Here is a 57671-nt window from a genome sequence, read left to right on the forward strand (position 1 = left end):
CCGAACCTTCTGCGATCAACGATTGTGGCGAATAGAGCGGATAGACCGAGAATTCGAGCCAACCGCGATCAACGCCGAGGTTCTTTTCCAGCAGGGCATTATAGGCGTGGTGGCCGGGATAGCCTTCATGGCAACCCAGATCGACAGCGCGGTTCAGCCGGATCGGCAGATCGGTGTTGATCTCGATCTTGGAGCGGTAATTGCCTTGGTAGTAATTGTACCCGCTCCACGGCTTTTCGGTCACAAATGCCAGGGTGAAGCTCTCGTTGTCCGGCATTTCGATGTGTTCGAATGTGCGGCGCTTGCACTCTGCAATGGCAGCATCCATCACGGGCTGCAGCTTGTCGGTCGGAATGTTGAACCGGGAGTAGAAGTTGTCGAGCCGCTGCCACAAGGGCCCCTCTCCCGGAACCAGCTGATCGACTTCGGCCAGGACCGGGTCAAGCGTGGCCAGGTCGATCAGCTCGACGTCTACACCAAATAACCCCTTGGCCTCTTCGACGAAAGAAAGCGTCTCGCCCCGCAACATCCGGAGCCGGGTCCGCGCCGCCGTCAGTTGAGCCACCATGAAGCGCGCGCGGCGCTCCTCCATGCTGTCGCCTTTTACACCGTCATCAGCAAATTCGCTTGCCCGTGCTTTCAATGCCGCGACCCGCGCCTCCAGCAGCGGCAAGGACTGTCCTTCGGCCTCGGCTTTGGCTTGCTCGGCAATGGGATCAGGACCAAAATAGGCATCGATGTAGCCGGGCTCCTTCTCGCCAATGGTCATCTGCAACAGCAGATATTCCTGCGCGATCCGGTCCATACTGTCGGGCATACGTTCCGGCGTGGTAGAGCAACCAGCGAGCAGCGAAGCAAAAAGGACGGGGGCAATTCTTTTCACGTTTGATCAATCCTTATTGCCAAAGAGCCACGCAAAAACCCGCTTCCAAAAGCGCGCTTCGGCCAGCAGTGCTTTTGCCAGCAGGGGCGGCATGCCCTGTTCAATCAGCCGTTCTTCTTCCGGATTGGCCCCATAGGCATAGCGCGTAATTGCGATGAGTGCGGCAAGCTCGATCGCAACTAGCACTGGCAAAGCAACCCACCGCAACCAACTCAGCAGCGGCAGGACTTCTCCGGTCGCAGGCGGATTCAGATATGCCGCAAACGAAAGCCCCGCGCCGGCAAGTGCCAAAGCCCGCAAGGCAGCAGCCTTCGAAGAGACCTTTCCACGCAGAAACAACCAGTACAACGCCGGCAAGAACACCCCGAAATCGAACAGATAGACCCGCTCCGTCAGGACCGGATTGGCAAGCGTTTGCGACGAAAGGGAGACCTGCCAGGCCGCCAAGAGTGCAAACGGCAGAAGAAGATAGAACCAGTTTTGCTTCACTCTCGCCATTAGTCGCATACCCCTAGAGCAGTCCCGCATGGTCGAGCGCAGCATCCACCGCCTTGCGTGCATGCTCGCTACACGCTGTCAGCGGCAGGCGGACTTCATCGGTGAAACCTTCCATCACCCGGCTCAGCGCGTATTTCACCGGCGCGGGGCTACTGTCTTCGAACATGGCATAATGGAGCGGATAGAGACGGTCGTTGAGCTTGCGCGCCTCGACCAGATCATTGTCGGCGCAAGCCTGCTGGAATTGGGCGCACAATGCCGGCGCGACATTGGCCGTGACAGAAATGCAGCCCTTCCCGCCGGCAGCATTGAAGGGCAAAGCCAGCTCGTCATTGCCGGAGAGTTGGCAGAAATCGCGCCCGATACCCATACGGTGGTCGGCAACGCGCGACAGGTCTTCGCTCGCATCCTTGATGGCGACGATCTTGTCGGGATACTTGTTGGCCAACTCGACCGTCGTTTCCGGCTCGAGATCGGTCACGGTCCGGCTCGGCACATTGTAGAGCACAATGGGCAGCTCGCTGTTCTCCGCCAAATAGCTGAAATGTGCGATCAGACCGGGCTGGCGCGGCTTGTTATAGTAGGGGGCTACGCACAGGCCCGCAGCCGCCCCTGCCTTCTTCGAAAACTGCATATGGAGCAGCGCGTTCATCGTATCGTTGCTGCCGCACCCGGCAATTATAGGCACCCGGCCAGCGGCCTGTTCGATGCAGATTTCGATCACCCGGTGATGCTCTGCATTGGAGAGTGTCGAAGCTTCGCCGGTGGTGCCACACGGCACCAGCGCCTTCGACCCGCCTTCGATTTGCCAGTCGACCAGACGCCGAAAAGCAGCCTCGTCAAACGTACCGTCGCGAAAAGGAGTCACCAGAGCGGGAATTGAGCCCGAAAACATTGAAAGCGGTCCTTCCTGATCCAATAGGGATAGGGTATCAGCGCAAGAAATTGCGACTGGGGGATTTCATTCAGTGCCTGATAAGGAGACATTGGCCAGGATGTCCAGCATGAGTAAGCTTCCGTTCCTCGCTGTGGCGCTTGTGGCCACCACCTCTCTCAACCCGCCGGTCTTCGCACAGGATGCTGCCAGCTGGGATCGTGCGCGATCAGACCTGGTCGCGCGCCAGCCCAGCCAGATGGCCCAGGTCGTCGATCGGTGGCAGTATTTGATCGGTCAGGACAATCTGTCGTTCGATCAATATGCGGGCTTTGTCCTTGCCTATCCCGATTTCCCGCAAGTCAGCCGGTTGCGCACCCGTGCGGAAAACGCGCTCGACGATGAAGCGATCGGTTCGGAACGGCTGGTGGCGTTTTTTGACCAGTTCCCGCCACTGACCAATCCGGCGCAGGCCCGCTATGCCCTCGCCCTCGCCAGCGTAAACCGGGGCGATGCTTTCGACGCGGCGCGCAAGGCTTGGCGCGGCGGCACGATGAGCGGACCGGCAGAAGCCTATCTGGTCGGCCTGTTCGGGTCACGCTTCACGCAAGACGATCACGACGCGCGCATGGACGCGCTCTTGTGGCAGCGCGATGGCGAAGGTGCTGTGCGCCAGATCAACAATGTGTCCCCGTCCAAGCGTGACCTGTTTATGGCACGGCTCGCGATCGTTCAGGGCGGCACGCCGTCGAGCGCCGGCCTTTCCACACCCGGCGATGCGCGCAGCGATCCGGGCTATGTCTATAATCTGACGCGATATTATCGCACCACCCGTCAATTGCCGCAGGCGATCAACCTGCTGGCCAATCGACCGCAATTCACAAGCCTGCCGCATGATGCCGAAGATCTGGTTGGCGAGATGCTGCGCGTGGCGCGTGGCGCAGGTTCCTCCCCGGCAGCGCAAATCGCCAGCAAGGTCGATGATCTGTTTCCGACCGGCTTCGATGTCAGCACCGGGGCCTATCGCCTGCGCGACGACTATACCTCGCTGATGTGGTTGGGCGGGACGAAAGCGCTCTGGAACCTTGGTGACGGTGGCACAGCCGCGCCGCTGTTTTATCGCTACGGCGCAGCGGCGCGTACTCCGCAAACTCGATCCAAGGGGTTCTATTGGGCCGGACTGGCCGCGCAGCGCGCAGGCATGTCGAGCGAAGCGCAGCGTTATTACGAAATGGCTGCAAGCTATCCTGACCGGTTTTACGGTCAACTCGCATTGGGCAAGCTGGGCCGCAACGTGCCGCAATTAGGCAACCAGGCCGTGCCCGAGCCCAGTTTTGAACAGCGTGCCGCGTTTAACCAGTCGTCCCTCGTCCGCGCGACAAGGGAGGTCGCTCGCGGAGCGCCATGGCGCACCGGAATCCAGTTCTACCGTGAACTGGCCCAGAGTGCCGATACCCCGGAAGAGCACATTTTGCGCGCCGACCTCGCCCGCGAAATCGGGCGGCGCGATCTGGCCGTCAACGTAGCAGAGGCTGCGGGGGCCGACGGGCACAGCCAGTTTGTGGCGCAAGGCTTCCCGACGCTCCAGACGCCTCCGGGCACCTATTGGACGATGGTCCACGCGATCAGCCGGCAGGAAAGCCAGTTTGCACAAAATGCGATCAGCCATGCCGGTGCGCGCGGCCTGATGCAGCTGATGCCGGGCACAGCGCGCGAACAGGCGGGCAAGTTGGGCATGCAATATATGCGGGCCAACCTGATCGACAGCCCGAGTTACAACATCCGCCTCGGCAACGCCTATTTCGAACGCATGCTGAGCTATTATGGCGGCGCCTACCCGCTCGCCATCGCGGCCTATAATGCAGGGCCGGGCAATGTGAACAAGTGGCTGCGACGCAATGGCGATCCGCGCACGGGCGCAATCGACTATGTGACCTGGATCGAGAAGATTCCAATTTTCGAGACCAAGAACTACGTCCAGCGCGTGGTCGAAAATGCAGCCGTTTACGAGCAGCTCTATCCGCAGAACGCCCGCAATGGCCGCCCACGCATGGCCGGGGATTTCCTGCGCTAGACCCGCTTGCCGTGAACGCGCCATCCTATCCCATATCGCCTGCCGGCTATGCCGCGCTGAAGGCGCGCTATGACCATCTGTTGGGCACAGAACGCCCGGAGATTGTCGAAATCGTGAGCTGGGCCGCCGGCAATGGGGACCGGAGCGAGAACGGCGATTATCTCTACGGGCGCAAGCGCATGCGCGAGATTGATCGTGAACTGGCGTTCCTGGCCCGCCGTTTGAAAAACTCGCGCGTGATCGATCCTGCCGAGCAGCCGGACACCAGCAAGGCTTTCTTCGGCGCTACAGTGACGTTGGCGGACGAGAACGATGCGCGGAAAACCGTCACCCTGGTCGGCGACGACGAACAGGATGCCAGTGCCGGGCGGATCGGATGGTCGAGCCCGATGGCCCGCGCCCTGAAAGGGGCATCGGTTGGCGACTTGCGCATTGTCCACTTGCCATCAGGGCCGAAAGAATGGGAAGTCATGGCGATTGATTATGCGTAGCGTCACCGCCCTTCTCGCCTTGCTGGTTCTCGTCGCAGGCCCGGTCTCCGCCAAAGACGCATTGGGCGTATTTTCCGACTGGGGCGCTTTCCGCGATCCGCAGGCCCCGCGCTGCTATGCCATCGCCAAGCCCGCCAGCAGCCGGCAGCAGCGCGATTATGATCCCTACGCCACTGTCGGCACATGGCCTTCGCGTAATGTGCGGGGACAGGTCCATTTCCGCGTGTCACGCAATCTGTCGCCCGAACGATCAATAACCTTGATCATCAATGATCGCCGGTTCGAACTGACCGGCGGGGGCGGCGATGCTTGGGCCAGGGACAAGGCCATGGATGCCGCAATCGTCGCCGCCATGCGCGCCGGCAGCCAGATGGTCGTCAGCGCTACAGACAGTCGCGGCAGGCGCTTTTCCAATACGTATGATCTGTCCGGGGCGGCCACCGCGATGGATGCCGCGACTGTGGGCTGCGCCAACCGCTAGCAATCGGGCGCGCCCTGCCCTATATGCGCGGCTCCCATGGCAGATACCGCACTCATGAGCATCCCGGGACAGGTTGATCCCGTGCCCGCCCCGCGTGACATCACGCCGCGCGCCGATGGCCGTACCGATTTGATGGGTCTGCCAAAGGCGCGCATTCGCGAGCTGTTCCTGCAGGCCGGACTGGACGAGAAACAGGCCAAACTGCGCAGCAAGCAGGTCTATCATTGGCTCTATCATCGCGGCGTCACCGATTTTACCGCGATGACCGATATCGGCAAGACCATGCGCCCCTGGCTGGACGAACGCTTTGTCGTGGGCCGCCCCAATGTGGTCGAGGCCCAGCACAGCACCGACGGCACCCGCAAATGGCTGCTGCAAACTGATGACGGCCATGATTTCGAAATGGTCTTCATTCCCGATGCCGACCGGGGCACCTTGTGTGTCTCCAGTCAGGTCGGCTGCACGCTCAACTGCACGTTTTGCCACACCGGCACGATGAAGCTGGTGCGCAATTTGACGCCGGGCGAGATTGTCGGCCAGGTCATGCTGGCGCGCGATGCACTGGGCGAGTGGCCCAAGGGCAAGATGGATTTCGGCGACGAAGCGGATGAAAGCGAATATCGCGCTGATGGCCGCCTGCTAACCAACATCGTGATGATGGGCATGGGCGAGCCGCTCTATAATTTCGACAATGTCCGCGATGCGCTCAAGCTGGTGATGGATGGCGAAGGCCTCGGCCTGTCCCGACGCCGGATTACGCTTTCGACCAGCGGCGTTGTTCCCGCGATTGCAAAATGCGGCGATGAAATTGGCGTCAATCTGGCCGTCTCACTCCATGCCGTGACCAAGGACATTCGCGACGAGATTGTCCCCCTCAACCGCAAATACGGGATCGAGGAATTGCTGGAGGCTTGCGCGGCTTACCCCAAGGCCTCCAACGCGCGGCGCATTACGTTTGAGTATGTGATGCTGAAAGACAAGAACGACAGCGACGAAGATGCGCATGAGCTTGTCCGCCTGCTCAAGCATTACGACTTGCCGGCCAAGGTCAATTTGATCCCGTTCAATCCTTGGCCCGGCTCCGTCTATGAGTGTTCCACGCCGGAACGGATCAAGAGCTTCTCCAACATCGTGTTCGAAGCCGGGATCAGCGCGCCAGTCCGCACCCCGCGCGGACGCGATATCGATGCTGCCTGTGGCCAGTTGAAGACCGCTGCGGAGAAGAAAAGCCGCGCGCAGAGGGATCGGGAAGCGGCAGCAGAAGCTGCAGGCTAGTCAGCCGGTCCGATCACATCCGAGACCGCGTCCCGTGTGTCGGTCACGACAACTATCGTCCCGATCACGCCAAATGCCAGGACGCCGCCCAGGATGTAGAGCCCGGCATTGCCACCGCCGCCTTTCTCGTCATCTTCGTCTGCGCCCAGTCTCGGCCCGAAGGTGGTCATGGGCTGGCCATTCAGCATCATCGTCGGACGCTGTTCGAGTGTGAAAGACAATGCTGTCCGGCGAAGGACCGCCCGATCTGCCAGATTGCGGTCGAAAGTTAGCGAGGATGCAAATTGATCCCCGCCGATACGGGCTGATTCCATGGCGAAGTCCAGCCGTGGCTTGGATTCTCTCGCAGAGCGTGGGCCGCCCAAGGGAATAGTCAGGGATGCCATCCCGCGCATTTCGGATTGGCCCGCATTCTCGACCTCACGCAGGCTCTGCGCCGACACGGGCGCACTGACCAGGGCCAGCGCTGCCCCGCAAGCCATCAGGCCTGCACTGAAATGTTTCTCCATCACCCCATTCCCTTTCGCGTGCAGAATTTCGCGCACCAGTGGCACTAATCCCAGAAAGATGGCAGAAAAACGGCTGGGACATCAACTGGATGTGGAGGAGCCCCGAATGTCAGCCGATCCGGCAACGATTGCTTTTTATGAGAAGCAGGCCCCTCACTACACAATGAGTTTCGGTCAGGCACCGCACCGCCATCTCGATGCATTTCTCGATCGGCTGCAGCCAGGAGCCCGCATTCTGGAATTGGGCTGCGGGGGCGGACAGGATTCCGCCCGCATTATCGAACGCGGGTTTGATCTTGATGCGACTGACGGCGTGGAGGCTATGGCGCGCAAGGCCAATGAACGCTTCAATGTTGGTGCGCGGGTCATGCAATTCCAGGACCTGTCTGCTGTGGCAGTATACGATGCCGTCTGGGCCCATGCCTGCTTGCTCCATGCCGCGCGGGCGGACCTGCCAGGCATCCTGGCAGCCATTCACAGGTCGTTGAGGCCAGGTGGTTGGCACTTTGCCAACTACAAGCTGGGCGACGGCGAAGGCCGGGATCTGTTGGGCCGTCTGCACAATTTCCCCGATGAGTCATGGATTACCCGGGCCTACGAAACGGCGGGTTTCACGATTACCGCGCAGGAGGTCTATCCGGGCAAGGCTGCAGATGGCACACAGCGAGACTGGATCGCGCTGACTTGTCAAAGGGATGCCTTATGAAACCTGTTGTCGATGCAATCTGCGTCGGGACCGCGAAGCCATTCCGCGACGGGGAGCAAAGTGCCTTCGCCAAGGAACCGGTTGCGGGGCCGGTTGCTATCGGTGCCGAGGGTCTCGTCGGCGATACGCAGGCAGACCGCAAACATCATGGTGGACCGCATATGGCTGTGCATCTCTACCCGCGTGCGCATCACGTATATTGGGAGCACGAACTGGGCGGCCACGATGTTCTTGCCTTGCCGGGCGCGTTCGGAACCAATCTGTCGGTCGACGGGATTTGCGAGCGGGATGTCTACCTTGGCGACCGTTTCCAACTGGGTGAAGCCGTGCTGGAAATCAGCCAACCCCGTTTGCCCTGCTGGAAGATAGAGCATCGCTTCGATCGCAAAGGCATGGTCGCAAAGATCATCGCAACCGGGCGATCGGGTTGGTACTTCCGGGTTATCCAGCAGGGCGTTGCGGAGTCTGGCCAGCGGCTTGAACGGGTCGAGACGGGCCGCACGCCATGGACAATCGAGCAGGTCTTCCTATCCATCGTCAATCCGAAGAGCGGAGCCAGCAAGGACGATTTGTTAGCGATGGCCGATTGCGATCTCTTGTCCCCTAGCTGGCGTGATGGCGCGGCGAAAAAGGCTTCCGCGCTCTAGCGTGACCAGATTCGAGAGCTTTCCTACGCAACGCTTCTATGCTCCACTCGCGGGCATGTCCCTCGTCCGATTAAAATACGCAGTCCCGCCGTCTGAAACAGGCCGCAACGGGTTGTCAGGAATTCTCGCCAGGACTGTGTTCCATGTGTTCCATCGCGTAGGATTCCGGAGGGTCCCTGATGCCTAAACCAGCCGTTCTCGTCACCGGTGGATCCAAGCGGATCGGCGCGGCTATCTCGCACCGTTTCGCGGTGGCCGGCTGGCATGTCGTCATCCATTATCACTCAAATGTCGATGATGCGCAGGTTCTCGCCGACACCCTGCCCTCCGCCGAAATCATCGCTTGCGATCTGCGCGACGCAGATGCTGCTGCGGCTATGATCACGCAGTTGGCAAACCGGCTGCCCGATTGGCGCGTGCTGGTGAACAATGCATCTGTCTTCGCCTATGACGATGTAACCGGGATCGATGCGCCAACGTATAGTGCAGCAATGCAAGTCAACGCGCACTCCCCTGCCCTGATGGCCCAGACCTACTTCCAGACTGCCCGGTCGGACGCCGGGCGACGCGTGATCCAGATCACCGATATGAAGCTGGCCAATACCAATCCGGATTTCTTCAGCTACACGATGAGCAAACATGCCGTGAACGGCGCGATCGGGATGATGGCCAAAGCTACGCCCGATCCGCGCGACCGCATCTATGGCGTCGCCCCCGGTGCGATCCTGGCCAGCCATGACCAGACCGAAGGCGAAACCGACATATCCCACAAATTGAACCTGTTGCAGCGGAAGACCGGGGCTGATGAAATAGCCGATGCAGCCCTGTTTCTGGCCGATGGAGCACTGGCAAGCGGCGAAACCTTGTACATCGATAGCGGGCAGCATTTGCTAAACCAGCCACGCGATGTCATCTATTTGGCCAGAGAGGGGTCTCGCCAATGAAAAAACACGTTCTTTCGACCCGGTTGTGGCACTGGATCAACCTGATCAGTATCGTAATACTGTTCATGTCGGGCCTCAATATTTCCAATGCCCATCGCCGCTTGTATTGGGGCGACTGGGGCTTTGCCCCCGAACATGCATGGCTGGAGGTTCCCCGCTTTCCCGGCTGGATGACGATCCCAGATTTCTACAGCCTGGCGCAGGCGCGTGACTGGCACATACTGATGGCGTGGCCATTTGCTGTAGCCTTGCTGTTCATGTGGATCGCGATGATCGTCAATGGCCATTTCAAACGCGATCTGACCACCACCCGCACCGAATGGAAGCCCGCAGCCATCTGGGATGACATCAAGCAGCATGCGAAGTTCAATTTCGATCATGGGGAAGGGAAATACAACTTCCTGCAAAAGTTCAGCTACGGAATGGTCCTGGGCGTTTTCCTGCCGATGATGGTGTTTACCGGAATGGCGATCAGCCCGGGCATGGAACCGGTCTGGGGCTGGTTTTCCGACCTCGTCGGCGGACGCCAGAGCGCACGCAGCCTGCACTTCATCTTCGCCTGGCTCGTCTTCGGCTTTTTCGTCGTCCACCTGCTGCTGGTGATCGTGCACAAACCGTTCCAGCAATTGCGAGACATGATAACCGGAGGCAAGGCATGAGCACGTCAGATCAACGTTGGGCCATGAAACGTCGCGGCGTACTGGCCGGTATGACGGCGTTCCTCGCGGCCGGGTGCCAGAAAGTCTCCGAAAGCACGACAGGGCGCTCTTTGCTCGATGCAGCGCAGGGGTGGCATCAGGGCGCCAACCGGTTGCTGGGCGGACGGACCGGCATGGCCAAGGAGTATGACCGGTCCGAACGGTCACCGTTCTTCCGTGGCAACGGTTCGGTCAATCCGCAAAACGGCGACTACCAGGAACAGGTCGCGGCCAGTTTCGCCAACTGGCGGCTGGAAGTGGGCGGCCTGGTCAACAATCCCATGTCGCTTTCGCTCGAGAACATTCGCGCCTTGCCCCAGCGCACCCAGATTACGCGACATGATTGCGTCGAGGGTTGGAGCGCAATCGGCGAATGGACCGGGCCGCAGCTTTCCACTCTGCTCGAGGCTGCCGGCGTGCAGGACAATGCGCGCTATATCGTGTTCCGCTGTGCCGATAACCTCAACGGCCAGGACTATTACGAGAGTGTCGATATGATCGACGCCTATCACCCGCAAACTATCGTGGCGCATCTCCTCAATGGAGAGCCGCTACCCGTGCGCAACGGAGCGCCGCTGCGAATGCGGATCGAGAAGCAGTTAGGTTACAAGCATCCTAAGTACCTGACAGGGATCGAAGCCGTCGCCAGCCTGGACGATATCGGCGATGGCAAAGGCGGTTATTGGGAAGATCGCGCCGGTTACCAATGGTACGCAGGCATTTAGTCTTCAGGATAAATCCGCTGCATGGCGTCCCAATCGGCCGCAACCATTTGCTCGAGCACGTCCATATCAACATCCGCCAGCTTGTTGATATAAAGGCAGCTCTTGCCGGTCTTGTACTTGCCCAGCTTCGCCAGCAATTCGTCGCGACGCTTGCCCGCAATATCATCGCAGTATCCGCCCATCAGATAAAGCGAGTGCTTGGCCTTCCTCGGGCTGAAGCCCGCCCGCATCCAGTGCACATCGCGTCCACTGGCATACGTCGTGCGATAAGAGCCGTAGCCGATGATGGTCGGGCCCCACATCTTCGGCGCCTCGCCCGTAACGCGGCGGAACAAAGCATCGATAGCTTCCGCATCCTGACGTTTAGCTTCGGGTTCGACCGCAGCGATAAACGCAGCCGGATCGACATCGGTGATCTGTGTTTTTGCCTCTGCCATGCCTGCCATCCTATCGCCATCTTGGCACGGCACCAAGCCCCGCCTGTAACCCGTAGTTTGCCCCTGACGGAGAGTGATGCATGAGCAAGACCCTTCTTGATCGATTCCTTACCGCCGGCGTCAAACAGGGTCGGCTGCGTGTGACCTTCGCTGATGGAACCACTTCGGAATATGGCGCGCCCGCTGCCAGCTACCCCTCTGTCGCGATCCGGTTAACCGACCGCAAAGTGCCACGCGACATAATTTTCGACCCCCGTATCGGCGCGGCCGAAGCTTTCATGGATGGCCGCCTGGTGCTGGAAGAAGGCGAGATCATGGATCTGGTTGAGCTGTTGCGGGCCAACAATCCATGGGACAAGGGCGGCAATTTCGGGCGCCCGAGCAAGCTCAAACGGTTGAAGAACTCGGCTGCTTTCGCACTGGAGCAGGTTAACAATCGCGTCGGCTCCAAATCCAACGTCGCGCATCACTACGACATCGGTAATGACCTGTATGAGCTGATGCTCGATGCCGAGCATATGCAGTATAGCTGCGCCTATTGGCCCTCACCCGACATTACGTTGGGAGAGGCACAGCGAGCCAAACTGGCGCATATCGCTGCCAAACTGGCTTTGGAGCCCGGCAATACCGTTCTCGATATCGGATGCGGCTGGGGCGGGATGGCGATCTTCCTGGCGCAGCATTTCGATGTGAGAGTAACCGGGATCACTCTTTCGGAGGAGCAACTCGCCCTTGCCCGCCAGCGGGTCGAGGCAGCAAGTGTGGCTGACAAGGTCAGCATAGAGTTGATCGACTATCGCGATTTCGCCGCCAATGGCACGCAGTTTGACCGGATTGTCTCCGTCGGCATGTTCGAACATGTCGGCCGCCCTCAATTCGAAACCTTTTTCGAAGCTTGCGCCAAGATCCTGAGGGATGACGGCGTGATGCTTCTCCATACGATCGGCCGCATGGGTATGCCCGGCACGACCGATGCGTTCACTCGAAAGTACATATTCCCCGGCGGCTATATCCCTGCCCTTAGCGAAACAGTCGCCGCCAGCGAGAAGGTCCGCCTCATCGCCAGCGATGTCGAGACCCTGCGCCTCCATTATGCCTACACGCTGCGCGAATGGTATCGCCGCTGCATGGAGCACAAGGATGCCATCGTTGCCATGTATGATGAGAAATTCTTCCGCATGTGGACCTTTTACCTCTCCGGAGCGACCGCAGCATTCGAACATGGCGGTATGTGCAACTACCAGATCCAGTTTGTGCGCCAGCGACGCAGCTTGCAGATAACAAGAGATTACATGCGCGAAGGCGAGCTTGGCCTGAGCGCAAGCTAACTCCGCTTGCCGCCTTTCGCAGGGCCTGATACCCGCGCCGCGACTTTGCGGAGTGCTGTGAGAATGCCTGACCTGAAACGTGTTGTGCTCGCCTATAGCGGTGGCCTTGATACCTCTGTGATTGCCAAATGGCTGGAAACAGAGCGCGGGCTGGAGGTCGTTACCTTCACAGCCGATCTCGGCCAGGGCGAAGAACTGGAGCCGGCGCGCAAGAAGGCGCAGGCGATGGGCATTCCTGACAAGCACATCTTCATCGAAGACCTGCGCGAAGAATTTGTGCGCGACTATGTGTTCCCGATGATGCGCGCCAATGCGCGGTATGAGGGCGACTATCTGCTCGGCACCAGTATAGCACGGCCATTGATCTCCAAACGCCTTGTTGAGATTGCCCATGAAACCGGCGCCGATGCGATAGCCCATGGCGCAACTGGCAAGGGCAATGACCAGGTCCGGTTTGAGCTCAGCGCCTATGCACTTGATCCCGACATCACAGTCATCGCTCCTTGGCGCGAATGGGATCTCACCAGCCGTACTTCGCTGATAGCATGGGCAGAGAAGCACCAGATCGCGGTGCCCAAGGACAAGCGTGGCGAAAGCCCGTTTTCGACCGATGCAAACCTGCTGCACACATCCTCCGAAGGCAAAGTGCTGGAGGATCCGTGGGAGGAGACACCGGATTATGTCTATTCGCGCACGGTGAATCCAGAAGATGCACCCGACAAACCCGAATACATCACGATCGAATTCAAGCACGGTGACGGCGTGGCGCTCAACGGCGAAGCAATGAGCCCGGCGACATTGCTCGCCGCACTCAACGAATTGGGTCGCAAACATGGTGTCGGTCGTCTGGACCTGGTCGAGAACCGCTTTGTCGGCATGAAGAGCCGCGGCATGTACGAGACGCCCGGTGGTGAAATCTATGCGCGTGCGCATCGCGGCATCGAGCAGATCACGCTCGACCGGGGTGCTGCCCATCTCAAAGATGAACTGATGCCGCGCTATGCCGAGATCATCTACAACGGTTTTTGGTTCAGCCCCGAACGAGAGATGCTGCAGGCCGCGATCGACTTGAGCCAGGAAAAGGTGAATGGCACCGTGCGGCTCAAGCTCTATAAAGGTAATGCAGCTGTAGTCGGTCGGAAATCACCGGACTCATTGTACTCAGAAGCCCACGTGACGTTTGAGGATGATGCCGGCGCCTATAATCAAAGTGATGCCGAAGGCTTCATCCGACTCAACGCGCTGCGATTGAAGTTGCTTGGTAAGCGCGATCGCTAGATCGGCCGCAGCCAGAACGCGTCTTTGTTCTCATAATCGCAGTGGAATCGATGAAGCGTTGAGTTATTCACCGCTGTCCACAGCCAAGAATTGAAAAAGTGGAAAAGTCGCTCTTTTCGCGCTTGCCAGAAGCCGATTCGCGGCGCAGATTGATCTTATCGAAACGATGAGAAAGACTCGAGATTGAAGGTCTAACGGCCCGAATATTAAGGGAAATTCAATTTGCTTCGATGTGGAAGCGACTGTCCACGCGACCTAAGAGAGTTGATTGAGGAAGGCCTCGGCTGGATTCAAAAAAAGCTCGTTGACGAGGACGCGATGTGTAGCTGCCACGATCGGAAAGTCCGGTTGGAAAGGACGGGAAAAGGAGGCTTCGGCCAAATGGAACCGGATTGGAAAACCATCAAGGGCGGAACGATCATCGGTAATGCCGATGGAATCAGGATTTGGTGAAAGCAGGCTTCGGCTTGCGGAAGCAAAGTCCTCCAACGGAACAGCCGGATGCCGGTGCGAGCGCCGGTGGAAGAACGCGGGCCTTAGGGCACGCGGAAATCGCCGGAGGCCAAGCGCTACCGGAACGAAAGCATCGCAAGATGCTGGAGGAAAGGAAGACCACGCGCTGGTAAGAGTGGGGTCGGCAGAAATGCCGGCCCCATTTGCTTTGGGTCAGTCAAATACGAAATCCACTCGTGAGACCTATCGCAAGATGAGCGCACAAGCGAGGAAGACTGGCGAACTCGGTTGACTTCGACTCATCGCCAAAATCGCTCGACTCAAGGCAGGATGTGTCCGGAACGCGCCGAATTCTCATTAAGAACCTCCAATTCTTCAGCCTCAATGTGTATTTGCCGCCTCCATGGAAGGCACGATCCACCACCGCGTCTGGCGCGCAATCTCGGCGACCGCCTTTGCTGCGGCGCTTGCACTTCCCGCGCAGGCTTCAACTCCTGCTATGACAGCGGAAGGCATTTCCGAAGCTGAATTCGAATCGAGCTTTGAACGTTTTGATGCTCTTCCTGCGATTCCGGAGCCTTCGGGCAACGTGGTTGATCTGGACAGTTTCGAACCCCCGATCGAAGTTGAGAAAGAATCGGTTGCAGACATATCTGGGCGATCTCTCGGGTTCGGCGTAGCGTCCTATTATGGTCGACGCTTCCATGGCCGGCGGACGGCAAATGGCGAACGGTTCGACATGAATGCGCTAACCGCCGCCCATAAGACCCTACCTTTCGGCTCACGCGTCCGGGTAACTAATCCCAGGAACGGGAAGTCAGTGGTTGTGCGCATCAACGATCGCGGCCCCTTCATCCGTGGCCGCACCATCGATCTTTCTCGCAATGCCGCACAAAAGCTCGGCATTATCCAGCGCGGGCACGGCCGGGTGGAGCTCGAACTCCTCAAATAGAGTTCATTCGCCCGAGTGCCTTTGAGGCGCTTTACAGCTTCAACTCACTTACATCGCGAAAGCTACCGATCGTTCCGCGCACGAAGGTGTTGAATGCGATCGAGTGCCTGTTCTGCTGGCTGCTATTCGCCTCCACATAGTGCTGGAGGCTCGAGCTGAAGAGAACCAGATCCCCCTTTTTCGGCACCACTGCATTGCGCGGAGCATTGTATATGTTCTGTTTGCGACCATCGATCCCCAGTTCGATCTGGCGATAGGTGTTGTGCCTTTCGAAGATCATGTTGCCGGGCGGGTCGGGCATGTCGGTGTAATAGAGTGATCCCGAGACCATAGAGTTCGAATGCGTGTGCCCGTGCATGCCGACGCCGGGCGGATTCATCAGCGCCCAGCTCTGCGTCACTTCCAGCCGGTGCTGCACACCCATTACTTCGCTGGCATACGTGTCGAGCGCTTCCTGCACTGCCTTGGCGACGCTCTTCATCTCGGGCCGATTGAACAGATAGAGCTCGTCCGAGATCTGGTTCACCTGGTTGGTGTTCATCTTCAGCGCCTTGATGAATGCCTCCTGCTTCGTAGAGATCGCATCGGCGATATTGGTGATGAAATACGGCTCGGCGAAGAGCGGTTTTACGTCGAAAGCACGCGCAGCAGTCCTAGTGGCCATCGCGGTGGAATCCCCCATTCCATGTCTACCCGCGCAGACCCTAGACGCGGCCCATACCGACTCGCAAGGGGCGCTTCAGTATTCACCCCGCAACACAAGCCCTGATCGCCCAACGACTCAAGGGGATCGACGGACGACAGGCCCCGCAACGCGCACAACGCGCACAAACGCAGCCCCTCGCCCTTCGAACCCGTTCTCAATCCTCCAGCTGGCCGCGGATCGCGCCGCCGGGGAACTCGGCCGTGTGCAGATTGACATAGTACTGGCCCGGCTTGTTCCCGATCGAGCGCGCCAGCGATCCCTCCACCGTATCGCATTTGGGCGTGTTGTCCGGCGTCAGCTCCAGCGTCATCACCGGCGGCCCGTTTTCGCCCGCATCGCCCTTGTGAATATGCGCCACGGTCATCTCCACATCGCCGGCGGTGAAGGTGTAGCAGACTTCGCCTGTCTTCGGATCGATCTCGGCATTGAAGTCGGCAAAGCCTTCCTCCGCCCCGCCGCCGACCACGGCTTCCCCGTCCAGCGCGGTGAAGACGTAGAGCTTTTCGGGCGGCGGGATCACTTGCGCCGAAAGGGTGAGTATGGGCGCAGCGCCCAGCATCAGTGTCGCTGCGACAGGCGCAAACGTGAAACGAGAAGTCCCCATCATGTCAGATACCTCCGCGCTGCCGCCGGAGCCCCGTGGGACGGCCCCACGTCCGGGACGGCGGGATAGCGCACAGCAGAGTATAGGCGCATTCGGCGCACCGGGGAAGAGTCATTGCAGCCGCGCGTCCAGCTCCTCCTCGCTGGTCACCAGCCACCATTCGTCCAGCCCCGCCTCGAAGGCTTCGAGCTGCAGATCCTCCACCGCCCAACCGGCCTCCCCCTCGACAAGCTCGGTCGGCAACTGGGCCCCGCGCGGGCGGGCGGCCTCCATGCGTGCGAGGCGGTTTTCCAGCCACATCGGGTCGTCCGGCCCTGGCGGCGTGCCATCCTCGTCGCGACAGGCGCCATCATGCCCGTCGCCACTCTCCGCGCCACCCTCTTCGGCCCCTTCTGCGCCACATGGCCCGTTCTCCGCACACGTCTCGCAATCCGGCCCCTCGTCCGCCTCCAGCGCCTCCCCGCAAACCCTACAGGATGGAACACATGGAACACTGTCCTGGCGTTCTTCCTCCGGAGCCTCCTGCGCCCCAGCCTGCAGCACGATGGCGTCCAGCTCACGCCCCTCGCGCAGGGCATCAATCCGGTCATCGAGCACCGCGACAGTGCCGGAGAGGTCCGCCCGCTCCGCCAGCCGGTCAAGCCGCCCGAGATGCGCCAGCAACAGCCGCGTGTCATAGCGCCGCCGCCGCGCGACCTCCTCGCCATGATAATAGACCGCCTCCTCCACCCCGTTGACCGCACGATCACCCAACACCCCCTCCACATGCACCCGCGCCGCCAGCAGCGCCGCATCCCACATCTGCGCAAAGGCAGCAGAGCGCCGCCGCGCGCGGTATGCGGTCTGCGCAGAGATCGTGGCCGCCCTGCACGCCACCCGCACATTGCCGAACTGCGCAAGGGATTCGAGAAACACGGCCTTGCGGTTGGGCGTCAGGATGGTGAAGCGTTCGCCCGTGGCGAATTGCGACTGCGGAACAAGCTCGGTCACAAGGCACCTCCTGCGCTGGCTGGCGCAAGCTCGGTCGGCGACCAGCCGACCGCAAGCGCGGAGTCGGAGCCGAAGGCGGAGACGTGCACAGCACAGCTGCAAGGCCGCCCGAGCTTAGGCGAGGTAGCCGAAGCGAAGCTGAACCGCCGTAGGCGGGACAACGTACACGGACGTGCACCGCCCGGCGTTTGAGGGGCTAAACAAACAAACATGACAGTTCACCTGTGGGGTTGAGGGTCAGGGAACCGGGTTAGGTATACAAATCGAGGGGTGTAGGACAGATTGCTGCACTTATCCGTTAAACAAAACCAACTGGGCGTCCGAAAGGGCCTTCTTTAGAACTCGCGTTTCGCCCTTCTGCGATCGGGGAAATCGATCGAACTCCGAAGCTTTCTCCTTCGCTAGACCCAAAAGTTTGGTCAGCCTCTCACGTATATCTGGTGTAACATTGTCTATATGCACTTCTAGGAAGCCCTCGATCAGGGGCATGCTGCGCATCGCATACACCACGTCATATCCTCGGTCATCGAGCAGACCGTAAAGATCTTGCAGCGCGTCACGAACCTCGCCTTCTGAATAATAGTCCCTATTGCGAGCATTCTTCATAAGAAACAATCTCGCTCTTTGATCGATTATCTGAAATGGCGAATAATCTGCACCGCGCGCCTTAGCCTTCGAGAGCGCCGTCTTTATATACCTTTCCGCACCCTCCAAATCATCAATCTCCATCCTCGACATAGCGTATTGGAGCCAAAACTGCGGATTATTACGGATTCTTGGCGCATTTGAAAGTTTTCGATAAACTTGGCCAATAAGAATAGCAGAAGCTTCAGTATTACCAAACAGACGACGAAGAAAACGAAACTTCATGAGTTCCTTCAAGTTTTCCTCGAAGTCCCAGCCCGACCGGTAATCATTAGCGCTATCTGCCGTGCGCAAAACGATTTCTGAATAACACTTCACTAACAGATCACGATCTTCCTCAACAAATTTTCTAGTGAGAATGAAATCTGCCAGCTGTGCTGACGTGAACAAGTTCCAATCACGGCCGCGTCGGAAAAGAAAAGAGATGTCACTACTAGTGACAGTACTCCTGAGTTTCTCTTCATCAATATCGAGCCAGCTAACGATCGAAGTCCATGTCACATGCTTTTGACAAAGAGAGGAAATCAGCAGGCCAGCGAATGGTTCTCGAAGGTCATCATTTGTACGAAGGAAGAATTCGACAATCCTATCAATCGTTTCAGCAATCTTCGACTCTTCAAAAAGAGCTAAGACAATAGAACGAACCTCAGCCGAACACTCCTCTCGTAAGAACTCGATCCGGCTTTGCTCAGTTGCGCCCGCCTTGGACTCCCAATAGCCCCAGCGCTCAAGTAAACGGTCAAAATCAGCAATCTCATCGTTATCGAGCACATTCAAGTCAATGGTTCTATATGCTCCACCTAGCTTCGATGCGATTTCTTCGAATCTGAAATCTTGGTCGCCCCGGGTTGTAGCAATCAACAAAGCTTGACCATGCAAGCGTTGGCCCGCAAATGCTGCAACGGTGCGATATCGAAGAACATCGTCGATTAAAAAAGCAACCGGCTGCCCTGTGGCAAGCACACGCTCGATCTCCTCATTGATCTCTGGCAGCCGCGTATCAATCCAGAATACTCGATAACCCCGCTGTAGAAGAGCTACCGAAGCTTGATACAAAAAAGCGCTTTTGCCGTTGCCAAAGTCCGACGAGACAATGAACCGTCCCACCGACGCATCCAAAAGTGTTTTTACATGAGAACGCTCAATACAGTATGGCTCAGACTCAATTACTTTCTGGCGTAGGAAGTTCGCAGGCTCAACTTCGCCCCTCAGAATTAGCGTCAAGAAGTCTTCGGCCTCGTTAACATCAGCCGCGTCGACTAACTTTTGCTCGCGCAAAAACTGCAGGTCGGTTTCACCGGGCTCGATCGAGCAAGCTCGCAGCTTCTCAACGAACCCGTCACTACCAACAGACAAAACATGCCCAAACTTTCTCAGCCGCGATTTTGTGAAATCAGAATCGTTGGGACCTGTGATGATTACGGTCTTATCACGAACCTCTCCGCCAGATTTCAAGAATCCAGACGCGATCTGCAGATCCCTAAGGGAGTATCCGACCAAGACAATGGCACGAGCGCACGCAATTTCGTTAAATAACTTTGCGTATAGGTCTCGGTTCGACTTCTCTAGTTTGAGATAATTTGTTTCGGACAGGACCATGGAGGGATCGATATCCGCCTCACGAAGATCTAACGCACGTCCGTGTAGGTAGTAGATCGGCGTAAGACTGGCCGAAATCGAACGACTTTCGCTTGCAGGGGTAACTGGCACACGAGCGGAAACCCTAACTTGTTCAATGATATCATCGAAATTGGTCGTAAAAATCGAACGCCAATTTCGCTCAACGAGCCACCGTTGATCTTCCGTCGGAATAGTCGATGTCAGCCTTTGTATCAGATAGCTATTGATTTTCTGCTTACCGCCATCAACTTCATTCGCGAACTCAGCAACTTCAGAGAGTGATGGCTCCTCTTCTTTTGGGACGCCCAACAATTCCTTAAGCTCGCTCGTAAGTTCATCTGTCGATGGGACTGTCTTCTCGCTACCTGCGATAGGAGTTCCACGCGAGAAACCCGCACCTGCAAAAAGTACAGCTGCTCCCGCACTTAGTGCGTGACTTACTTGCTCAATAACCTCTTGATCGGACCGCATGACCGAAGACTAGCCTCGGCAATCGACCTGTCAATACATGGTCGGTGCGAGGGACAACAGCGTGAGGGACAGTGCTTGCCCTGCAGCCTACTCCGCCGCCTCCGCCTGCCGCTCCAGCATCGGCTTGAGATACTGCCCGGTGTAGCTGCCCTCCACCGCCGCGACCTCCTCCGGCGTCCCCTGCGCAACAACCTCCCCGCCCCGCACACCGCCATCCGGGCCGAGGTCCAGCACGTGGTCCGCTGTTTTGATCACATCCAGATTGTGCTCGATCACCACGACCGAATTGCCCTGGTCCACCAGCCGGTGCAGCACTTCGAGCAGTTTGCGCACGTCTTCGAAATGCAGGCCGGTGGTCGGTTCGTCGAGGATATAGAGCGTCTGCCCGGTGCTGCGCTTGCTCAGCTCCTTGGCGAGTTTCACGCGCTGCGCCTCGCCGCCTGACAGGGTGGTCGCCTGCTGGCCGACCTTGACGTAGCCCAGCCCGACTTCGTTGAGCATATGCATCTTGTCGCGGATCGGGGGCACGGCCTTGAAGAACTCCTCCGCATCTTCGATCGTCATATCCAGCACATCGGCGATGGAGTGGCCTTTGAACTTCACCTCCAGCGTTTCACGGTTGTAGCGTTTGCCGCCGCATTCCTCGCAGGTGACATAGACATCGGGCAGGAAGTGCATTTCGATCTTGATCAGCCCGTCGCCGGTGCATTTCTCGCAGCGGCCGCCCTTCACGTTGAAGCTGAAGCGGCCCGGCTTGTACCCGCGCGCGCCGCTTTCGGGCAGGCCGGCGAACCAGTCGCGGATATTGGTGAAGGCGCCGGTATATGTCGCGGGGTTGGAGCGCGGGGTGCGGCCGATGGGCGACTGGTCGATCTCGATCACCTTGTCGCAATATTCGAGGCCGGTGACCTTCTCATGCGCGCCCGCGATCACCCGGGCGCCGTTCAATGTGCGCGCGGCGGAGGCGTAGAGCGTGTCGATCGTGAAGCTGGACTTGCCGCTGCCCGATACGCCGGTGACGCAGGTAAAGGTGCCGAGCGGAATGCCGGCAGTGACGTCTTTCAGATTGTTGGCCTGTGCGCCGTGGACGGTGAGCTGGTGGCCGTTGCCTGTGCGGCGTTCCCTGGGGATGGCGATCTCGCGGCGGCCGGTGAGGTAGTCTGCGGTGAGTGACTTCTTCGATTTGAGCACCTGCTTGAGCGTGCCCTGCGCCACCACTTCGCCCCCGCGCACACCGGCGCCTGGGCCGAGATCAACCACATGATCGGCCTGGCGGATCGCATCCTCGTCATGCTCCACCACGATCACCGTATTGCCGAGATCGCGGAGGCGCTTGAGCGTTTCCAGCAGCCGGTCATTATCGCGCTGGTGCAGGCCGATGCTCGGCTCGTCGAGCACATAGAGCACACCGCTGAGGCCGGAGCCGATCTGCGAAGCGAGGCGGATACGCTGGCTCTCCCCGCCCGACAGCGTGCCGGAGGTGCGGTCCAGATTGAGGTAGTCGAGCCCGACATTGTCGAGGAAGCCCAGCCGTTCGTTGATTTCCTTCAGGATGGCGCGGGCGATTTGCTGCTGCGTCTCCGTCAGCTGCGCATCGAGGCCGAGGAACCAGTCCTTCGCATCCGAAACGCTCATGCGCGTGGGGGCGCTGATATCGGTCCCCGCGATCTTCACCGCCCGCGCCTTCTCGTTCAGGCGCGCACCGCCGCAGGTCTCGCACGGCTGCGCGGTCTGGAACTTGGCCAGCTCCTCCTGCATCCACGCGCTTTCGGTCTGGCGCAGACGGCGGTTGAGGTTACCGATCACCCCCTCGAACGGCTTGTTGACCGTGTATTGCTTGCGCCCGTCCTTGAAGGTCAACGGCACCGGCATCCCGCCCGTGCCATGCAGGATGATCATCCGCTGGTCCGGCTCCAGCGCGTTCCACGGCGTAGTGACATCGAAATCATACGCCTTGGCGAGGCTGGTCAGCACCTGCATGTAATAGGGCGATGGCGGGTTGGACTTCGCCCATGGCACCACCGCACCCTGTTTCAATGTCAGCGCCTCGTTCGGGACCACCAGTTGCGGATCGAACAATTGCTTCTCGCCCAGCCCGTCACAGGTCGGGCACGCCCCCTGTGGCGAGTTGAAGGAGAACAGCCGCGGCTCGATTTCTTCAATGGTGAAGCCGCTGACGGGGCAGGAGAACTTCTCCGAGAACACGATCCGGTTGGCCGGAATGCCCGCGCCTTTCATCGCGCCGCCCGCGTCGTCGTCCTCGCCTTCACGCCCTGGCGCCACACCATCGGCAAGATCGACATAGGCCAACCCTTCGGCCAGCTTGAGCGCGGTTTCGAACGAGTCCGCCAGTCGCGTTTCCAGGTCGGCCTTCACCGCCAGCCGGTCCACCACCACTTCGATGTCGTGCTTGAACTTCTTGTCGAGCGCCGGGGCCTCTTCGATCGGATAGAGCTCGCCATCGATCCGCACGCGGGTGAAGCCCGCCTTCTGCCATTCGGCCAGCTCCTTGCGATATTCCCCCTTGCGTCCGCGCACCACCGGCGCGAGCAGATAGAGCCGGGTGCCCTCGGGCAATTCCATCACCCGATCGACCATATTGGAAACCGTCTGCGCCTCGATCGGTTTGCCGGTGGCCGGCGAATAGGGCACGCCAACGCGCGCCCATAGCAGCCGCATATAGTCGTAAATCTCGGTCACCGTCGCCACGGTCGAGCGCGGGTTGCGCGACGTCGTCTTCTGCTCGATCGAGATCGCGGGGCTGAGCCCGTCAATATGCTCGACATCGGGCTTCTGCATCATCTCCAGAAACTGCCGCGCATAGGCCGAAAGGCTCTCGACATAACGCCGCTGCCCCTCGGCATAGATGGTATCGAAGGCGAGCGACGATTTGCCCGAGCCGGACAGGCCCGTGATCACAATCAACGCATCACGCGGCAGATCGATATCGACGCCCTTGAGATTATGCTCGCGAGCACCGCGGACTGAAATTTTGGTAAGTGCCATGATTACTCAATTGGGGCCTGTGTTGCGATGAGTCCAGAGCGGACCTGGGACCATAGCGGAAAGGACAAATGTTCTCCACATGTTCCTTCGCAATTCAGATGTTGCATCCTGGCGCCGTCACTCGCATGATCCTCTTACTAAGAGGGGGGAAGATGGGCACGAGCGAGCCAGCGACGCGCGAATTCAGCGAGATCGAACGCAAGATCATCGATTGTGCCATCAAAGGAATTGCTGCCGACTTCGGTGACGGAGAAAGTGACAGCAAGAAGCCGAAAGTTGATGCCAGCTTCCTCTCTGATCTATGGCTTGAACGGCTCCCGGGCATTGAAATGCACCCGTTTGGGATCGAGGTCATGGGCCTCGAAATTGACGGCCAGCTTGGGCTTGGCGGATCTCGCCAATCCTCTGCGGGCAAACAGTGTCTGCTCGGCTTTCACGCACACAATTGCTTCTTCAATGATATGATCTCGCTGCAAAATGTCCGCTGCGAGAGCATCTATTTCACCGATTGCGAGATTGCCAGTTTCGAGCAGGACGATGGCATCCTTGTCTCGGTTGATGGCGACGGAATGAACGTCGATGGCCGCGTAGCTTTCTCCAAAACAGTCGCCCATGGTCATGTGTCCTTTCAGGGGTCGCAGATCAGCGGCGCTGCACAATTTGATGACTGCACTTTCCCCGAGGGTCTAAGCCTCTGGGGAACAACAATCGGCAATCAGTTGAGAGTCATGAACAGCAGGCTCGCGACGGGTTATGACGGTAGCGCCCTCGCCTTTCCCAATGCGCAGATAGGAGGCCAAGTCTTCCTCAAGAGAAACGTGGTCGATGGCCTCGTCTACGCGGCGAATGCGCAGGCTGCCGAAGTGTTTATTGAAAGATGCCGGTTTGGCAGCCCCGCCGCGTTGTCAGTCAATTTTTCCAGCATGACATTGAAAGGCGATCTCCAGATCACGAGTTCGCGTCTGGCAGAAGGTCTGTCATTGCAATCTGGAACGATAGGCGGGAACGTCTTTCTGCAACGAAGTCATATCTGCAATGGTGCCAATTTGGCGGATGCCACGGTGACTGGCGGAGTGATGCTCAAGCAATCCGTCTTCACCGGCCATATGCAAAGCTGGGCCTGCACCATCGCAGGCCTGAATGCATCAACAGTGACGATTGAGAAAGCTGCATTCGACGGGCATGTTTCGATGCAAGCTGCCCATGTCCTTGCAACCTGCGAGATATCCGACACGATCTTCGGCAGGCGACGCTCCAAAATCTTCATCGGCCCTAGCCTGCCTTACAATCTCAACATGCAGGGCTTTTCCACCGGGTATAGTCTGCAAGTAAACCGCTGCGCATTTCATTCGATCAATGTGTTGAGCAACCTGGAAATCGGCGGCAATATTTGGTTCGAGCAATGCTATTTCGCGCCAGAGGTTAAGAACTGGTCGATCAGGCTAGCTGGTAGCAAAGTCGGCGCAATTGTCGGGATTGATGCTTGTCTGATCGGAAGCGGGCTGGAACTGCCCACCCTGCACTGTTCCGAACTTCAGTTGCACGGAAACCTGATTTTCCCCGGAATGGCAGATCTGGCCCGCAACGAGATTGCCATCTGGGCCAGCGAATGTGTTGTCTCGCGCCGGGTTGGCTTTGCCGTCGACCAATCCGGACCAGGCAAGGGAAATCTCGGCGCTTGCTGGGGGCGGGTCGATTTTTCGACATCGCGCATTGGCGAAAGATTCTATTTGCGGTCCACCCGCATATTTCTCTCGCAGGCAACCAAAGATGACCGGAGCGCGCTCGCTGTCGATCTATCGAGAATTGAAGTTGGCGGTGATCTTATGATCGGCCCGAGTGCCTACAAGCTGGTTGAATCGATCGACCAGACCGAACGTGAAGCCAGAATCGAAGGCTGCGTCAATCTCGACGACGCCCGGATCGCCGGCGACCTGATTGTGCACCAGAGCACAATCGCAGCCGACGGAGATATCGTCCGACCCTTGTCACATTTCGAAACCGAAGAGCGCGTCAGCAAGCGGAAACGTGGGGCGGCACTCACACTCAGGGATGCAAGGATCGACGGTGAACTCGAACTTGGCAGACCGGTCCTGCGCGGCATCGTCGACATGCGGGACGCAACCGTCGGAGCGATTGCAGATGGCGGGGGAGACCGCTGGGAGGATGCAGGCGTTGCCCCGGGACACCTCCTGCTCGACGGCCTGACCTATCGTGATCTGGACAACGTTTATGACGGAGCTGCAGAGGGCAGGTCGATCAAAAACACGCCCTCTGACGCAGCATCACGCCGCCTGCGTTGGCTGACACTACAATACCCGGATCGGGCGGCCACGCCCGATACATTTGTACCCCAGCCTTACGAACAGCTTGCCTCCATTTTCGCGAGCGAAGGGAACGAGAAAGCCCGTCGGCAGGTGTTGATCGAGAAACGTGACTTGCAGCGCCGGCACGGTCGCCTGGGCAGGTTCGAGCGAGGCGTGCAATGGGTACTGATGGCCGTCAGCGAATACGGATATTCTCCGGGTCGGGCAATCCTGTGCACCATTGCGTGGCTAATGCTCGGCACAGCGGGCGCCTATATCCTGGAGAATCAAGGTGCCATCATCCTGTCGAGCATTGATGGCCAGCCCAAAGCTCCGTTCAGTCCCTTGGTGTATGCTCTTGATGCCGCAATTCCTATTATCGATCTCAACCAGGATAGTGGCTGGACTCTCGACAAGGAAAAACTTGGCTCACGCTGGATGGCAGAGTTGCTCGTTACCGCAAAGGGACTCTACGAGATTATCGGCATGCTGCTGGTGTCCATCACAATTCTGACACTGACGGGAACATTGCGAGAGAAAGAGTAGCGCCCATAGCACCCTTCTCCTCCCATCTACGCATTCCCCCTCACCCACCGCCAAGCGCGCCATCAACCACCCTCGCCCTAGGCCATGCCGGTTCCCTCGCTCTTCGGAGAGCCACCCATCGGTCCGCGTTTCAATCTGGCCCCCAATTTGTGGAAGAAGCGCCGCTATAGCGGGCCGCATCGGCGCGCGATCCGGGCGGAGGTTCTGGCCGCGATGGTGGATCGCGAAGCGCAGGTTGCACCCGCCCATTTGATCGCGCTCGGCCTGTTGCTGGCGAGCCTGGCCGTGGTGACACAGCCTGGCCTGCTGGCGCTGGCCCTGTGTTTGAGAACAGCCTCGCTCCTGTTAACCCGGCGTACGACCGCGCGGCTCGTGTCGGACATCGACCTGGAGGCAGGCGAGGATGGTGCCCTGAACGGGCTCTATATTGCAATGACGCTCGCCGGCGTCAGCTGGGCGACGTTGTTGCTGGCCCTCGATCCTGCGGCGGACCCTCCCATTGCAGTGGCGCTGGTGGCCGGCGTGGTGATGATCGGGGTCTCGCTGGTGATCATCACCTACGGGCCGATTGCCTCGGTCAAAGTGGCGTATGTTGCTTCCTTCCTCGGCACGCTTGCCGTTGCCTGCATGACCGGGCATCCGGTGGTCCCGTGGCAATTGATGCTGGGGGTTGCCGGTCTCGTTGCCGGGCCGGTGCTGTTCAGTCGCGGGGCCGCGCGACACTCGATCACGCGGGCTTGCCTGACGGTCGAAAACCGGAGGCTGAGCGACAAGCTGCAGCAGGCGCTGGAGCGCGCGGAACGGCTGGCCCATCACGATCCGATGACCGACCTCCTCAACCGGCGTGCCTTTTTCCAAAGGTTTTCTGCGCCACCCGATGCCGGCACCGAACGGCACTTGCTGATGATCGATCTCGATCATTTCAAGGCGATCAATGACTGCTTCGGCCATGATGCCGGTGACATGGTTCTGTGCGGCCTGGCGCGCGAGATGGAGGCCGTGCTGGCCGGGCTTCCCGCCGGGAACCATGGCTGTGTGCGGCTGGGCGGGGAGGAGTTCGTGTTCGTCCTCGACCGGCTGGACCTTGAGGAAGCCCATGCGGTGGCTGAGGATCTGCGGAAACGCGCGCGACTGGTGCCGGTGCGGCAGGGCATGTCCCCCAATCTGGGTGTGTCCGCCTCGATCGGTGTTGCTGTGCAAAAGCCCGGCGAAAGCCTCGACGACGTCCTGCGCCGCTCCGACCTTGCCATGTACCGCGCCAAAGACCGCGGCCGGAACCAGGTGGCGCTGGCGGCGTGATGTGCGCTTAGCGGAAGATAACGACAGCCTTTTTTTCGTTTTCAATCCACGCCTCGCCCTCGATATCCTTCACCGTCCCCTCGGGGCCCTCGGCATCCCCTTCTGACGGTTTGAGCACGAGGTGCAGCTTTTTCGTCGGCTTCTTCGAGCGGTCATGCTCACCTATCGTATAATTGCCGGTATCGTGTTCTTCAGCCCGAATCTTTACGAGGCCTCTGCGCACCGACTCGGCCCATCTCAGCGTCTTCTGCAGCACTTCGATCTTATGTTTGGCCTTATGTTTGGAGTAGTTCACAGCTTCACCTTCCAGACGTCTTCGAGCTTCTCCTCCAGAACGTCAAATTGCTCTTTGGTACAGACTTTTTCAGTCAGGTAGACACTCAGCGTCTCAAGCACTTCGTCCATCGTTCCCTGCGCTGACAGCCCGAGGGCCACAGCAAGATACCGTATCTTCTGCTCTGCTTGCGTCGCTTTCGCCGCATCACCCGAAAAAAGGTCGTCCTGCAACGTCCCGAAGTACCCGAAAAGGCGCGGAGATTCTTCTGCCAAGCTATCATCCGGAACACATGTGAAACCAAGCTGGAGCTCGTATGCGCGGCGGGCTGCTTCTTCTGCCTCTTCCTTTTCGACACTTGCCGTTTCTGTCACGGCAGTCACCGCACGCATCAGGGTGCCAGCTTGTTGATATCGCCGAAGGTCCCGGATGGCGGCCTCAAGTGAGTAATCCGCAGCTTGTTGGGACTTCCGATTGATCAGCTCAGCTTCCACCTCGGCTCTTTTCGCATCCATCGTAACGATGAGGGCGGGCAGCGTCCGGTCAAAATAGAGGTTCTTGTTAACCGCCGATTGCAGACCGGCGAAGGCCGAGATGACACTCGCCAGATCGTCGGCCGAGCTTTCGAACAGAGCCGCAGTGGAGGACAACCCGATTATCGCTGCATCGAAACCCAGCGCCGTCTGGACGCCTTCGTTGAACAGCCGCATCGAGTATTTCTCATACTGGCGGTCCATCTCGCCCATATAGTGGTCGATGACCCGGTTCCGAAAAGCTCTCTTGTCAGCGGCTTTCAAGACATAATGCTGGATAATCTGATCGCGGGTGACGAGCGCAACAGATACGTCCCCGTCTTTCACGCTCAGCGAAGAACCAAGTTCCTCGATCACGTTTTTCGGCCCGCCCCGCATAGTAGTACAACCGCCCAGAGCGACTGTTGCGAATGCAGCAACAATAATACCGAGAGATTTTCTCATCGATTTCCTCCCCCACGATTGGAATAGCCCGAATGGGTCTTGTATTCAACGGGCGGTAGGAAGGCACGATTGAAGGCCAAAGTGCAGTCATCGAAACCACACTCCCCCCCTCCCCCTTGCATCCTCGGTCAATCTCCGGTTCAAGCGGCATCAGCTAATCACAAGCGCACAATGCGGCGCGGGTTGTTCCTGCGCCGTGGTCGCATTTGAACCAACGGAGAGACTATGAAGGCCCAGATTCTGGCCACCACCGCTGCCGCAGCATTGCTGGGCGGCTGTTCCACCTACATTGCAGGAGAGACCGTGGATCCGATCGCCGATGCTGCCGTCGATGCAGAATACAGCCCCGAAATCCCGCAAGGCACCGGCTATTTCGCATCCGACAGCACGCTGCCATTCCTTGCCCCCGATTTCACCAAAGTGGCCGAGAGCGATTACATGCCGGCTTTCGAGCAGGGCATGGCGATCCAGGCCGCCGAAGTGCAGGCGATTATCGACAATCCCGCCGCGCCGACTTTCGACAACACGATTGTCGCGCTGGAAAAATCGGGCCGAATGCTTGGCCGCGTCGCGCGTGTCTTCTTCGCTCTGACCGGGTCCAACACCACCGACGGTCTTGATGCGATCAACCGCGAAGTCGGGCCCAAGCTTTCAGCCCATGGCGATTCCATCACGCTCAACCCGGCGCTCTTTGCCCGAGTGAAAGCCATCTACGACAATCGCGCTGCGATGACGATGACGGTCGAAGATGCCCGCCTGCTGGAAGAAACCTACAAGCAGATGGTCCATGCCGGGGCCCTGCTGACCGATGCCCAGCGCGACCGCGTGAAAGCCATCAATAGCGAGCTTTCGACACTGACGACCGAGTTCAGCCAGGCTGTGCGCGCGGCCACCAACGACCAGCCGCTGGTCGTCGACACCCGCGAAGAACTCGCCGGCCTGAGCGATGCCGACATCGAGGCGGCGGCCAAGCTTGCCGCTGACAAGGGCCAGCCGGGCAAATTTGCCATCGCGCTGCAGAACACCACCCAGCAACCCTTGCTGCCGACCCTGGAAAACCGGGCGACGCGCGAAGAGCTGTTCAAGCTGAGCCATAACCGTTCGGACGGTACCAACCCTGCGCATGACACGCGCCTGCTGTTGGCCAAGATCGCGACCTTGCGGGCCGAAAAGGCGGCGCTGTTCGGGGAAGAGGATTGGGCCAGCTACACCATGTATGATCGCATGGCGCAGAAGCCTGCGACCGCGCTCAAATTCATGACCGACATGGTCCCTGCCCTGGCCGCTACGCAACGGCGTGAAGCGGCACTGCTGAACGAGACGATTGCGGCCGAAGGCGGCAATTTCGAAGTGCAGCCGTGGGACTGGTATCGCTATGCCAACAAGGTGAAGGCAGAACGCTACCAGCTCGATGAAGACAAGGTGATGGAGTATTTCCAGCTCGACAAGGTGCTGGAAGACGGCGTGTTCTATATGGCCGAGAAGCTCTACGGCCTGACCTTCGAACGGCGGACCGACATCCCCGTCTATCACCCCGACGTGTGGACCTACACCGTGTTCGATGCCGATGGCAGCGAGCTGGGCCTGTTCTATTTCGATCCGTTCCAGCGACCGTCCAAACGCGGCGGCGCATGGATGAGCAACTTTGTCGACCAGAGCTATCTGTGGGGCACCAAGCCGGTGATCTACAACGTGCTCAACATTCCCAAGGCGCCAGAGGGTGAGACCCAGCTGGTCAGCTTCGACAATGTGAACACCACGTTCCACGAATTCGGCCACGCGCTGCATGGTTTCTTCGCGGACCAGAAGTATGAGAGCCTTTCGGGCACCGCCACGGCACGCGACTTTGTCGAATATCCGAGCCAGGTGCATGAGATGTGGGCGACCTATCCCGAAGTGCTGGCCAACTATGCCAAGCACTACAAAACCGGCGAGACCATCCCGACAGAGCTGATCGAGAAGATCGATGCCGCGTCGAAATTCAACCAGGGCTATGATTTTGGTGAAGTCGTAGAAGCGGCCTTGCTGGATATGAAATGGGCAGCGCTGTCACCAGCGGAGGCCGCCGCCATCGACACGCCCGAGAAAGTCGACGCGTTCGAGCGCAAGTCGCTGCAAGAACTCGGCCTCGAGATCGACCTCGTGCCGCCGCGTTATCGCAGCACCTATTTCAACCACATCTTCAGCTCGCCGGCGGGCTATTCGGCCGGCTATTACAGCTATTTGTGGACCGAAATGCTCGATCGCGACAGCCGGAAATGGTTCACCGACAATGGCGGCATGACGCGCAAGAATGGCGAGCATTATCGCAAGACCGTGCTCAGCCGTGGTGGGACGATGGACTACTTCCAGATGTTCGAAAACTTCGCCGGTCGCCAGCCGGACGTAACGCCGATGCTGGAAGCACGCGGCCTGACCGACGGCGAATAACAGGCATTATGCGATTGGTGGCGCGCAATCGCCATCACAATACAGGCAAGGCCCGGCCCCTCCATCATGAGGGCGCCGGGCTTTTCCGTTTCTAGTACAGCGTCTGCTTCAACGGCAGCGTCATGCCCGCCTGTTGTGCAATCATGCCGACCCATTGCCCGACCTCTTCAATTTCTTCGACCAGGTTCGGGTCTTCCGCCTTGGTTTCGCCCTCGGCAAACTCGCCGCCCAGTTTCGAATGCTGTGTGAAGACAGGCCCGGTCGCCAATTCCCCTGCGAGCGACGCAGTTGCGTCGGTTCCGGTGAACGCCATGACCGCAGATATTGTCTCCTCGCGCGCTTCATCGAAGCGGTCACCATCCAGCACCCGCAACCTTTCGGGCGCTACGCCGCGTATCTGGCCATTGGCATGGGCCGCGAACCAGCGCTGGTTGAGGAACCAACCCAGCGCCGCGGCTTGCAGGTCGGTCATGGCGAAGGTCTCCTGCGGGTCTATGCCGAAATCCATCCCGGCATAGGCTTGCAGCTCCAGGAATAGCTGACGGCCCCAACGCCGCCCCATCATCCCCTTGCGCGCGACGGAGCGCAGGAACACCGGTAGGTCATTGGTCATCAACACCGCCCGCGCATTGGGGCATGCTTGCAGCAGAGCAAGCATCAGCCGGTTGGCGTGGTTGGTCGGTTTCACCACCACCACCTCTTCGGGCGCATGGGGCCGCGCCAGCAAGGCCAGCAGTGGGCCGATCAGCGGCGCAGCCTTGTCGCCCGCATTCACCATGCTGGCGATGATGCCGGGCTCGTTCAGGCCGACCATTGTGCCAGGTGCATCGAGGGCGCGCACCAGCAGGGTCGACCGGCAGAAGGCCGTGTGAAAAATGAAATGCAGCGCGCCCGTTGCGGGCCGCACGGCCGCCACGTCATCCCAGCTCGCCAGGGCCCGGGCAGATGGCGGGGGATCCCGATCGGCCAGGAATCCGCGTTCGGAAAGTTGCTCGCGCGGCAGGCGGAGAAACTCCACCTGCCGCCGATCAACATCGATCCGGTGCGGAAACCATGCCGGATCGCCTTCGATTAAACGCACGACTGTATTGGCACGGGCCTAGCTGAAAGCCGCCCCGGTTCAAACTCAGGCGCGCAACGGGTATGCCTAGTCGCCGAGCAGCGATTCCCAGGTTTTCTGGCCCACGATGCCATCATCGGCCAGACCCTTGCTGCGCTGGAAGTCCTTCACAGCCTGCAAGGTCTTGGGACCGAAATCGCCATCCTGCACGATGCCGAGCTGTTCCTGCAGGAACTCGACATCCTCGCCCTTGTCGCCGACCCGCAAAGGCGCGCGGGAGCGTTGGGCTTCCTCTTTCTTGGCCTTCTTGGTGGTAGGCTTGGATTCCTTGGTCGCGAGCAGGGCTGTCCATGTTTGCGCCCCGACAATCCCGTCCGGGTGCAGTTTCGCCTTCTTCTGGAATTTCACCACGGCCGCCTTGGTGCCCGGCCCGAAATCCCCGTCCTTGGTGATGCCCAACAGCTCTTGCAGATGCATCACAGCCTGGCCGGTATGGCCCATGCGCAAGACCGGATGCGGATTGTCTGTCCGTGCGCCGCCACCTGCGAAGATATCGTAGGCGCGTGCCATCTTCTGATCGTATTTGTTCTTCCAGTACTGCGAGCCGTTATAGCCGCGCGCAAAACCCTTCCAATCAAGCCGACGCAGCTCATCGTCGAGCTTGTTGGACTTGATGAACTGAACGAACGCATCGAGCTGTTTGCCCGAACTTTCGACCATCGCCTTCACGAAATCCTCGACATTGGAATAGCCGACCAGCTTGTGGTTGAAGCCCATGATCTGGAATGCGCCCCAGCTTGCCGATTGCAGTGCAGCATTGCGATCGAGCCCGATGGCCTCTTCCAGCCGACCATATTCGCGGCTGCCGCCCTTGTAGCCGCCCCATTTGGGCCACGAGATATGCGAATGGCTCTGCGTCCATTTGCCGTTCGTCTTGCGGTGGAACCAATGGCGTTCGAACAGGATCTTGGGCCGCCCGTCGTTCTGGTAGCCACCGCCCAGACTTTCAACCTGCGCCACGGCACGCACCGCCGGCACACTGCAGCGCAAGGCGGCAGCGGCACGTTCAAAATCCGCATCGGTTAGCGGTGATGGGTCTCCAACAAATTCACTCGGCATCGCGTATTCCTTCCCCTCAAAGTGGCAGCTTTGCGATCGATCATTGTGCAGTTAACCCGAGTCTTTTTTTGTAGGATAGCAGGAAAACGCCATTTGGCCGACAGGCCCGATCCATTCGCCATTTACCTTGAAGACCTCCGCTATGGTGCGGGCAGCCAGCGCCTTGTCCGGTTTCGCGTCGGCGACAATGCGTCCCTGATCGAGAAGCACCACCCGATCGGCATGGTTTCGGGCCATAGCCAGATCGTGCAGCACCAGCACCACCCCGGCCCCGGCATCGGCCTGCGCGCGAAGATGATCGATCAGGGTAAACTGGTGTGCGAGGTCCAGCGAGGCGAGCGGCTCGTCCGCCAGGATCCAGTCTGGCTCCCCTGCCAGCACCCGTGCCAGCAAGACGCGCGCACGTTCGCCGCCTGAAAGGGTCGAAACAGGCCGGCCAGTGAAGGAGCCAAGGTCGAGCGCGGAGATGGCGCAATCAATGGCGCTATCGCCCTGGTCGCCATGCGGCAGTCGGCCAAGCGCGATCAAATTGCGGACCGACATATCCCAAGCGACTTCACCGTCCTGCGGTAAATACCCGATCCGGCGCGCACGCTCGCGCGGCTCCAACTGCGCGATGTCTACGCCATCGAGTACAACATCGCCGTGCGCACCATCCTGCAATCCGGCCAGCGCCGTGAGCAAGGTCGACTTGCCAGCGCCATTGGGCCCGCAGATCGCCGTGACCGTGCCGGGCTCGAGCGCCATCGTAGCATCGACCAGTCGTCCATCGACGCCAAGCGATTGTGTCTGGAGGCTCATGTCAGCCACCCGCGCGCATTGCGCCGCATTTTGAGCAACAGCCACAAGAAGAAAGGCGCGCCGACCAGGCTTAGAGCAATGCCCAGTCGCAATTCGGTGACCAGTGGCAGGATGCGCACGAGGCTATCGGCAACCAGCACCAGCAGCGCGCCCGCCAGCGCACTGGGCACCAGCAGACTGGACGGTTTGCGGTCTGTCAAAGGACGCACCAGATGCGGCACGATCAGGCCGACAAACCCGATGATCCCGGCCACGGCTACACCGCTTCCCACCGTAAAGCCGATCCCCACGATCAGCCACGCAAGCAAGCGGCCGGGCCGCACGCCCATCGATCGGGCGGTCGCATCGCCCAGTGTCAACGCATCCAGCGACGGGCCGATGCGCCACAGGCAGCCAATGCCGAACAGGGTCAACGGTGCGGCCAGATACAGGTCGTGCCAGCTCCGGTCAGTCAAAGCGCCCATCAGCCAGGTCACGATCTGGCTCATGGCGAACGCATTGGGGGCAAGACTGATGGCGAGGCTTGTCAGCGCGCCAGCAAGGCTCGCAATCATCAGTCCGGCCAGTGTGAACAGGGCGATACCACCGGTCCGTCCGGCAATCAGCGCGAGCAGGGCCATTGCTCCGCCCGCCCCGATCAGCGCGAAGACCGGCAACAGGTAAGGCGAGGCTGCATAGCCGAACCAGAAGCTGGCGACTGCCCCCAGGGCTGCCCCCGGGGCAATGCCAAACAGTCCGGGATCAGCCAATGGATTGCGCAAATAGCCCTGCATGGCCGCGCCGGCAGTGCCCAGGCCAGCCCCGACGACCATCGCCAATAGCCCGCGCGGCAGGCGCAATTCGGCCAGAATCACGGCGGCATTGGGCGTAGCGGCAGGGTCCAGCCAGACCCGCCCCGCCAACAGCGAGAGCGGGAATGCCACCAGCAGGCACCCGAGCAGGATGACCGTTGCGCGGCTCACGAAGCGATCTCGCGTCGGATACCTTTTAGGCGTTCGACGGCCCGGATAATCGTCGGCCCGCCGCAAAACAGCAGATTGGGCGCCAGTTGCTCCGTCCGCAGGTCTGTCAGTTGATCGAGTATCGGGTGGGCCTGGGCCCGTTCCTGCCCGGCCACCAGCAAGATGTGCGGCGGATCGGCCAGCATGCGCTCCAGCGAAAGATAATCCGCCTGTTGCAGGCCGCGCGCAGCGCTATGGCTGGCAAAACCGGTGTGCTCCATCAGCTGCGTAACAAGAGCACCCTCTCCCGGCACAATGCCGCCGGGCTGCCACAGTACCGTCGGCAATCCTGCGCCAGCCCATGCACTGTCTGCCATCTCCGCATCGATCCGCGCGACCAACATTTCACCGCGGTCTGAGTTGCCCGAAAGGCTGGCTAGCCATCGGACCTGTTCAAGGCTTGTCGTCACATCCGACGCGATCCCAAGCGTTTCGACACGGATGCCGAGCCGTTCCAACCCCGCTCGTGTGGCCGGTGCCATAAAGCTGCTGCCAATCACGATGTCCGGATCGAGCGCAACGATCTCCTCCACCGTGCCACCCGTGGCCGCGAACGTGCGGGCCGCATCGATATCCATCGAGGTGGAGCGGGCATTGTGGCTGTAATGCGAGATCGCCAGCAGCTGTCCCGGCATTGCCACCTCGGCCAGGATGGCATCGGCGCAAGGGTTCAAGCTGACGATGGTGGGCGCATCACCCTCGGGCACTGCGGCGGGGTGCGCCTGCGAACACCCCGCCAGCACGGCCGAGGCCAAAAGGAGCGTGACGCCCCTCAAAACCCGAACCGTACCCCGCCGAACACACCGCGCCCGGCCTGGCCGTATCCGGCCGCCGTCTGGTATTGCTCGTCAAAGAGGTTTTCGACCCGGCCAAACAGCACCAGATGCTTGTCATCGGCCAGTTCCGCCACCGGTAATTCGGCCCGCAAGTCGAAGACCAGATAATTGTCCAGGCGGGTGGCATTGAATGCATCGTCAAAAGCGCTGGAGACGATCCGGATATCTGCCCCGACCGAAAGTCCGGTTGTGTCCCATCGATCCAGAATGCCGACAGTCCAGTCGAGCGACCCCGTGAAGGCATGGCGCGGCCTCCGGGCCAGTCGGTTGCCCTGTGTTGCCGCACCCGCGCTGCGGTCTTCGGTATCGATATAGGCATAGGCCACCCGGGCCTGCAGAACGTCGGCCAGCGTCACGCCTGCCTCTAACTCGATCCCTTGCGCACGAGCTTGGGCGACATTGTCATAGGTTCCGAAGGGGCGATTGGTGCAGATCCCGCCTGCCACGCCGAAACAGCTGACAAACTGGATCAAATCCTCGCTGTCGCGGCGATACAGCGTGGCGCTGGCATAGGCCGGCGCGCTGCGGTCTTTCCATGCCAGCCCAAGGTCGAAGCTGGTGCTTTTCTCCGGCACGAGATCGTCATTGCCGAAGTCGGAAAAGAGCTGGAACAGGCTCGGCGCCTTGAAGCCTTCACCGATACTGGCCTTCACTCTTAGATCAGTGGCGATTTCGTAGCTGATGTCCGCGCCGAAGCTGGTCGCACTGCCAAAGCGGGCGTGATCATCCTGCCGCAGCCCGAGATGGCCCGACAGGCCGCCGAATTCGATGCCAAGCTGCACATGCCCGCCAATGATGCGGGTATTCTGCCGAGGCGTGAAATTGGTTTCCAGGCTGGTCCATTCGGCATCGGCCCCGAAATTGACCAAGACCGGCCCGATCGGGCGCCATTCACCCTTCACATCGATCCGGTCCGAATGGCCATCGCTGGTGAAACCGGGCGCCGGACCCACGGCCGGGTCGAAATTGGCACGCTGCGTATCGGCGAAGGAATAGGCCGCTTGGACAAATAGTGGCCCGGCATCACGCATAATCCCGACAGATGCGGAATATTGCGTGGTCTCCTGGAATTCAGCCGTGTCCGACAAGGTGAAAGTCGGGAACGGGAACCCGTCAATCTCCAGTTCGCCTTCGGCATAGCGGCCGCTGGCGAAGAGCTCGATCGTGTCCGACAAATAGAGCCGTCCACGACCCGACAGCGCGAATTGCTCGAACCCGTCCGGCTCCGTCCCGCTCGCTGCTGCCGAAAACCCGTCGGAGGAGTAATACCCGCCAGCAAGGCCGAGAAAACCGGTATCCCCTTCCACGCCCCCGGCCAAAGTGACGCTGAGCGTATCGCGTGCGCCATATTCAACGCTGCCATCGAGGCCCGTCTCCGCCCGGCTGCGCACTGCCATGACCCCGCCTAGCGCATCGCTGCCCCAGACCGTCGAGTTGGAGCCGCGCAGCAAATCGATCTGGGCAATAGTGCCGGGCAGCAGATTGCCGAAATCGAACCCGCCAGCCGGGGAAGACGGATCGTTGACCCGCACGCCATCGACCAGAACCAGCAATTGCTCCGCTTCTGCTCCGCGCACGCGCACGCCGGTAAAGCCGCCAACGCCACCATTGCGGCTGATCGTGACACCCGGCGCACGGCGCAGGAGGCGGGTGAGGTCAGGACCCTGGACCTGTTCGATTTCCTCGCGCTGGATGATGGTGACCGGCTGGCCGGTATCCTCCACTTCGATCGGCGTGCCGGTCACGGTAATCGTGACCACCTGCACTGGAACGCCAAAGCCACCGACGATCGGTTCAACCGAGACCGGATCGTCCGAAACACCCGGCTCGCGTTGCGGATCGTAGATGATCCGGTCAATCGCATCCTGCTGTTCCGGCGATACCGAAGTATCCTGCGCGGAAACCGGCAGCGACACTACTGCACAACTCAACAATAACAGATATTTACGCATCTATACTCCATCACAAGCCTATGCCGCTCATGACGGAGCCTCGCGGGATTGCGAAAGCCCTCGCGCCTTGCCATCGGTACACCCCGCCCGCGGCTCGAACGACAGTCGCAGGCAGGTCTCCTGGCTCCCGGATCATCGCAGCGCGCCCCGCCTTCCCGCCTGCCCGGATGGGCCAGCAGTGGCATAATGGAGCGCGTGCTCCCCGGTCACAGTTGCGGGGGCAGCGGAAGTTTCGCACTTCCTTCCCTCTTAGGCCGATCTTCACCGGCAACCCGTGACGTGCGGTGCGGATAGGCGCGCGCGCATTGGCAGGCAACCCCCTGAGGGTGGCAAACATCTCCCCCAGGGCCAAACCTCAAGGCGGGGATTAACCGTGCATTAGGCACCCGGATTAACGCCGCTTTGCCGGGTGTGCCGCCATAGGACGATGCGAATTCGATCATCGCTGCCGGGCAATCCTTAGGATATCGGCAAAACTCCCCCGGATTGAACCGAAGGATTGCCTCGCTTGACCATGCCCGCCACCTCGACTGCCAATCGCTTTGCGTTCCAGCGCAAGCGGCGCGGGCTTGGCAAACGGTCGCGGGCCCTGATCGCGCTGGCAGCGGCCATTGCGGTTCCGGCCTTTGCTGCCCCGTCGGACTGGCGCGGCTTTACGCTAGGGGCCCAGCCAGAGGCTGAATTGGTCCCGGACGTGACCCCGATGCCGTTCGAGCAGCCGGGCGGAAGTTTCCCCGGATCGGCGTTCTACTATCTCGAGGACGCACCCGAACTGGCCTATGATTTCGAGGCCGCGATCGAAGGCGCTGACGATGCCGGACAGTATTTCAATCCGATTGAAGTGATGACCGGCGATCCCGCGCAAGCTGTCGAAGTCCGCTCCGCCGGGCCGGCTGCCGCTGCGTTCCGCAATGGTGGATCCGGGATCGACAAGGCGCGCGCGCTGCAATGCCTGGCCACAGCAGTATATTACGAAGCGGCGAGCGAAAGCACCGGCGGGCAGAAGGCTGTCGCGCAGGTCGTTCTTAACCGGGTCGCCCATCCGACCTATCCGCGCAGCGTTTGCGGCGTGGTCTACCAGGGATCGGAGCGCCGGACAGGTTGCCAGTTCAGCTTTACCTGCGACGGATCACTCGCGCGCAAGCCCGCCCGCAGCAGCTGGGCCAAGGCAATGCGGGTCGCACGCGAGGCGCTGTCGGGCGATGTCTATGCGCCCGTTGGCCACGCCACGCATTATCATACGACCTGGATCAACCCCTATTGGGCGAGTAGCCTCGATCTGATCGGCACCATCGGCGCGCACCGGTTCTATCGCTGGCGCGGGTCCGCCGGTAAGCCAAGCGCATTCCGCACCATCTATATCGGCGGTGAACCCTTGCCCAAGCCTAAGCGCCGCCTTGCCGCAGCAGAGGCCGAAGCCGCATCGGGCGCAGCCGATCCGGTCGCTCTGGCCAATGCCTACGAAGAAGCCCGCAAGAAAGCCGAGGCCGCTGCCCGTGCAGCATCGGCGCCAACCTACACGCCCGAGATCGAGGCGCGTGGCGGGGACTCGCTGTTCACTGCGGAAAAGCTGCCCGGGGTGGGCAATGTGAAACCTGAATATGCCAATGCCGGGCAATGGAAAGAGCAGCCCTGAGCCGCGCAAGTGCCCCGGCCCGCAGGTAAACCTTAACGCCCGCGAAACCTTGTGCAGGAGCAAAGATTTAGCGGGTTCGCAGCTACATCGGTCCTCGAGGTCAAAACACCTGTCGCACTCTGAAGGACGCCCCCAATATGACGCTTCATTTCGCCGCTGCGCGTTCTGCTACTCGGTCCCCGATCGCGCGTGCCCTGTCACGCCGTGCGGTTGCGCGGGCAGCGAATGACAATGGCGATGCGGCCAGTCTGCAGGCAGATGACAAGCTGATCCATGCCGCGCTACGCCATTTTGCGGAACACGGTCTGGGGGCCGCGCGCGAAGCGCGCAAACAGGCGGAAAAATCCTTCTTCGAAGGTGACCGGCAATCCTACGATTGGTGGCTGGGCATTTGCCGCACTCTCGATCGCCGGATGGCCGAAGAAATGGACCGGCGCAAACAGCGCTGAGTCCCCTTGCCTGAGAGCGTTGCCAACCGCGAGTTTCGCGGCGACGGCGGCTATCCCGTGAAGATGGTAAGCGGCGCGTTAACCAGATCGTGACCTCTTGCGCATAGTGCAAAAGCCTATGTCGGGAAGCAATACCTACAACGCGTTGCGGCGTCGCTACGACCGGATAACCGGCGGCGATGCATTAAGCGAGCGCGTCCGCCGGACACTGGTGCGAACTCTCTATACCCAGCCCACCAGTCTCGCGATTGGTGCGCTGAACGGGATCGTGTCCAGTTCGATCGCTGCCTTCATGGTGCAAGAGACACTCTTCACCTCGCTCTGCGTGATCCTCGGCATTGTTGCCGTGGCCCGCGTGATTGTCGCGACCAAGCTTTCGCCTGACGATTCCGACACCACCACGCGAATGCTGGAAATTATCTACGAGGCCGGCGCATTTTCCTTCGCTTTCCTCTACGGGCTGATTGCTGCGCTGACCATCTGGTATCATCCCGGCGGACCGGTCGAAGTGCTGATCGTCGCTAATGCTATTGGCTACGGCATCGGGATCAGCGCACGCAACGCAGGCGCACCAGTGATTGCAATGGGCCAGCTTGTGCTGACCTGTATACCGATCGCGATCGCCTGCCTGCTCGATGGCTCGCTGCCTATGGTATTCCTGGCGATCACCATTTTCCTGGTGGCACCGGCCATGGCCTCTATCACCTTCAACACATTCAAGGTCCTGCGCGACTCCATCTCCGCAGCCGAGACCAGTGAAAAACTGGCAAGGCGTATGGAAAGCCTGGCCCGTACCGACGTCGTCACCGGCCTCGCCAACCGCGCCGGGCTTAACCATTCCATCGTCGAAACGATGATGAACATTCCCCAGGACCGTATGCTGGCCCTGTTCTGGCTCGATCTGGACCGGTTCAAGGAAGTCAACGACCTGCTTGGCCACCAGACCGGTGACCGGGTGCTGTCCGAAGTGGCTGCGCGCCTCAAGAAGATCGTTCCGGAGTGCGGTTCTGTCGCCCGTTTCGGCGGCGACGAATTCGTCATGTTTTGTGAAGTCACCTCGCGCCGGGAATCCGAGCAACTGGCCGAACGCATGCTGGAAGACATCATGCGCCCGATCCGTATCGATGGCGAACGGCTGGAAGTCGGAACCTCGATCGGGGTCGCCTTGCTGCCCGAAGATGGCACCGACGCCGATGCGCTGATGCAGGCTGCCGACCTGGCGCTGTATCATGCCAAGATCGAGGGACGGGGCCGGACCCGTTATTTCGACCAGTCGATGACCCGCGACCTTGTCCGTCGCCGCGAAATCGAGGCCGAACTGCGGGCCGCGATCCAGAAGGATGAATTGTCGATCTTCTTCCAGCCGATTGTCGATCTCGAGACAGGCCGGATCAAGACATTCGAAGCTTTGGTGCGCTGGTTCCACCCGCAAAAGGGCGAATTGCGCCCGGACGAGTTCATTCCCGTCGCCGAGGAAACCGGCGTCATCGTGACCCTGGGCAACTGGATTACGCAACAGGCAGCCAAAGCCGCCGCGCAATGGCCCGAAGATGTGACCGTTGCAGTCAATCTCTCGCCGCTCCAGATCAAGGCGCCAGGGGCAGCATTGGGCATCTTTACCGCCCTGCGCGAAGCCGGGCTGCATCCGTCGCGCCTGGAACTGGAAGTCACCGAGAGCCTGTTCCTGGAGGACAGTGAGGCCACCGGCAGCTTCATCACCGAATTGTCAGAGCGTGGCGTGCGCTTCGCCCTCGACGATTTCGGCACCGGCTATTCATCGCTGGGCTACATCAACAAATATCCGTTCTCCAAGATCAAGGTCGATCGCAGCTTCGTCTCCGGCAAGGATGTCGGCAAGAAGAGCGACGCGATCATCCGGGCTGTGGCCGAAATGGGCGCCCAGCTCGATATGGACATCGTGGCCGAGGGGCTGGAGGAAATCGAGCAGGTCACGGCCGTGCGCGAGGCGGGCTGTACGCTCGGCCAAGGCTACTATTTCAGTCGTGCTGTGCCGGACTATCTGGCCGCCATGCTGCTGACCCAGGAACGTGATGGCATAAGTACGATGCGCAAGGTTGGCTGAGACCGCTGAACGCCGGGAACGCGGCCAGCGGTCAGGAACGCGTTTGAAATTGGGGAGTTTATGAGTCACAGCACCACAGGTGCACCTGCACTACCGACAACTGCCACGCCCTTATTGCAATTGCGAACTATTTGCAAAGATAGTTGAACGCTTAGACCTTTTGCTGGTTGCATTCACTTTCCCGCCCGCCTAGGCCGCTAAGCCTGTTCACCGGGCGTAGCTTCCTCGCGGGACGCAGGCGCGCGCCATCCGGTTCGGTTTAGTCGGTCCCGCGTGTTTGGAAGGACACTCCCGCAGTATGGCCCGCAAGAAAATCGCGCTTATCGGCTCCGGCATGATCGGCGGCACGCTCGCCCACCTCGCCGCGAAGAAAGAAATGGGCGACATCGTCCTGTTCGACATCGCCGAGGGTATGCCGCAGGGCAAGGCACTTGATCTGTCGCAGTGCGGTCCGGTCGAAGGTTTTGACGCCAAGATCACCGGTTCGAACGACTATGCCGATATCGCTGGTGCGGACGTCGTCATCGTCACCGCAGGCGTTCCGCGCAAGCCGGGCATGAGCCGTGACGACCTGCTGGGCATCAATCTCAAGGTCATGAAAGCCGTCGGCGAAGGCATCAAGAACAACGCGCCCGACGCGTTCGTGATCTGCATCACCAACCCGCTCGACGCGATGGTCTGGGCGCTGCGCGAATTTTCCGGCCTGCCACATAACAAGGTGGTCGGCATGGCGGGCGTACTCGACAGCGCGCGTTTTGCGACCTTCCTTGCATGGGAGTTCGATTGCTCGGTCAAGGACGTGAACGCCTTCGTGCTCGGCGGCCACGGCGACACGATGGTTCCGGTCAAAAGCTACACCACGATCAACGGCATCCCGGTTGACGATTACGCCAAGATCAAAGGCGTTTCGACTGACCGTATCGATGAGATCGTTGACCGCACCCGTAAGGGCGGCGGCGAGATCGTCGGCCTGCTCGGCAATGGCTCGGCTTACTATGCTCCCGCCACCAGCGCGATCAGCATGGCCGAAGCCTATCTGGGCGACCAGAAGCGCATCCTGCCTTGCGCTTCCTATGTCCAAGGCAAATACGGCCTCGACGGGCTGTATGTCGGCGTCCCCACCGTGATCGGCGCGGGCGGCACGGAAGACGTGGTCGAAATCGAATTGAGCGACGAAGAGAAAGCCAATCTCAAGGTCAGCACCGACGCGGTCGAGGAATTGCTCGAAGCGTGTAAGGGTCTGGATGAGAGCCTGAAGTGAATAAAGCCGCACTGACGATTTCAGCTGTTACCGCATTTGCGGCTGCGCCCGCTGCTGCCAATATACCGATCGTGACGCCAGAGACAGCCGTCGAGTCGGCGCGTGATTGCGCTGCCGCTGCAGGCCCGGAAGGTGTCGATATCGATATTTTGGTTGAGCGAGGCTGGTCCCTCACAAGAATCGAGGAGGAGGGCGAGGCGGTTGATACTCCCGTTCGTGTGTTGGGAAAGTCTTCCAGATCGCCGTTGATCATCACCTCGACTATGGTCGGCCCGGCCGGAAAAGGCTGCATAATTATTGGCGGTTTGAAGAAGCGGAAATCCTTCGAAGAACTGAGGGGTGCCTTTGGCAAGGCGTTCACCGTCGCTGGCGCCAAGAATGGCGACGGTTACTTCCGCATCGGTAGTGATATCGCGATTTTGAGCCAGACAGGCTCACGCCGCAAACCGGCCTTCCGCGTCGCAGTCACAGAACTTGGAGAGAAAAATTGAGCATCCTCGTAAACAAAGACACCAAGGTCATCACCCAAGGCATGACCGGTGACACCGGCACGTTCCACACGCAGCAGGCGCTCGATTACGGGACGCAGATGGTTGCGGGTGTGACGCCCGGCAAAGGTGGTACAACACATATTGGCCTGCCCAATTTCAACACCGTGCGTGAAGCCAAGGCCGAAACCGGCGCGACGGCAACCTGCATCTATGTGCCCCCGCCCTTCGCCGCAGACGCGATTTGCGAAGCGATCGATGCCGAGATCGAGCTGATCATCTGCATCACCGAAGGCATTCCGGTGCTGGACATGGTCCGTGCCAAGGCTGCTCTGGAAGGTTCCAAATCGCGCCTGATCGGCCCCAACTGCCCCGGCGTCTTGACTCCGGAAGAATGCAAGATCGGCATCATGCCCGGCTCCATCTTTAAAAAGGGCAGCGTCGGCGTGGTCAGTCGCTCCGGCACGCTGACCTATGAAGCCGTGCACCAGACCACCATGGTGGGCCTGGGCCAGACTACGGCTGTCGGCATTGGCGGTGACCCTGTAAACGGCACCAACTTTATCGACGTGCTCGACCTGTTCCTCGACGATCCGGAAACCAAATCGATGATCATGATCGGCGAAATCGGCGGTAGTGCGGAAGAAGAAGCCGCTGAATTCCTCAAGCAGGAAGCGGCCAAGGGTCGCAGCAAGCCGACTGTCGGCTTCATCGCCGGTCGCACAGCGCCTCCGGGACGCCGTATGGGCCATGCCGGTGCCATCGTTTCGGGCGGCAAAGGTGGCGCGGACGACAAGATCGCGGCGATGGAAGATGCGGGCATCCGCGTTTCGCCTTCGCCCAGTGAACTTGGCACCACGCTCGACGCGATGCTCAAAGAAACGGCCTGACCTGATCTAAGGGATATCCCCTCCCCGGGAGTATCCCGAAGGTCCAGTTCTTGCCACTAAACAAGGGCCGACACATGGCCGAGGTGACCTGCAATGGGTAATGAGACACACGATTTCCTGCCCGAAATGGGCGACCAGGAGGGGCCGCAACAAGGCCCGAGCTGGGCCAACCCGCGCTGGCTGGCCGATGTGGTCGACTCCGGGGCCGACCTGACGGCGGCGCTGGACCCGACGCAGATGAAGCTCGCGGTAGAGGCAGCCTCCAAATCAGCGGGCAAGGCGACCGATCCCAAGGCGATCGAGGATGCGGCAGCGGATTCCATTCGCGCCATGCTGCTGGTCCGGCTCTATCGTGTGCGCGGCCATATGGCGGCCAATCTCGACCCCCTCGGCCTTTCCAACATGGAAGAGCCCGAGGATCTCCAGCTCGATTGGCACGGCTTCGCCGGGCAGGAAGACAAGGAGGTCTTCGTCGGCGGCGTGTTCGGATACGAATGGGTCAAGGTCCGCGATCTCTACAATGCCCTGCGCGCCACCTATTGCGGCAATGTTGGCCTGGAATACATGCATATCGCCGACACCGAGGAGCGGCGGTTCCTGCAGGACAAGTTTGAAAGCCCCGGTGACACGATCCAGTTCACCGACGAGGGCAAGAAGGCCATCCTGGCTGCCGTGGTTCGCGGCGAACAATATGAAGCGTTCCTCGGCAAGAAGTATGTCGGGACCAAACGTTTCGGCCTCGACGGCGGCGAATCCATGATTCCGGCGCTCGAGGCCGTGATCAAGCAGGGCGGCCAAGCCGGCGTGCGCGAGATTATCTACGGCATGGCGCATCGTGGCCGACTCAACGTGCTCGCGAATGTGATGGCCAAACCGTACAAGGTCATCTTCCACGAATTCTCCGGCGGCAGCGCCAATCCGGAAGATGTCGGCGGCTCCGGCGATGTGAAATATCACCTCGGCACCAGCACCGATCGCAGCTTTGACGGGATCGAAGTGCACATGTCACTCGTACCCAACCCCAGCCACCTCGAAACGGTTGATCCGGTTGTGCTCGGCAAGACGCGCGCCCAGCAGGCGATCCGTGACGATCTGGCACAGCACGAGCAGGTCCTGCCGGTGCTGATCCACGGTGATGCGGCGTTTGCGGGCCAAGGTGTCGTGTGGGAAAGCCTGAGCCTCTCGGGCATTCCTGGCTACAACACCGGCGGCTGCCTACACTTCATCATCAATAACCAGATTGGTTTTACGACTAGCCCCAAATTCGCCAGATCGTCCCCCTACCCCTCGGACGTGGCCAAGGGCGTGCAGGCCCCCATCCTGCATGTGAACGGCGACGATCCCGAGGCAGTGACCTTCGCCTGCAAGCTGGCGATCGAATACCGCCAGAAATTCGGCCGCGACGTCGTGATCGACATGTGGTGCTATCGCCGCTTCGGCCACAATGAAGGCGACGAACCGAAATTCACCCAGCCACTGATGTATGACGAGATCCGCAAGCACCCCAAGGTGAGCGTGGTCTATAGCGAGCGCCTGAAGCAGCAGGGCGTCATCGACGACGCCTTCCTTGATGGCCAGATCAAGGACTTCACCGACCACCTGCAGGAAGAATTCGACGCGTCCAAGAGCTACGAGCCCAACGAGGCCGACTGGTTCGGCGGGCGCTGGGCCGGTTTGAACAAGCCCGCCGATGCCGAGACTGCGCGGCGCAATGTTGAGACGGCGATCGAGAAGAAGCTTTTCGACAGTCTCGGCGAGAAGCTCACCACAGTTCCCGACGATCTGACTCCGCACAAGACGCTGCTGCGTGTCCTCGATGCCAAGCGCGCCATGTTCGACAGCGGCGAAGGGTTCGACTGGGCCACAGGCGAGGCACTCGCTTTCGGCAGTCTGGTGACCGAAGGCTTCGGCGTGCGCCTGTCCGGCCAGGATTCGGGGCGTGGCACTTTCAGTCAGCGTCATGCCGTGTGGGTCGACCAGAAGGACGAGCACAAATACATCCCGCTTGTCCATCTGCCCCATGGCAAATTCGAGGTCTATGACAGCCCGCTTTCGGAATATGGCGTGCTCGGCTTCGAGTACGGCTTTGCAATGGCCGATCCGAAAACGCTGGTGCTGTGGGAAGCGCAGTTTGGCGATTTCGCCAACGGCGCGCAGATCATGATCGACCAGTATATCGCCGCAGGTGAGGCCAAATGGCTGCGCGCCAATGGCCTCGTGATGCTGCTGCCGCATGGCTATGAAGGCCAGGGACCGGAGCATTCCTCCGCCCGCCTGGAACGGTTCCTGCAACTATGCGCGAACGACAATATCCAGGTTTGCAACACCACCACGCCGGCCAATTACTTTCACGTGCTGCGCCGGCAAATGCTACGTCCTTTCCGCAAGCCGTTGGTGATCATGACCCCCAAGAGCCTGCTGCGCCATCCCATGGCGAAGAGCAGCGCGGAGGAGTTCATGGGTGACCATCACTTCATGCGGATCAAGTCCGACACGACCGAGATCGCAGACAAGGATATCAAACGTCTCGTCCTGTGCTCGGGCAAGGTCGCCTATGATCTGATCGAGAAGCGCGACGAAGAGAAGCTGAAAGACGTTTCCATCGTCCGGATCGAGCAGCTCTTCCCGTTCCCCGGCGAACCGCTGGCCGTCCGGCTCAAGCGCATGACCAATCTGCAAGAGATCGTGTGGTGCCAGGAAGAGCCCAAGAACAACGGCTCCTGGTCGTTCGTGGACGAGCATATTGAACAGGCCCTCTCGGCTGCCGGACACAACGGTATGCGCCCGGTATACGCCGGCCGCGATGCTGCCGCGTCCCCCGCCACCGGCCTCGCAAAGCGTCACACGCAACAGCAGGAACGTTTGGTCGAGGAAGCTCTCGGCCTGGCCGACAATCACGACATCACTGCCACCCGCAACACAACCAAGAAGAAGGCCTGATCCATGGCTACTGAAATCCAGGTCCCGCAGCTCGGTGAATCGGTCACTGAAGGCACAATTGCCGAATGGCTCAAACAGCCCGGCGATGCCGTCGCCGTCGACGAACCGATCGTCAGTCTCGAAACCGACAAGGTCGCCGTTGATGTGCCCTCCCCGGTTGCCGGGGTCATTTCCGAACTGAAAGCGGAAGTGGGCGACACGGTGGAAGTCGGCGCGGTGATTGCGAGTGTGGAGGAAGGCGCAACCGGCGCTGCCACGGGCGGCGAAGAGCCGGCTCGCTCGCAAGAAAAGCGCGAAGAAGGCAAGAAAGAACGATCGGATCAGGACGAAGCGACAGACGCCGCCTCGGTCGATTCCTCGCAAACCCTGAGCCCGGCCGTGCGCCGTGCAGTGCTGGAGCACGGGGTCGATCCCTCCACCATCAAGGGCACCGGCAAGGACGGTCGCCTGACCAAGGAAGACGTGCTCGCCGCCGCACGCAACAAGCGAGATGATGGCGCGAGCGAAGCGGCTCCGCCTGCCGCCGCAGCTCCTGCCGCTGCAACCGGCGAACGCCGCGAGGAACGCGTGAAGATGACGCGGATGCGCCAGACCATCGCCAAGCGTTTGAAAGGCGCGCAAGAGGAAGCAGCGCTGCTGACCACTTTCAACGATGTCGACATGACAGCGGTGATCGAGGCGCGTGGCAAGTACAAGGAACTGTTCGCCAAGAAGCATGACATCAAGCTCGGCTTCATGGGCTTTTTCGCCAAGGCCGCGTGCCTTGCGTTGAAGGATGTCCCCTCGGCCAACGCCTATATCGAAGGCGATGAGATCGTTTATCACGACTATGTCGATATCTCGGTTGCGGTCAGCGCGCCCAATGGTCTGGTTGTCCCGGTGATCCGCGATGCGCAGGCCAAGGGCTTCGCTAGAATCGAGAAAGACATCGCCGATTTCGGCAAGCGTGCCCGCGAAGGCACGCTGACGATGGAAGACATGAAGGGCGGCACCTTTACCATTTCGAATGGCGGCGTGTTTGGCAGCCTTATGTCGACCCCGATCATCAACCCGCCACAAAGCGCCGTGCTCGGCCTGCACCGGATCGAGGATCGACCGGTCGCCGTGAATGGCGAAGTGGTGATCCGCCCGATGATGTATATCGCGCTAAGCTATGACCACCGCCTGATCGACGGCCGCGAGGCTGTGACCGCACTGAAAATCATGAAGGAAGCGATCGAAGATCCTACCCGGATGCTGATTGATCTTTAGAGTTCAAAGGAGGACATCCGATGGGAATGGTATGGGTTGCAAGATTGGCGGACGATGGTGAGGTGGCCTCGATCCGAGCTAACCCGGATGGCGCCTATGACTTTATCCAGCCCGAGGAGGGATGGGAAACCGCGCCTATCATCGACCTCGATAAAGAGTGGCACGCTATACACTTCTTGCTCACCCAATCCGCAGGCCCGACAAACGATCCACTCAGCCTGATCTTGGGAGACTTTGAGGAAATCGGTGAAGACAATGGCTATGGGCCTGTGTTTTACATTCCCAACCAAAGTCTCAAAGCCTTTAGCAACATGGCCAAAGCACTCAGCGAGAGTGAACTCAAGAAGCGCTATGACACCCAAGCCATGGTCGAGCAGCAAATCTATTTGGGCGAAATGTACCATGAAGAAGGCGAAGAAGGGCTGAACTTTCTCACCCAGCGCCTAGATGAACTGAAAGAATTCGCGGCGAAAGCCGCTAGCGGCGACCTCAGCGCCTTTGCCGTAATTACCTGATATTGGAGCCAGAAACCCATGTCTGACCATTCCTACGACTACGACGTTCTCGTCATTGGCGCTGGCCCGGGTGGCTACGTTGCCGCCATCCGTGCGGCGCAGCTGGGCCTGAATACGGCGTGTGCGGAGAGCCGCGAAACATTGGGCGGTACCTGCCTCAACGTTGGCTGCATTCCGTCCAAGGCGATGCTGCATGCGTCGGAGTTGTTCGAGGAAGCCGAAGGCGGCCACATGGCAACCTGGGGGCTCAAGACCACAGTCGAGCTCGATCTGGAGGCCATGCAGGCAGAGAAGCGCAAGGCCGTTGGCGAGCTGACCGGCGGGATTGAATTCCTGTTCAAGAAGAACAAGGTCGACTGGAAGAAAGGCCACGCCACGTTCCAGGATGCGCACACGGTGAAAGTCGGTGACGAGACCATAACAGCCAAGGACATCGTGATTGCGACCGGTTCCAGCGTCACTCCGCTTCCCGGTGTCGAGGTCGACAATGCCAAGGGCAAGATTGTCGACAGTACCGGCGCGCTCGAATTCGGCGAAGTGCCGGAACATCTGGTGGTAATCGGCGGCGGCGTGATCGGGCTCGAGCTTGGCTCGGTCTGGCGGCGCCTGGGCGCAAAGGTCACTGTAGTGGAGTTCCTCGACCAGCTGCTGCCCGGCATGGACAAGGATATCCGCAAGGAAGCGGGCAAGATCTTCAAGAAGCAGGGCATGCAGCTGAAGCTGAAGAGCAAGGTCACCGGCGCCACCGTGAAGGGCAAGAAGGTGACCGTGACGGTCGAGCCGGCCGCTGGCGGCGATGCCGAAACGATCGAGGCAAGCCATGTGCTGGTATCGATCGGTCGTCGCCCCAATGTCGACGGCCTGGGCCTCGATGCGATCGGGCTGGAGCTGAACAGCCGTGACCAGATCGAAACCGATCATGATTTCCGCACCACTGTCGACGGTGTATGGGCCATTGGCGACGTAATTCCCGGCCCTATGCTGGCGCACAAGGCGGAGGATGAAGGCATCGCTGTTGCGGAAAACATTGCGGGCGAAACCGGCATTGTGAACCATGCGGTGATCCCGGGCGTCGTTTACACCATGCCCGAATTCGCCGATGTCGGCATGACCGAAGATGAGGCGAAGGAAGCCGGGCATACGGTCAAGGTGGGCAAGTTCCCGATGATGGCCAACAGCCGCGCCAAGGCCAATCGCGACACCGATGGGTTCGTCAAAGTGATCGCCGATGCAGAGACCGACCGCGTGCTGGGCGTGCATATCGTTGCCAGCCTGGCCGGTACGATGATTGCCGAAGCAGCCGTGGCGATGGAGTTCGGCGCGACCAGCGAAGACATTGCCTACACCTGCCACGCCCACCCGACCCATGCCGAGGCCCTGAAAGAGGCGGCCATGGCCGTCCAGGGCAAGCCGATCCACATGTGATCGCGTAAGGGTACCGATATGGCCCGTTCAGTCGCAATTGTCGGAGCGGGTCAGATCGGATTTGCGGCAGCGCAGGCCTTCCAATCGGCTGATTGGGAAGTGACGATCCACGCGCGCAGCAAGCCGCGTTGGCTCTCCCGCACAACTGCTTTCGTACGATACGACACGCAACAGGACCGGGCGCCCGTTGCCGATGTGGTGGTAGACAGCATCGCCTACGATGCGGATGACATCGCACGCTATGACCCCGGTGCCATCGGGCGCCTGATCGCGATTTCGTCCGCCAGCGTTTATTGCGATGCCAAGGGTCGCACGCTCGACGAGGCAGCGCAAAACGGCTTTCCCGACTTTCCAGGTCCGATTGCAGAGGACCAAGCGACAGTTGCTGGCGGGCCGGAAACATATTCGACCCGCAAAATACGCATGGAGCAGGAAGCACAGGAGCGTTTTGGTGATCGGGCAAGCATCTTGCGGCCCTGCGCGATCCATGGCCCGTGGAGCCGTCATCCGCGCGAATGGTGGTTCGTAAAACGGCTCCTCGACGGACGAACCCGCATTCCGCTGGCGATTTCCGGGCAAAGCCGGTTCCAGACCACTGCGGCGCGAACCATTGGTGAATTCGCCTGCCACACGGCAATCGGCGACCACAGCGGTATCTACAACATCGCCGATGCCGACAGCCCCAGCGTGCGCGAGATTGGTGAGGCCATCGCGACCTATCTCGAGAAGCAAGCCAAATGGGTCGAGTGCGAAGATTATCCCGAAAAAGGCGTCGGCCGTACGCCGTGGAGCATACCCGCCCCGATGCTGGTCAGTGGCGACAAGGCCGCGGCCACCGGCTTTGACACTGCCCGACCCTACCGGCACGGCAGTGATGGCTTCGACTGGCTGGCACAGCAACCGCGCGACGATTGGCGCACCGCCTTCCCGCAACTCGCCGCCTATCCGTGGGACCTGTTCGATTATGCCGCAGAAGATGCGGTGATGGACCGACTGTGACAATCAGCCGCCGCATCCCGGCGTTGCTTGCGCTCGCCATTCCGACGCTGGCCGGGCTGGCCTATCTCATCGCTTTTGCCGCTCCGTCACAATTCCTTTGGGTCAACGCGGGTGCGCTTTTGGTCGCAGCAGGCTGGATTCTGTTCGGCTCTGCACCGTCCACACGTCGGGGCAAACGGATCGCAGTGCTGGCTTTACTGGCACTTCTGTTCCTGCCCTTGATCACGGGCCCGGAATATAACGGGATCGCGCGATGGGTGCCCATGGGGCCTTTCACATTGCACGCAGCTTCGTTTGCCTTTCCCGCGCTTGCTGTGCTGGCCGCGCAAGACGACGATTTCGCGCCCCCGATGCTGCTGGCGGCGCTGCTGGCTGCCTCCATCCAGCCAGACGCAGCGTTGGGCTTCGCAGTCGTATTCGCAGCAGTCGGCCTGCATGACGTGACCAGGGATTGGCGCATCGGCGTCACTTTCATGATCGGGTTTTTTGCCAGCCTTGTCATGGCCTTGCGCGGCGAACTTCCGGCCCAACCTTTCGTCGAGCGGATAATCGATGACCTACTCAGGACCGACCCGCTGGTGGCCATCGGCCTGCTGGTGGCACTGGTCGCAGGCTTTTTCCTGATGGGCTATTCCGCACCGATGGAACGGCGCGCGCGGTATGGCTTGGCAGGATCATTCTTCGGCTTTTCCATCATGGGCATCCTGTCCAACTATCCCAGCGTAATGATCGGATATGGTGCCGCGCCCATTCTCGGCTACGGTCTCGCGCTTGGCCTGGCACAGCAAGAAATCACGCACGAGGCACCGGTATGACCATCCCTCCCTTCCATCTCGCCTTTCCGGTCGATGACCTGCAGGCAGCCCGCAGCTTTTACGGGGGCCGGCTCGGTTGTCCGGAAGGCCGGTCGTCAGAGGAATGGATCGACTTCGATTTTCACGGGCACCAGATTGTCGCCCATCTCGCGCCCAAAGGCGGTGACGCCGCAAACAACCCTGTCGATGGGCACGACGTGCCCGTGCCCCATTTCGGGCTCGTCCTGGACATGGAAGCCTGGCGCACAATGGCAGATCGTCTCATTGATGCAGGGCAGGACTTCGTGATCGAACCCACCATTCGCTTCGAAGGCGAACCCGGGGAACAAGCCACAATGTTCTTCCGCGACCCGAGCGGCAACGCACTTGAAATCAAGGCTATGGCCAACCCGGCCAATCTGTTCGCCAAGTAAGGCGCTGCCGCGGCCCGCGCGCTCCTACCGGACGAGGATCTGCGCGATATCCAGATTGCTGCCCCCAAGCCAGTAGACCCTGAATTCGAGGCTGTTGTTCGGATTTACATTCTGGCTGTTGAGCCGGATTCTCTGCCAGTCACTGCTGCCACCGAAATCTTGCGCCGTCACCACGCGCGAGGCCAGGACCTGGCCCGAGTTCGCATCATAAATGTCGAGATTGGCAACATTGCCCGACGCGCCGGGTGAACGCAGGTAGAAATCGACCGAAACCGTGCCGGTCGGGAAAATCAGGTAAGGCCCGAAATTCAGCATGCCCGGATTCGACAGATCCTTGACTGCCGACAGAACGTTGTGCGGTCGCAGGAAGTAGTTTCCGCTGCCCTGCCGCATCGGCATCTTGCCGGCTTCGAATGCGTATCGCCCTCCTGCCCCGAGACCGAGCACATTCGCAGCGATTGTTTCGGTATTGATCAGCGTCACTGGATTGTCACGCTCGGTTACCCAACCTAGCAGCTCGCCTTGCGGATTGACCACCTGCCGGGAAAGTATCTGCGACCGCAGCGAGACGGCATGTTGGAGCAGGTTTCGCTCATGCGTCGCATTGCACAGTCCCGAGGCCAGCATTTTCTGCGTAAAGAGCAGGAAGAAGCCGTAGTGGTAATCCTCCGTCACATTGGGATAATCGTAGCGCTGGTTTGCCGCATCGTAGGTCGCGCCGCTTCTCGATATCCAGCCGTACCAGTCCACCATCGCAGGCGGTACCCAGCCGCTGCAGCCCGAGGTCTGGAAATTGTAGAGGCCAGTGTAGGTCCTGTGGTCGAAATAGTCGCCAGTCCACGGGTTGAGGTTGGACGACCAATTGCTCGTGTCGCCCCCGACGATTGCCCAGCGGTTGTAATCGTTAGGCGCCCACAATCCGGCCGGTTGGGGGCGGCCATAGGCAATCGCCATATAGCGCGCGAGCCAGTTGTCATCGAACCACATCTGTTCGAAAGTGCGTTGAACTTTTCTGCCTTCGCCGTTGAAACCATTGTGCTCGACAAAGGCCAACCCGTTCGCACCCAGATCGATCATCTTATCGTCATTCGCGTCAAACAGGAGGTGGCAATCTTTGTCCGGGGCGCTGGTCACACCGGGTGCATTTATGAGGGCACCGCGATCGACCGGCACTGGCGCAACTGTGCAGCTATTGTTGTATTCTTGCTGTTGGTAGAAGTTGAACGGGTAATTGATCCCCGTCACAGGTTTGAACATTCCGCGCGGCCCGTAAATGTGGTTCACCGCTGCGGTCCCATTGGGATAGTGTACGCCATAATCCCACTGTGCTGTTGCGGTAGCGGGCGTTGCCGCAAGCAAACCGGCCACCAAAGCCTTTGCCCAAGCCTTCATTATTCGACCCCTTCGATTCTGATTCAAGCAGCTGCAATTAAGCACTTCAACTTCGGCCTGAAAAGGCGACCCGTATGTCTATCCGCATCCCAGCGGTTCTCCGGCGTTTGAATGTTGGTGGCCCCCGGCCTATCGTGATTCTCGCGACGGGAGAGAGACATGGCGTATCCGACTTTGACTGACGAACCGGGCGGGATCGCCCTTGCGGCGCAGATCGGTTCCGGCGCGCTGTCGCCGCTGGAGGCGGTCGATGCGGCGATCGGCAGGATCGAATCAGGCGACGAAGCGATCAACGCTGTGGTCATTCGCGACTTTGATCGCGCGCGCGATATCGCCAAGGCGATGGACGGCATGGATGCCATGCCACACCAGCCGCTGTTCGGCGTGCCGATGACGATCAAGGAAAGCTTCGCCATCGAAGGCCTGCCCTCGTGCTGGGGGCTCAAGGAATTCGAAGGCCAGGTGGCAAAAGCCGATTCCACCGTGGTGCGCCAGCTCAAGGCGGCAGGTGCGATTGTGATCGGCAAGACCAACATCCCCCCCAATCTCGCCGACTGGCAGAGCGCCAATCCAGTCTATGGCCGCACCTGCAATCCGCATGATCACTCCCGCAGCCCGGGCGGCTCCTCGGGCGGCTCGGCGGCATCGGTTGCAGCTGGCTATGTGCCTGTAGAATACGGGACCGATATTGGTGGCTCTGTGCGTGTCCCCGCCCATTTCTGCGGTGTGTGGGGCCACAAGACGAGCTGGGGGCTTATCTCCAAACAGGGTCATGATCATCCCGCCATGGGCGGCGTCGATGCGCATGATGGCGCGCTTAGCATTGCCGGCCCGATAACCCGCAATGCCGATGATCTGGCACTGATGCTGGAACTTACTGCCGGGTTACCCCTGCGCAAACGGGCCAAGCCGCTCGACCAGTGCCGCTTCCTGCTGCTGATCGATCATCCCGTCAGCCCGATCGACGATGCCGTTCGCGCGCCGATCGAAGCGGCCGTCGAAAACCTGCGCAATGCGGGTGTCACGATTGATACGGCTACCGATGCCCTGCCCGATCTGGAGGGCGAACACGCGTCCTATATGCGCATGCTCAATGTGGCGATGGCGCGTGGGATGCCGGGGCCGGACGGCCAGCGTGCAACTGCGACCGACTGGTTCGACCTGCTCGACGTGCAGGCCCGCTGCGAACTTTCACGGGCGAACCTGTTCGAAAGCTACGACTTCGTGCTCGCTCCGCCCGCCAACATTCTCGCCTGCCCGCACCGCGACAGCCAGCTGTTCGAAGGCCAGATTGCCATCAACGGCGTAGAGCGCGATGCAGCCGAAGGGTTGGCTTGGGCCGGGATCGCGACTTTCCCCAACTTGCCGTCCACCGTCGTGCCAGTGGGCGCGAGCGACGGGTTGCCGTGTGGGATGCAGGTGATCGGCCCCCGCTGGAGCGACTTTGATTGCATCGCGGCAGCCAAGGCCATAGGGGCGCGCTTGCATTCCTAAGCGACAGGACGACACCGATGCCCCGCTCGACAATGCTGCGTTTTGCCCAATGGCACATCTGGCTGGGGTGGCTGGTCGGTGTGCCGATCCTGATGTGGACGGTGAGTGGCCTGGTGATGGTCGCCAAACCGATCACCGAAGTCCGTGATGGGAATTTGCGTTTGCCAACGCCAGAGGCAGAACAGATTCTGCCCGCCGACACCAACATAGCTGTCGCCCTGCCCGGCGATGCCAGCCGCCCGGTCAAATCGGTCACAACCGCGATGCAGCAAGGCCGGGCTGTGACCACTATCGCCTATATGGATGGCACGCTGGAACGCTATGATGCTGACGGTACCGCTCTGGGACCGTTGAGCGAAATCGAGGCGCGGCAAATGGTCGCCGCCGGGATCAAGGGCGGTGACAAGGTGATCAGTTCCACCGCCTTTGCCGCCGACGATGTCCCCTTCGATTTCCGCCGCCCGATGGATGTTTGGCAAGTAACGCTGGAGGACGACACCAACGTCTATGTCGGCCAGCACACCGGCAAGATCGAGGCGGTACGTACCAGTTGGTGGCGTCTGTTCGATTTCATGTGGGGCCTGCACATCATGGACCTGCAAGAACGGGAGGATACCAGCCATCCGATCCTGATCCTGTTTGCTGCGCTGGCCGTCATCGGAGCCTTGCTGGGGTGCATCCTGATGTTCCGCCGCCGCAAGCCCAAGGTGGCAACCTGATATGCCGGTCGACACCACAGCTATCCTGACGCCGCTGCTCGACTGGCTCGATATTGCGGGTGTGGCAGTGTTCGCTCTGTCAGGCGCGCTGATCGCTGCCAAGGAACGGCAGACATTCGTTACCCTCGCCTTCTTCGCGCTGGTCACCGGCGTCGGCGGTGGCACGATCCGCGACTTGCTGATCGGGGCCCCGGTATTCTGGATGTCGGATAGCTGGGTCGGGGTTGCCTGCCTTTCCGTTGCCGTCCTGGTCTGGCTTACGCCCACTCGCTGGTGGGAAGGCAAGTTGCTCGATTATGCAGACGGGCTCGGCCTCACAGCCTATGCCGTACTCGGCGCCGCCAAGGCGCTCAGCTATGGCGTGCCACCGGTGCAGGCGATGATGATGGGCGTGATTACCGGCACCGTGGGCGGGGTTATTCGCGATGTGGTCGCAGGTCGGCCGTCGATCCTGATGAAGCCGGAGCTCTATGTAACGGCGGCGGCCTTGTCAGCGTCGCTCTGTGTCGCCGGAACACTACTGGAAATGCCGCGCGTGTGGGTCTGGATTGGAGCCACGCTGGCGGGCCTGATCCTGCGCAGCGCGGCGATCCGTTTCAACCTCGCCTTGCCCGCCTATAATGAACGCCTCGCTGCCAAGAGCAACGAGGCGTCCGAAACTCCGGATCCTGAAAAAGCGGATTAGCCGCCAAGATCGCCATCAACCGGGCCGCCGGGATAGGCCGGCTGCGGGCCGGTCGGCGTAGTTGGTACGGCCGGGCGCGGCTCGATCACGCCTGCATTGTTACGTGCCTGGGCGTAGGCATCGTCGCTCCATTGGCGATCATCGGCAGCAGCACCGGAATAGCCGCTGCCCTGCTGACCATACTGGATATTGTCGATCCGGCCGTTCTGCCCGACGCTGCAGGTAAAGCCATTGCCGTCATACAAACGGCCGCTGACTTGCCAGCCATTGCCCGAGCGCCCGACATTGTCGACACTCTCGACCCGCACATTGCGCTCGAT

Annotated in this window: 52 protein-coding genes and 1 riboswitch (2 of these 53 running past the window's edge); of the genes, 31 read left to right on the plus strand and 21 right to left on the minus strand. The window is 60.1% G+C overall.

The genetic code is table 11. The features are described 5' to 3' along the window. The 3 genes in view from ABD653_RS04105 to dapA are tightly spaced (at most 13 nt apart) and all read right to left on the minus strand, a layout consistent with a single transcriptional unit that may run on beyond the window. On the minus strand, positions 1-883 hold the 5' portion of the coding sequence (locus tag ABD653_RS04105) for a hypothetical protein (protein WP_325065409.1). 413 nt of this gene lie to the left of the window's left edge; only the first 883 of its 1296 coding nucleotides appear in the window; the start codon lies at positions 881-883; its stop codon lies off the left edge, out of view. 6 nt (positions 884-889) lie between these two features. After that, positions 890-1381 (minus strand): hypothetical protein, encoded by a 492-nt coding sequence (locus tag ABD653_RS04110; protein ID WP_160779990.1) that lies wholly within the window; start codon positions 1379-1381, stop codon positions 890-892. A 13-nt stretch (positions 1382-1394) separates the two neighbouring features. Further along, the gene (gene dapA / locus ABD653_RS04115) at positions 1395-2276 is read right to left on the minus strand and encodes a 4-hydroxy-tetrahydrodipicolinate synthase (RefSeq protein WP_160779991.1); all 882 of its coding nucleotides are present in this window, start codon (positions 2274-2276) and stop codon (positions 1395-1397) included. A gap of 109 nt (positions 2277-2385) precedes the next feature. On the opposite strand from dapA, the gene ABD653_RS04120 reads away from it, so the two are divergent. From ABD653_RS04120 to rlmN, 4 genes are read left to right on the plus strand one after another with little or no spacing between them, the layout of a single operon-like run. Then, positions 2386-4329: a lytic transglycosylase domain-containing protein gene (locus ABD653_RS04120; RefSeq protein WP_234032205.1), complete on the plus strand. Its 1944-nt coding sequence runs from the start codon at positions 2386-2388 to the stop codon at positions 4327-4329. A gap of 11 nt (positions 4330-4340) precedes the next feature. Beyond that, complete coding sequence (gene greB, locus ABD653_RS04125) at positions 4341-4820, plus strand: transcription elongation factor GreB (RefSeq protein ID WP_160779993.1); 480 nt, start codon at positions 4341-4343, stop codon at positions 4818-4820. After that, positions 4813-5301, plus strand: a complete 489-nt coding sequence (locus ABD653_RS04130; RefSeq protein WP_160779994.1) for an invasion associated locus B family protein — start codon at positions 4813-4815, stop codon at positions 5299-5301. Before greB ends, ABD653_RS04130 begins: the two co-directional genes overlap by 8 nt. A gap of 36 nt (positions 5302-5337) precedes the next feature. After that, positions 5338-6576 (plus strand): dual-specificity RNA methyltransferase RlmN, encoded by a 1239-nt coding sequence (gene rlmN, locus ABD653_RS04135; RefSeq protein WP_160779995.1) that lies wholly within the window; start codon positions 5338-5340, stop codon positions 6574-6576. Here the strand turns inward: rlmN and ABD653_RS04140 are convergent. Continuing rightward, complete coding sequence (locus ABD653_RS04140) at positions 6573-7085, minus strand: hypothetical protein (protein ID WP_160779996.1); 513 nt, start codon at positions 7083-7085, stop codon at positions 6573-6575. The two genes, rlmN and ABD653_RS04140, sit on opposite strands and share 4 nt — an antisense overlap. Before the next feature lie 106 nt (positions 7086-7191). On the opposite strand from ABD653_RS04140, the gene ABD653_RS04145 reads away from it, so the two are divergent. The 5 genes from ABD653_RS04145 (at position 7192) to ABD653_RS04165 (ending at position 10805) form a co-directional block, all read left to right on the plus strand. Continuing rightward, positions 7192-7791: a class I SAM-dependent DNA methyltransferase gene (locus ABD653_RS04145; RefSeq protein ID WP_160779997.1), complete on the plus strand. Its 600-nt coding sequence runs from the start codon at positions 7192-7194 to the stop codon at positions 7789-7791. Beyond that, entirely contained in the window at positions 7788-8438 is a 651-nt protein-coding gene (locus ABD653_RS04150; RefSeq protein WP_160779998.1) for an MOSC domain-containing protein, read from the plus strand. The genes ABD653_RS04145 and ABD653_RS04150 overlap by 4 nt, the downstream gene beginning before the upstream one ends. A gap of 179 nt (positions 8439-8617) precedes the next feature. After that, positions 8618-9382 carry an SDR family oxidoreductase gene (locus ABD653_RS04155; RefSeq protein ID WP_160779999.1) on the plus strand — a complete coding sequence of 255 codons (765 nt, stop codon included), beginning with the start codon at positions 8618-8620 and terminating at the stop codon, positions 9380-9382. After that, positions 9379-10041 carry a cytochrome b/b6 domain-containing protein gene (locus tag ABD653_RS04160; protein ID WP_160780000.1) on the plus strand — a complete coding sequence of 221 codons (663 nt, stop codon included), beginning with the start codon at positions 9379-9381 and terminating at the stop codon, positions 10039-10041. The genes ABD653_RS04155 and ABD653_RS04160 overlap by 4 nt, the downstream gene beginning before the upstream one ends. Next, positions 10038-10805: a molybdopterin-dependent oxidoreductase gene (locus ABD653_RS04165; protein ID WP_234032206.1), complete on the plus strand. Its 768-nt coding sequence runs from the start codon at positions 10038-10040 to the stop codon at positions 10803-10805. The genes ABD653_RS04160 and ABD653_RS04165 overlap by 4 nt, the downstream gene beginning before the upstream one ends. Here ABD653_RS04165 and ABD653_RS04170 read toward each other — a convergent pair. Then, a complete protein-coding gene (locus ABD653_RS04170; protein WP_160780001.1) occupies positions 10802-11242 on the minus strand; it encodes a DUF1801 domain-containing protein in 441 nt (146 codons plus the stop codon). The two genes, ABD653_RS04165 and ABD653_RS04170, sit on opposite strands and share 4 nt — an antisense overlap. An 80-nt stretch (positions 11243-11322) precedes the next feature. Here ABD653_RS04170 and ABD653_RS04175 point away from each other — a divergent pair, with 80 nt between their 5' ends. Both ABD653_RS04175 and ABD653_RS04180 read left to right on the plus strand, forming a co-directional pair. After that, positions 11323-12570: an SAM-dependent methyltransferase gene (locus ABD653_RS04175; RefSeq protein ID WP_160780002.1), complete on the plus strand. Its 1248-nt coding sequence runs from the start codon at positions 11323-11325 to the stop codon at positions 12568-12570. A gap of 63 nt (positions 12571-12633) precedes the next feature. Continuing rightward, the gene (locus tag ABD653_RS04180) at positions 12634-13848 is read left to right on the plus strand and encodes an argininosuccinate synthase (protein WP_160780003.1); all 1215 of its coding nucleotides are present in this window, start codon (positions 12634-12636) and stop codon (positions 13846-13848) included. Between the two features lie 255 nt (positions 13849-14103). On the opposite strand, the gene ABD653_RS04185 is transcribed toward ABD653_RS04180, so the two are convergent. Next, positions 14104-14337: a hypothetical protein gene (locus ABD653_RS04185; protein ID WP_344705282.1), complete on the minus strand. Its 234-nt coding sequence runs from the start codon at positions 14335-14337 to the stop codon at positions 14104-14106. A gap of 463 nt (positions 14338-14800) precedes the next feature. Here ABD653_RS04185 and ABD653_RS04190 point away from each other — a divergent pair, with 463 nt between their 5' ends. Then, the gene (locus ABD653_RS04190) at positions 14801-15253 is read left to right on the plus strand and encodes a septal ring lytic transglycosylase RlpA family protein (RefSeq protein ID WP_160780489.1); all 453 of its coding nucleotides are present in this window, start codon (positions 14801-14803) and stop codon (positions 15251-15253) included. Between the two features lie 31 nt (positions 15254-15284). On the opposite strand, the gene ABD653_RS04195 is transcribed toward ABD653_RS04190, so the two are convergent. The 5 genes from ABD653_RS04195 to uvrA all read right to left on the minus strand — a co-directional run bounded on the left by ABD653_RS04195 (position 15285) and on the right by uvrA (position 23295). Continuing rightward, positions 15285-15917, minus strand: a complete 633-nt coding sequence (locus ABD653_RS04195) for a putative 2OG-Fe(II) oxygenase (protein WP_234032208.1) — start codon at positions 15915-15917, stop codon at positions 15285-15287. Positions 15918-16113: 196 nt separating this feature from the next. Next, positions 16114-16566: a CHRD domain-containing protein gene (locus ABD653_RS04200; protein ID WP_160780005.1), complete on the minus strand. Its 453-nt coding sequence runs from the start codon at positions 16564-16566 to the stop codon at positions 16114-16116. Between the two features lie 108 nt (positions 16567-16674). Next, positions 16675-17553 carry a hypothetical protein gene (locus ABD653_RS04205; protein WP_160780006.1) on the minus strand — a complete coding sequence of 293 codons (879 nt, stop codon included), beginning with the start codon at positions 17551-17553 and terminating at the stop codon, positions 16675-16677. 291 nt (positions 17554-17844) lie between these two features. Continuing rightward, the gene (locus ABD653_RS04210; protein ID WP_160780007.1) at positions 17845-20289 is read right to left on the minus strand and encodes an SIR2 family protein; all 2445 of its coding nucleotides are present in this window, start codon (positions 20287-20289) and stop codon (positions 17845-17847) included. A gap of 87 nt (positions 20290-20376) precedes the next feature. After that, positions 20377-23295, minus strand: coding sequence for an excinuclease ABC subunit UvrA (gene uvrA, locus ABD653_RS04215; protein ID WP_160780008.1), 2919 nt, complete (start codon positions 23293-23295; stop codon positions 20377-20379). Positions 23296-23447: 152 nt separating this feature from the next. On the opposite strand from uvrA, the gene ABD653_RS04220 reads away from it, so the two are divergent. After that, positions 23448-26147 carry a hypothetical protein gene (locus ABD653_RS04220; protein WP_160780009.1) on the plus strand — a complete coding sequence of 900 codons (2700 nt, stop codon included), beginning with the start codon at positions 23448-23450 and terminating at the stop codon, positions 26145-26147. Positions 26148-26231: 84 nt separating this feature from the next. Further along, positions 26232-27446, plus strand: coding sequence for a GGDEF domain-containing protein (locus tag ABD653_RS04225; RefSeq protein WP_160780010.1), 1215 nt, complete (start codon positions 26232-26234; stop codon positions 27444-27446). A gap of 7 nt (positions 27447-27453) precedes the next feature. Here ABD653_RS04225 and ABD653_RS04230 read toward each other — a convergent pair whose 3' ends face one another. Both ABD653_RS04230 and ABD653_RS04235 read right to left on the minus strand, forming a co-directional pair. After that, positions 27454-27741, minus strand: coding sequence for a hypothetical protein (locus ABD653_RS04230; RefSeq protein WP_160780011.1), 288 nt, complete (start codon positions 27739-27741; stop codon positions 27454-27456). Further along, positions 27738-28697, minus strand: coding sequence for a hypothetical protein (locus ABD653_RS04235; RefSeq protein ID WP_160780012.1), 960 nt, complete (start codon positions 28695-28697; stop codon positions 27738-27740). Before ABD653_RS04235 ends, ABD653_RS04230 begins: the two co-directional genes overlap by 4 nt. A gap of 225 nt (positions 28698-28922) precedes the next feature. On the opposite strand from ABD653_RS04235, the gene ABD653_RS04240 reads away from it, so the two are divergent. Beyond that, the gene (locus ABD653_RS04240; protein ID WP_160780013.1) at positions 28923-31127 is read left to right on the plus strand and encodes a M3 family metallopeptidase; all 2205 of its coding nucleotides are present in this window, start codon (positions 28923-28925) and stop codon (positions 31125-31127) included. A 91-nt stretch (positions 31128-31218) separates the two neighbouring features. On the opposite strand, the gene ABD653_RS04245 is transcribed toward ABD653_RS04240, so the two are convergent. From ABD653_RS04245 to ABD653_RS04270, 6 genes are all read right to left on the minus strand, one after another. After that, positions 31219-32208, minus strand: a complete 990-nt coding sequence (locus ABD653_RS04245) for a hypothetical protein (RefSeq protein ID WP_160780014.1) — start codon at positions 32206-32208, stop codon at positions 31219-31221. A 66-nt stretch (positions 32209-32274) separates the two neighbouring features. Next, the gene (locus ABD653_RS04250; protein WP_160780015.1) at positions 32275-33306 is read right to left on the minus strand and encodes an N-acetylmuramidase domain-containing protein; all 1032 of its coding nucleotides are present in this window, start codon (positions 33304-33306) and stop codon (positions 32275-32277) included. Between the two features lie 51 nt (positions 33307-33357). Continuing rightward, positions 33358-34107: an ABC transporter ATP-binding protein gene (locus ABD653_RS04255; RefSeq protein ID WP_160780016.1), complete on the minus strand. Its 750-nt coding sequence runs from the start codon at positions 34105-34107 to the stop codon at positions 33358-33360. Next, complete coding sequence (locus tag ABD653_RS04260; protein ID WP_160780017.1) at positions 34104-35069, minus strand: FecCD family ABC transporter permease; 966 nt, start codon at positions 35067-35069, stop codon at positions 34104-34106. Before ABD653_RS04260 ends, ABD653_RS04255 begins: the two co-directional genes overlap by 4 nt. Next, a complete protein-coding gene (locus tag ABD653_RS04265; RefSeq protein WP_325065410.1) occupies positions 35066-35815 on the minus strand; it encodes an ABC transporter substrate-binding protein in 750 nt (249 codons plus the stop codon). Before ABD653_RS04265 ends, ABD653_RS04260 begins: the two co-directional genes overlap by 4 nt. Before the next feature lie 65 nt (positions 35816-35880). Beyond that, entirely contained in the window at positions 35881-37896 is a 2016-nt protein-coding gene (locus tag ABD653_RS04270) for a TonB-dependent receptor plug domain-containing protein (RefSeq protein WP_160780018.1), read from the minus strand. Between the two features lie 93 nt (positions 37897-37989). After that, positions 37990-38187, minus strand: a riboswitch (cobalamin riboswitch). A 223-nt stretch (positions 38188-38410) separates the two neighbouring features. On the opposite strand from ABD653_RS04270, the gene ABD653_RS04275 reads away from it, so the two are divergent. The 13 genes from ABD653_RS04275 to ABD653_RS04335 all read left to right on the plus strand — a co-directional run bounded on the left by ABD653_RS04275 (position 38411) and on the right by ABD653_RS04335 (position 53061). After that, entirely contained in the window at positions 38411-39532 is a 1122-nt protein-coding gene (locus ABD653_RS04275; RefSeq protein ID WP_160780491.1) for a cell wall hydrolase, read from the plus strand. A gap of 137 nt (positions 39533-39669) precedes the next feature. Then, positions 39670-39981, plus strand: a complete 312-nt coding sequence (locus ABD653_RS04280; RefSeq protein ID WP_160780019.1) for a hypothetical protein — start codon at positions 39670-39672, stop codon at positions 39979-39981. A gap of 118 nt (positions 39982-40099) precedes the next feature. Continuing rightward, positions 40100-42064: a putative bifunctional diguanylate cyclase/phosphodiesterase gene (locus ABD653_RS04285; protein WP_160780020.1), complete on the plus strand. Its 1965-nt coding sequence runs from the start codon at positions 40100-40102 to the stop codon at positions 42062-42064. Positions 42065-42362: 298 nt separating this feature from the next. After that, the gene (gene mdh, locus ABD653_RS04290; protein ID WP_160780021.1) at positions 42363-43325 is read left to right on the plus strand and encodes a malate dehydrogenase; all 963 of its coding nucleotides are present in this window, start codon (positions 42363-42365) and stop codon (positions 43323-43325) included. Beyond that, entirely contained in the window at positions 43322-43816 is a 495-nt protein-coding gene (locus ABD653_RS04295; protein WP_160780022.1) for a hypothetical protein, read from the plus strand. Before mdh ends, ABD653_RS04295 begins: the two co-directional genes overlap by 4 nt. Continuing rightward, a complete protein-coding gene (gene sucD, locus ABD653_RS04300; RefSeq protein ID WP_160780023.1) occupies positions 43813-44703 on the plus strand; it encodes a succinate--CoA ligase subunit alpha in 891 nt (296 codons plus the stop codon). The genes ABD653_RS04295 and sucD overlap by 4 nt, the downstream gene beginning before the upstream one ends. 93 nt (positions 44704-44796) lie before the next feature. After that, positions 44797-47643, plus strand: a complete 2847-nt coding sequence (locus ABD653_RS04305) for a 2-oxoglutarate dehydrogenase E1 component (RefSeq protein ID WP_160780024.1) — start codon at positions 44797-44799, stop codon at positions 47641-47643. Between the two features lie 3 nt (positions 47644-47646). Then, positions 47647-48894 (plus strand): 2-oxoglutarate dehydrogenase complex dihydrolipoyllysine-residue succinyltransferase, encoded by a 1248-nt coding sequence (gene odhB / locus ABD653_RS04310; protein WP_160780025.1) that lies wholly within the window; start codon positions 47647-47649, stop codon positions 48892-48894. Between the two features lie 20 nt (positions 48895-48914). Beyond that, on the plus strand, positions 48915-49409 hold the full coding sequence (locus ABD653_RS04315; protein ID WP_160780026.1) for a YfbM family protein: 495 nt from the start codon (positions 48915-48917) through the stop codon (positions 49407-49409). Positions 49410-49427: 18 nt separating this feature from the next. Next, the gene (gene lpdA / locus ABD653_RS04320; protein WP_160780027.1) at positions 49428-50834 is read left to right on the plus strand and encodes a dihydrolipoyl dehydrogenase; all 1407 of its coding nucleotides are present in this window, start codon (positions 49428-49430) and stop codon (positions 50832-50834) included. Positions 50835-50852: 18 nt separating this feature from the next. Continuing rightward, positions 50853-51833 carry a Rossmann-fold NAD(P)-binding domain-containing protein gene (locus ABD653_RS04325; RefSeq protein WP_199801138.1) on the plus strand — a complete coding sequence of 327 codons (981 nt, stop codon included), beginning with the start codon at positions 50853-50855 and terminating at the stop codon, positions 51831-51833. Continuing rightward, a complete protein-coding gene (locus ABD653_RS04330; protein WP_160780028.1) occupies positions 51830-52648 on the plus strand; it encodes a hypothetical protein in 819 nt (272 codons plus the stop codon). The genes ABD653_RS04325 and ABD653_RS04330 overlap by 4 nt, the downstream gene beginning before the upstream one ends. Further along, complete coding sequence (locus tag ABD653_RS04335; RefSeq protein ID WP_160780029.1) at positions 52645-53061, plus strand: VOC family protein; 417 nt, start codon at positions 52645-52647, stop codon at positions 53059-53061. The genes ABD653_RS04330 and ABD653_RS04335 overlap by 4 nt, the downstream gene beginning before the upstream one ends. Positions 53062-53085: 24 nt before the next feature. Here the strand turns inward: ABD653_RS04335 and ABD653_RS04340 are convergent, their stop codons facing one another. Further along, positions 53086-54453 carry a hypothetical protein gene (locus tag ABD653_RS04340; protein ID WP_160780030.1) on the minus strand — a complete coding sequence of 456 codons (1368 nt, stop codon included), beginning with the start codon at positions 54451-54453 and terminating at the stop codon, positions 53086-53088. A gap of 159 nt (positions 54454-54612) precedes the next feature. Between ABD653_RS04340 and ABD653_RS04345 the strand changes: the two genes are divergently transcribed. Genes ABD653_RS04345 through ABD653_RS04355 form a run of 3 tightly spaced genes read left to right on the plus strand, consistent with a single transcriptional unit; the run spans position 54613 to position 57351 of the window. Then, complete coding sequence (locus tag ABD653_RS04345; protein WP_160780031.1) at positions 54613-55947, plus strand: amidase family protein; 1335 nt, start codon at positions 54613-54615, stop codon at positions 55945-55947. A gap of 17 nt (positions 55948-55964) precedes the next feature. Continuing rightward, the gene (locus ABD653_RS04350) at positions 55965-56666 is read left to right on the plus strand and encodes a PepSY domain-containing protein (RefSeq protein WP_160780032.1); all 702 of its coding nucleotides are present in this window, start codon (positions 55965-55967) and stop codon (positions 56664-56666) included. Position 56667: 1 nt separating this feature from the next. Continuing rightward, positions 56668-57351, plus strand: a complete 684-nt coding sequence (locus tag ABD653_RS04355; protein ID WP_160780033.1) for a trimeric intracellular cation channel family protein — start codon at positions 56668-56670, stop codon at positions 57349-57351. On the opposite strand, the gene ABD653_RS04360 is transcribed toward ABD653_RS04355, so the two are convergent. Continuing rightward, positions 57348-57671: the 3' end of a hypothetical protein gene (locus tag ABD653_RS04360; protein WP_199801139.1), read on the minus strand. The gene runs 363 nt beyond the window's last position; the window shows 324 of its 687 coding nt (coding positions 364-687); the start codon falls outside the window, past its right edge; it ends in the stop codon at positions 57348-57350. The genes ABD653_RS04355 and ABD653_RS04360 overlap by 4 nt on opposite strands.

Source organism: Parerythrobacter jejuensis (assembly GCF_039536765.1).
Lineage (GTDB): Bacteria > Pseudomonadota > Alphaproteobacteria > Sphingomonadales > Sphingomonadaceae > Parerythrobacter > Parerythrobacter jejuensis.

Coding starts and splice junctions, on each gene's coding strand:
- ABD653_RS04110 (WP_160779990.1), bottom strand. CDS start 1,381: ATGGCGAGAGTGAAGCAAAACTGGTTCTATCTTCTTCTGCCGTTTGCA.
- dapA (WP_160779991.1), bottom strand. CDS start 2,276: ATGTTTTCGGGCTCAATTCCCGCTCTGGTGACTCCTTTTCGCGACGGT.
- ABD653_RS04120 (WP_234032205.1), top strand. CDS start 2,386: ATGAGTAAGCTTCCGTTCCTCGCTGTGGCGCTTGTGGCCACCACCTCT.
- ABD653_RS04130 (WP_160779994.1), top strand. CDS start 4,813: ATGCGTAGCGTCACCGCCCTTCTCGCCTTGCTGGTTCTCGTCGCAGGC.
- rlmN (WP_160779995.1), top strand. CDS start 5,338: ATGGCAGATACCGCACTCATGAGCATCCCGGGACAGGTTGATCCCGTG.
- ABD653_RS04140 (WP_160779996.1), bottom strand. CDS start 7,085: ATGGAGAAACATTTCAGTGCAGGCCTGATGGCTTGCGGGGCAGCGCTG.
- ABD653_RS04145 (WP_160779997.1), top strand. CDS start 7,192: ATGTCAGCCGATCCGGCAACGATTGCTTTTTATGAGAAGCAGGCCCCT.
- ABD653_RS04150 (WP_160779998.1), top strand. CDS start 7,788: ATGAAACCTGTTGTCGATGCAATCTGCGTCGGGACCGCGAAGCCATTC.
- ABD653_RS04155 (WP_160779999.1), top strand. CDS start 8,618: ATGCCTAAACCAGCCGTTCTCGTCACCGGTGGATCCAAGCGGATCGGC.
- ABD653_RS04160 (WP_160780000.1), top strand. CDS start 9,379: ATGAAAAAACACGTTCTTTCGACCCGGTTGTGGCACTGGATCAACCTG.
- ABD653_RS04165 (WP_234032206.1), top strand. CDS start 10,038: ATGAGCACGTCAGATCAACGTTGGGCCATGAAACGTCGCGGCGTACTG.
- ABD653_RS04170 (WP_160780001.1), bottom strand. CDS start 11,242: ATGGCAGAGGCAAAAACACAGATCACCGATGTCGATCCGGCTGCGTTT.
- ABD653_RS04175 (WP_160780002.1), top strand. CDS start 11,323: ATGAGCAAGACCCTTCTTGATCGATTCCTTACCGCCGGCGTCAAACAG.
- ABD653_RS04180 (WP_160780003.1), top strand. CDS start 12,634: ATGCCTGACCTGAAACGTGTTGTGCTCGCCTATAGCGGTGGCCTTGAT.
- ABD653_RS04190 (WP_160780489.1), top strand. CDS start 14,801: ATGACAGCGGAAGGCATTTCCGAAGCTGAATTCGAATCGAGCTTTGAA.
- ABD653_RS04195 (WP_234032208.1), bottom strand. CDS start 15,917: ATGGCCACTAGGACTGCTGCGCGTGCTTTCGACGTAAAACCGCTCTTC.
- ABD653_RS04200 (WP_160780005.1), bottom strand. CDS start 16,566: ATGATGGGGACTTCTCGTTTCACGTTTGCGCCTGTCGCAGCGACACTG.
- ABD653_RS04210 (WP_160780007.1), bottom strand. CDS start 20,289: ATGCGGTCCGATCAAGAGGTTATTGAGCAAGTAAGTCACGCACTAAGT.
- uvrA (WP_160780008.1), bottom strand. CDS start 23,295: ATGGCACTTACCAAAATTTCAGTCCGCGGTGCTCGCGAGCATAATCTC.
- ABD653_RS04220 (WP_160780009.1), top strand. CDS start 23,448: ATGGGCACGAGCGAGCCAGCGACGCGCGAATTCAGCGAGATCGAACGC.
- ABD653_RS04225 (WP_160780010.1), top strand. CDS start 26,232: ATGCCGGTTCCCTCGCTCTTCGGAGAGCCACCCATCGGTCCGCGTTTC.
- ABD653_RS04235 (WP_160780012.1), bottom strand. CDS start 28,697: ATGAGAAAATCTCTCGGTATTATTGTTGCTGCATTCGCAACAGTCGCT.
- ABD653_RS04240 (WP_160780013.1), top strand. CDS start 28,923: ATGAAGGCCCAGATTCTGGCCACCACCGCTGCCGCAGCATTGCTGGGC.
- ABD653_RS04250 (WP_160780015.1), bottom strand. CDS start 33,306: ATGCCGAGTGAATTTGTTGGAGACCCATCACCGCTAACCGATGCGGAT.
- ABD653_RS04255 (WP_160780016.1), bottom strand. CDS start 34,107: ATGAGCCTCCAGACACAATCGCTTGGCGTCGATGGACGACTGGTCGAT.
- ABD653_RS04270 (WP_160780018.1), bottom strand. CDS start 37,896: ATGCGTAAATATCTGTTATTGTTGAGTTGTGCAGTAGTGTCGCTGCCG.
- ABD653_RS04275 (WP_160780491.1), top strand. CDS start 38,411: ATGCCCGCCACCTCGACTGCCAATCGCTTTGCGTTCCAGCGCAAGCGG.
- ABD653_RS04280 (WP_160780019.1), top strand. CDS start 39,670: ATGACGCTTCATTTCGCCGCTGCGCGTTCTGCTACTCGGTCCCCGATC.
- ABD653_RS04285 (WP_160780020.1), top strand. CDS start 40,100: ATGTCGGGAAGCAATACCTACAACGCGTTGCGGCGTCGCTACGACCGG.
- mdh (WP_160780021.1), top strand. CDS start 42,363: ATGGCCCGCAAGAAAATCGCGCTTATCGGCTCCGGCATGATCGGCGGC.
- ABD653_RS04305 (WP_160780024.1), top strand. CDS start 44,797: ATGGGTAATGAGACACACGATTTCCTGCCCGAAATGGGCGACCAGGAG.
- odhB (WP_160780025.1), top strand. CDS start 47,647: ATGGCTACTGAAATCCAGGTCCCGCAGCTCGGTGAATCGGTCACTGAA.
- ABD653_RS04315 (WP_160780026.1), top strand. CDS start 48,915: ATGGGAATGGTATGGGTTGCAAGATTGGCGGACGATGGTGAGGTGGCC.
- lpdA (WP_160780027.1), top strand. CDS start 49,428: ATGTCTGACCATTCCTACGACTACGACGTTCTCGTCATTGGCGCTGGC.
- ABD653_RS04325 (WP_199801138.1), top strand. CDS start 50,853: ATGGCCCGTTCAGTCGCAATTGTCGGAGCGGGTCAGATCGGATTTGCG.
- ABD653_RS04335 (WP_160780029.1), top strand. CDS start 52,645: ATGACCATCCCTCCCTTCCATCTCGCCTTTCCGGTCGATGACCTGCAG.
- ABD653_RS04340 (WP_160780030.1), bottom strand. CDS start 54,453: ATGAAGGCTTGGGCAAAGGCTTTGGTGGCCGGTTTGCTTGCGGCAACG.
- ABD653_RS04345 (WP_160780031.1), top strand. CDS start 54,613: ATGGCGTATCCGACTTTGACTGACGAACCGGGCGGGATCGCCCTTGCG.
- ABD653_RS04350 (WP_160780032.1), top strand. CDS start 55,965: ATGCCCCGCTCGACAATGCTGCGTTTTGCCCAATGGCACATCTGGCTG.
- ABD653_RS04355 (WP_160780033.1), top strand. CDS start 56,668: ATGCCGGTCGACACCACAGCTATCCTGACGCCGCTGCTCGACTGGCTC.